The 57,671-nt window shown below is 46.5% G+C and carries 53 protein-coding genes (1 of these 53 running past the window's edge); 25 read left to right on the top strand and 28 right to left on the bottom strand.

Annotated elements, in window-relative coordinates; all coding sequences use genetic code 11:
- Together AAGC78_RS00265 and serB are read right to left on the bottom strand one after the other, a co-directional pair.
- Positions 1-182: the 5' portion of a hypothetical protein gene (locus AAGC78_RS00265; protein WP_435782012.1), read on the bottom strand. The gene continues 436 nt to the left of window position 1, outside the view; 182 of the gene's 618 nt are visible here — the first part of the coding sequence; it begins with the start codon at positions 180-182; its stop codon lies off the left edge, out of view.
- 361 nt (positions 183-543) lie between these two features.
- Positions 544-1,773 carry a phosphoserine phosphatase SerB gene (gene serB, locus AAGC78_RS00260; RefSeq protein WP_435782011.1) on the bottom strand — a complete coding sequence of 410 codons (1,230 nt, stop codon included), beginning with the start codon at positions 1,771-1,773 and terminating at the stop codon, positions 544-546.
- A 368-nt stretch (positions 1,774-2,141) separates the two neighbouring features.
- Between serB and AAGC78_RS00255 the strand changes: the two genes are divergently transcribed.
- Both AAGC78_RS00255 and AAGC78_RS00250 read left to right on the top strand, forming a co-directional pair.
- Positions 2,142-3,284 (top strand): hypothetical protein, encoded by a 1,143-nt coding sequence (locus AAGC78_RS00255; RefSeq protein ID WP_435782010.1) that lies wholly within the window; start codon positions 2,142-2,144, stop codon positions 3,282-3,284.
- A gap of 235 nt (positions 3,285-3,519) precedes the next feature.
- Positions 3,520-5,283: a GNAT family N-acyltransferase gene (locus tag AAGC78_RS00250; protein ID WP_435782009.1), complete on the top strand. Its 1,764-nt coding sequence runs from the start codon at positions 3,520-3,522 to the stop codon at positions 5,281-5,283.
- On the opposite strand, the gene AAGC78_RS00245 is transcribed toward AAGC78_RS00250, so the two are convergent.
- Positions 5,280-6,179 (bottom strand): substrate-binding periplasmic protein, encoded by a 900-nt coding sequence (locus AAGC78_RS00245; RefSeq protein WP_435782008.1) that lies wholly within the window; start codon positions 6,177-6,179, stop codon positions 5,280-5,282. The two genes, AAGC78_RS00250 and AAGC78_RS00245, sit on opposite strands and share 4 nt — an antisense overlap.
- 120 nt (positions 6,180-6,299) lie before the next feature.
- Here AAGC78_RS00245 and mpl point away from each other — a divergent pair, with 120 nt between their 5' ends.
- The 4 genes from mpl (at position 6,300) to AAGC78_RS00225 (ending at position 9,793) form a co-directional block, all read left to right on the top strand.
- The gene (gene mpl / locus AAGC78_RS00240) at positions 6,300-7,706 is read left to right on the top strand and encodes a UDP-N-acetylmuramate:L-alanyl-gamma-D-glutamyl-meso-diaminopimelate ligase (RefSeq protein ID WP_435782007.1); all 1,407 of its coding nucleotides are present in this window, start codon (positions 6,300-6,302) and stop codon (positions 7,704-7,706) included.
- A 76-nt stretch (positions 7,707-7,782) separates the two neighbouring features.
- Positions 7,783-8,451, top strand: coding sequence for a hypothetical protein (locus AAGC78_RS00235; RefSeq protein ID WP_435782006.1), 669 nt, complete (start codon positions 7,783-7,785; stop codon positions 8,449-8,451).
- 1 nt (position 8,452) lies between these two features.
- Complete coding sequence (locus tag AAGC78_RS00230; protein ID WP_435782005.1) at positions 8,453-8,962, top strand: DUF2269 family protein; 510 nt, start codon at positions 8,453-8,455, stop codon at positions 8,960-8,962.
- A 192-nt stretch (positions 8,963-9,154) separates the two neighbouring features.
- Positions 9,155-9,793 (top strand): RpiB/LacA/LacB family sugar-phosphate isomerase, encoded by a 639-nt coding sequence (locus AAGC78_RS00225; RefSeq protein ID WP_435782004.1) that lies wholly within the window; start codon positions 9,155-9,157, stop codon positions 9,791-9,793.
- A 59-nt stretch (positions 9,794-9,852) separates the two neighbouring features.
- On the opposite strand, the gene AAGC78_RS00220 is transcribed toward AAGC78_RS00225, so the two are convergent.
- Positions 9,853-10,467: a PEP-CTERM sorting domain-containing protein gene (locus AAGC78_RS00220; protein ID WP_435782003.1), complete on the bottom strand. Its 615-nt coding sequence runs from the start codon at positions 10,465-10,467 to the stop codon at positions 9,853-9,855.
- A 323-nt stretch (positions 10,468-10,790) separates the two neighbouring features.
- Here AAGC78_RS00220 and AAGC78_RS00215 point away from each other — a divergent pair, with 323 nt between their 5' ends.
- The 3 genes from AAGC78_RS00215 (at position 10,791) to AAGC78_RS00205 (ending at position 12,753) form a co-directional block, all read left to right on the top strand.
- Positions 10,791-11,399: a flavin prenyltransferase UbiX gene (locus AAGC78_RS00215; protein WP_435782002.1), complete on the top strand. Its 609-nt coding sequence runs from the start codon at positions 10,791-10,793 to the stop codon at positions 11,397-11,399.
- Positions 11,400-11,412: 13 nt separating this feature from the next.
- Positions 11,413-12,324, top strand: a complete 912-nt coding sequence (locus AAGC78_RS00210) for a hydroxymethylglutaryl-CoA lyase (protein ID WP_435782001.1) — start codon at positions 11,413-11,415, stop codon at positions 12,322-12,324.
- A 135-nt stretch (positions 12,325-12,459) separates the two neighbouring features.
- On the top strand, positions 12,460-12,753 hold the full coding sequence (locus tag AAGC78_RS00205; RefSeq protein ID WP_435782000.1) for a DUF2288 domain-containing protein: 294 nt from the start codon (positions 12,460-12,462) through the stop codon (positions 12,751-12,753).
- Between the two features lie 64 nt (positions 12,754-12,817).
- Here the strand turns inward: AAGC78_RS00205 and AAGC78_RS00200 are convergent, their stop codons facing one another.
- Positions 12,818-13,585, bottom strand: a complete 768-nt coding sequence (locus tag AAGC78_RS00200; RefSeq protein WP_435781999.1) for a TIGR03915 family putative DNA repair protein — start codon at positions 13,583-13,585, stop codon at positions 12,818-12,820.
- 4 nt (positions 13,586-13,589) lie between these two features.
- Positions 13,590-14,831 (bottom strand): putative DNA modification/repair radical SAM protein, encoded by a 1,242-nt coding sequence (locus AAGC78_RS00195; RefSeq protein WP_435781998.1) that lies wholly within the window; start codon positions 14,829-14,831, stop codon positions 13,590-13,592.
- A gap of 321 nt (positions 14,832-15,152) precedes the next feature.
- Here AAGC78_RS00195 and AAGC78_RS00190 point away from each other — a divergent pair, with 321 nt between their 5' ends.
- From AAGC78_RS00190 to AAGC78_RS00175, 4 genes are read left to right on the top strand one after another with little or no spacing between them, the layout of a single operon-like run.
- The gene (locus tag AAGC78_RS00190; RefSeq protein ID WP_435781997.1) at positions 15,153-16,550 is read left to right on the top strand and encodes a S41 family peptidase; all 1,398 of its coding nucleotides are present in this window, start codon (positions 15,153-15,155) and stop codon (positions 16,548-16,550) included.
- A gap of 12 nt (positions 16,551-16,562) precedes the next feature.
- Positions 16,563-17,009 (top strand): N-acetyltransferase family protein, encoded by a 447-nt coding sequence (locus AAGC78_RS00185; RefSeq protein ID WP_435781996.1) that lies wholly within the window; start codon positions 16,563-16,565, stop codon positions 17,007-17,009.
- 27 nt (positions 17,010-17,036) lie between these two features.
- On the top strand, positions 17,037-17,456 hold the full coding sequence (locus AAGC78_RS00180) for a DUF6524 family protein (protein WP_435781995.1): 420 nt from the start codon (positions 17,037-17,039) through the stop codon (positions 17,454-17,456).
- 20 nt (positions 17,457-17,476) lie between these two features.
- On the top strand, positions 17,477-17,809 hold the full coding sequence (locus AAGC78_RS00175) for a hypothetical protein (protein WP_435781994.1): 333 nt from the start codon (positions 17,477-17,479) through the stop codon (positions 17,807-17,809).
- On the opposite strand, the gene AAGC78_RS00170 is transcribed toward AAGC78_RS00175, so the two are convergent.
- From AAGC78_RS00170 to rsmI, 14 genes are all read right to left on the bottom strand, one after another.
- The gene (locus AAGC78_RS00170) at positions 17,790-18,224 is read right to left on the bottom strand and encodes a hypothetical protein (protein ID WP_435781993.1); all 435 of its coding nucleotides are present in this window, start codon (positions 18,222-18,224) and stop codon (positions 17,790-17,792) included. The genes AAGC78_RS00175 and AAGC78_RS00170 overlap by 20 nt on opposite strands.
- A 128-nt stretch (positions 18,225-18,352) precedes the next feature.
- The gene (locus tag AAGC78_RS00165; protein WP_435781992.1) at positions 18,353-19,138 is read right to left on the bottom strand and encodes a hypothetical protein; all 786 of its coding nucleotides are present in this window, start codon (positions 19,136-19,138) and stop codon (positions 18,353-18,355) included.
- A gap of 22 nt (positions 19,139-19,160) precedes the next feature.
- Positions 19,161-19,847 carry a phospholipase D-like domain-containing protein gene (locus AAGC78_RS00160; protein WP_435781991.1) on the bottom strand — a complete coding sequence of 229 codons (687 nt, stop codon included), beginning with the start codon at positions 19,845-19,847 and terminating at the stop codon, positions 19,161-19,163.
- Positions 19,848-19,869: 22 nt separating this feature from the next.
- A complete protein-coding gene (locus AAGC78_RS00155) occupies positions 19,870-20,388 on the bottom strand; it encodes a rhomboid family intramembrane serine protease (RefSeq protein WP_435781990.1) in 519 nt (172 codons plus the stop codon).
- Between the two features lie 55 nt (positions 20,389-20,443).
- On the bottom strand, positions 20,444-25,777 hold the full coding sequence (locus AAGC78_RS00150; RefSeq protein WP_435781989.1) for a DNA repair ATPase: 5,334 nt from the start codon (positions 25,775-25,777) through the stop codon (positions 20,444-20,446).
- Between the two features lie 83 nt (positions 25,778-25,860).
- Positions 25,861-27,849: a hypothetical protein gene (locus AAGC78_RS00145; protein WP_435781988.1), complete on the bottom strand. Its 1,989-nt coding sequence runs from the start codon at positions 27,847-27,849 to the stop codon at positions 25,861-25,863.
- Positions 27,850-27,885: 36 nt separating this feature from the next.
- A complete protein-coding gene (locus AAGC78_RS00140) occupies positions 27,886-28,560 on the bottom strand; it encodes a DUF1449 domain-containing protein (RefSeq protein ID WP_435781987.1) in 675 nt (224 codons plus the stop codon).
- Positions 28,561-28,603: 43 nt separating this feature from the next.
- Complete coding sequence (locus AAGC78_RS00135) at positions 28,604-29,299, bottom strand: PspA/IM30 family protein (protein WP_435781986.1); 696 nt, start codon at positions 29,297-29,299, stop codon at positions 28,604-28,606.
- Between the two features lie 47 nt (positions 29,300-29,346).
- Complete coding sequence (locus AAGC78_RS00130; protein WP_435781985.1) at positions 29,347-29,976, bottom strand: YjfI family protein; 630 nt, start codon at positions 29,974-29,976, stop codon at positions 29,347-29,349.
- A gap of 268 nt (positions 29,977-30,244) precedes the next feature.
- Positions 30,245-31,120 (bottom strand): alpha/beta hydrolase, encoded by an 876-nt coding sequence (locus AAGC78_RS00125; protein WP_435781984.1) that lies wholly within the window; start codon positions 31,118-31,120, stop codon positions 30,245-30,247.
- A gap of 110 nt (positions 31,121-31,230) precedes the next feature.
- Complete coding sequence (locus AAGC78_RS00120) at positions 31,231-33,372, bottom strand: M64 family metallopeptidase (RefSeq protein WP_435781983.1); 2,142 nt, start codon at positions 33,370-33,372, stop codon at positions 31,231-31,233.
- Between the two features lie 187 nt (positions 33,373-33,559).
- Positions 33,560-34,138 carry a DNA endonuclease SmrA gene (smrA, locus tag AAGC78_RS00115; protein WP_435781982.1) on the bottom strand — a complete coding sequence of 193 codons (579 nt, stop codon included), beginning with the start codon at positions 34,136-34,138 and terminating at the stop codon, positions 33,560-33,562.
- Positions 34,139-34,228: 90 nt separating this feature from the next.
- Positions 34,229-35,293: a glycoside hydrolase family 43 protein gene (locus AAGC78_RS00110; RefSeq protein ID WP_435781981.1), complete on the bottom strand. Its 1,065-nt coding sequence runs from the start codon at positions 35,291-35,293 to the stop codon at positions 34,229-34,231.
- 121 nt (positions 35,294-35,414) lie between these two features.
- Positions 35,415-36,269 (bottom strand): 16S rRNA (cytidine(1402)-2'-O)-methyltransferase, encoded by an 855-nt coding sequence (rsmI, locus tag AAGC78_RS00105; RefSeq protein ID WP_435781980.1) that lies wholly within the window; start codon positions 36,267-36,269, stop codon positions 35,415-35,417.
- Positions 36,270-36,325: 56 nt separating this feature from the next.
- Here rsmI and AAGC78_RS00100 point away from each other — a divergent pair, with 56 nt between their 5' ends.
- The 8 genes from AAGC78_RS00100 (at position 36,326) to AAGC78_RS00065 (ending at position 45,102) form a co-directional block, all read left to right on the top strand.
- A complete protein-coding gene (locus tag AAGC78_RS00100) occupies positions 36,326-38,245 on the top strand; it encodes a penicillin-binding protein activator (protein ID WP_435781979.1) in 1,920 nt (639 codons plus the stop codon).
- A 41-nt stretch (positions 38,246-38,286) separates the two neighbouring features.
- Complete coding sequence (locus AAGC78_RS00095) at positions 38,287-38,718, top strand: YraN family protein (RefSeq protein ID WP_435781978.1); 432 nt, start codon at positions 38,287-38,289, stop codon at positions 38,716-38,718.
- Between the two features lie 77 nt (positions 38,719-38,795).
- The gene (locus AAGC78_RS00090) at positions 38,796-39,380 is read left to right on the top strand and encodes an SIS domain-containing protein (RefSeq protein WP_435781977.1); all 585 of its coding nucleotides are present in this window, start codon (positions 38,796-38,798) and stop codon (positions 39,378-39,380) included.
- The gene (locus tag AAGC78_RS00085; protein ID WP_435781976.1) at positions 39,381-39,986 is read left to right on the top strand and encodes a BON domain-containing protein; all 606 of its coding nucleotides are present in this window, start codon (positions 39,381-39,383) and stop codon (positions 39,984-39,986) included.
- 166 nt (positions 39,987-40,152) lie between these two features.
- The gene (locus AAGC78_RS00080) at positions 40,153-40,746 is read left to right on the top strand and encodes a LemA family protein (RefSeq protein WP_435781975.1); all 594 of its coding nucleotides are present in this window, start codon (positions 40,153-40,155) and stop codon (positions 40,744-40,746) included.
- 134 nt (positions 40,747-40,880) lie between these two features.
- Entirely contained in the window at positions 40,881-42,836 is a 1,956-nt protein-coding gene (locus AAGC78_RS00075; protein ID WP_435781974.1) for a M48 family metallopeptidase, read from the top strand.
- 135 nt (positions 42,837-42,971) lie between these two features.
- Positions 42,972-44,255 carry an aminotransferase class I/II-fold pyridoxal phosphate-dependent enzyme gene (locus AAGC78_RS00070; RefSeq protein ID WP_435781973.1) on the top strand — a complete coding sequence of 428 codons (1,284 nt, stop codon included), beginning with the start codon at positions 42,972-42,974 and terminating at the stop codon, positions 44,253-44,255.
- A 322-nt stretch (positions 44,256-44,577) separates the two neighbouring features.
- Positions 44,578-45,102 carry an aminoacyl-tRNA deacylase gene (locus tag AAGC78_RS00065; RefSeq protein ID WP_435781972.1) on the top strand — a complete coding sequence of 175 codons (525 nt, stop codon included), beginning with the start codon at positions 44,578-44,580 and terminating at the stop codon, positions 45,100-45,102.
- 92 nt (positions 45,103-45,194) lie between these two features.
- On the opposite strand, the gene AAGC78_RS00060 is transcribed toward AAGC78_RS00065, so the two are convergent.
- Positions 45,195-45,620, bottom strand: coding sequence for an ExbD/TolR family protein (locus tag AAGC78_RS00060; RefSeq protein ID WP_435781971.1), 426 nt, complete (start codon positions 45,618-45,620; stop codon positions 45,195-45,197).
- A gap of 1,018 nt (positions 45,621-46,638) precedes the next feature.
- Here AAGC78_RS00060 and AAGC78_RS00055 point away from each other — a divergent pair.
- Positions 46,639-47,490 (top strand): hypothetical protein, encoded by an 852-nt coding sequence (locus AAGC78_RS00055; protein WP_435781970.1) that lies wholly within the window; start codon positions 46,639-46,641, stop codon positions 47,488-47,490.
- A 72-nt stretch (positions 47,491-47,562) separates the two neighbouring features.
- Here AAGC78_RS00055 and AAGC78_RS00050 read toward each other — a convergent pair whose 3' ends face one another.
- Together AAGC78_RS00050 and AAGC78_RS00045 are read right to left on the bottom strand one after the other, a co-directional pair.
- Entirely contained in the window at positions 47,563-48,237 is a 675-nt protein-coding gene (locus tag AAGC78_RS00050; protein ID WP_435781969.1) for a flagellar brake protein, read from the bottom strand.
- A 93-nt stretch (positions 48,238-48,330) separates the two neighbouring features.
- The gene (locus AAGC78_RS00045) at positions 48,331-48,966 is read right to left on the bottom strand and encodes a cyclic nucleotide-binding domain-containing protein (RefSeq protein WP_435781968.1); all 636 of its coding nucleotides are present in this window, start codon (positions 48,964-48,966) and stop codon (positions 48,331-48,333) included.
- Positions 48,967-49,281: 315 nt separating this feature from the next.
- Here AAGC78_RS00045 and AAGC78_RS00040 point away from each other — a divergent pair, with 315 nt between their 5' ends.
- Complete coding sequence (locus AAGC78_RS00040) at positions 49,282-50,370, top strand: TonB family protein (protein ID WP_435781967.1); 1,089 nt, start codon at positions 49,282-49,284, stop codon at positions 50,368-50,370.
- 61 nt (positions 50,371-50,431) lie between these two features.
- On the opposite strand, the gene AAGC78_RS00035 is transcribed toward AAGC78_RS00040, so the two are convergent.
- The 3 genes from AAGC78_RS00035 to AAGC78_RS00025 form a co-directional block, all read right to left on the bottom strand.
- A complete protein-coding gene (locus tag AAGC78_RS00035) occupies positions 50,432-50,992 on the bottom strand; it encodes a hypothetical protein (protein ID WP_435781966.1) in 561 nt (186 codons plus the stop codon).
- Positions 50,993-51,093: 101 nt separating this feature from the next.
- A complete protein-coding gene (locus AAGC78_RS00030; RefSeq protein WP_435781965.1) occupies positions 51,094-52,671 on the bottom strand; it encodes a peptide chain release factor 3 in 1,578 nt (525 codons plus the stop codon).
- A gap of 98 nt (positions 52,672-52,769) precedes the next feature.
- A complete protein-coding gene (locus AAGC78_RS00025) occupies positions 52,770-54,131 on the bottom strand; it encodes an MATE family efflux transporter (protein WP_435781964.1) in 1,362 nt (453 codons plus the stop codon).
- A 181-nt stretch (positions 54,132-54,312) separates the two neighbouring features.
- Here AAGC78_RS00025 and AAGC78_RS00020 point away from each other — a divergent pair, with 181 nt between their 5' ends.
- Positions 54,313-55,617, top strand: coding sequence for an ATP-binding protein (locus tag AAGC78_RS00020; RefSeq protein WP_435781963.1), 1,305 nt, complete (start codon positions 54,313-54,315; stop codon positions 55,615-55,617).
- Positions 55,617-56,156 (top strand): response regulator transcription factor, encoded by a 540-nt coding sequence (locus tag AAGC78_RS00015; protein ID WP_435781962.1) that lies wholly within the window; start codon positions 55,617-55,619, stop codon positions 56,154-56,156. Before AAGC78_RS00020 ends, AAGC78_RS00015 begins: the two co-directional genes overlap by 1 nt.
- A gap of 6 nt (positions 56,157-56,162) precedes the next feature.
- Here AAGC78_RS00015 and rimI read toward each other — a convergent pair whose 3' ends face one another.
- Both rimI and AAGC78_RS00005 read right to left on the bottom strand, forming a co-directional pair.
- Entirely contained in the window at positions 56,163-56,645 is a 483-nt protein-coding gene (gene rimI / locus AAGC78_RS00010; protein WP_435781961.1) for a ribosomal protein S18-alanine N-acetyltransferase, read from the bottom strand.
- A 38-nt stretch (positions 56,646-56,683) separates the two neighbouring features.
- Complete coding sequence (locus AAGC78_RS00005) at positions 56,684-57,442, bottom strand: hypothetical protein (RefSeq protein WP_435781960.1); 759 nt, start codon at positions 57,440-57,442, stop codon at positions 56,684-56,686.
- Positions 57,443-57,671: the final 229 nt, after the last annotated feature.

Raw genomic sequence — 57,671 nt, 5'->3', positions numbered from 1 at the left:
TGAATATATGATTTATAATCTTCCAGCTTAGTATCCAATGAACTTTGGATTTTCGCCTTATAGTCCTCCATATCTTGTTTCCATTTTTGTGTCATCCTTCCCTTAATGTAATACATGAGAAAAGCGCTTATCACAGTAGGAATTCCACAAGCAAGCAAGATAGCTTCAATAAAATCACTCATTCGACGCTCCATTTTTAATACTATTAAACATAAAAAATCATCAAAAATTTCTATTCAAAAAAATCAACATTACAGACATCCCTTTTTAAGAATGAGTAAAATACGAAATAACTATTTCGCCAAAATAAATTGCCTAAAGTAGAGCACCCTTCTAAATTCATTAGAAAGAAAGATAACTTTCGATGGTAGACTATATAAATAAATTTCGCTAAAAAATTATTACTAAAGAGGAGATGAGCCACACACTAAAGCGCTTTAGATATACATTAAATGAGTGGTGCGGGCTAAAAGCATAGAGTTACCAATATGACAGCGGAAAATACAGAGGCGGGATTCCGCCCCTCGAGGGAAAATGAAAATCTTAAAGCAACTTATCTCTTTCTCTAAAGCCCAGCAGATACAAAATCGCGTCCAAGCCCAAGTTGGAAATCGCGTGTTCTGCAGAGGCTTTTACTAAAGGTTTTGCGCGGAAGGCGACGCCGAGGCCGGCGACGCTGAGCATTGGGAGGTCGTTGGCGCCGTCGCCGACGGCGATGACTTGTTCCAGCGCAATGCCTTCTTGCTTCGCGAGCATGGCGAGCAATTCGGCTTTGCGTTGGCCGTCGACCACCATGCCTTTTACTTCGCCGGTTACTTTGCCGTCGACAATATCCAGCTCGTTGGCGTAGACATAATCGATGCCGAGTTTGGTTTGCAGGTAGCGGCCGAAGTAATTAAATCCGCCCGATAAAATTGCGGTTTTGTAGCCAAGTTTTTTGAGCGAGGAAATTAATTTTTCTGCACCTTCGGTGATACGCAATTCATCGGCAATACCGGCGAGTACCGATTCGTCCAAACCTTTGAGTAGCGCCATGCGGCGAGCAAAGCTTTGTTTGAAATCCAATTCGCCGCGCATTGCAGCTTCGGTAATTTCGGAAACCTGTTCACCTACGCCCGCCGCTTTGGCTAGTTCATCAATCACTTCCGCTTCGATCAAGGTGGAATCCATATCGAAACAAACCAAACGGCGGTTGCGGCGATAAACCGTATCGCGCTGGAAAGCAACATCGATATTTAAACGCGCCGACAACTCCATAAAGTCCGCGCGCAGTGCAACCAAATCAGCAGGCGTGCCGCGCACTGAAAATTCGACGCAGGCGCTGCCTTGGTGATCATTACCTGCATCCAGATCAGCGAGCGACACACGGCCAGACAACCGGCTGATGCTGTCGATATTCAACCCGTGGGATGAAGTTACGGCAGTCAGCTCGGCAATCATCGCCGCATCAATCTGGCGCGCGAGCAAGGTGACTATGTGACGGGTTTTGCCCTGCTGCTCGGTCCAGTGTTCGTAACTGTCCGGCGCAACGGTTTGGAAACGCACCTGAATGCCCAATGCCTGGGTGGCTTGCTGGATCTGCTCCAACAATTGCGCACGCGCATCAGCGGCGATGCGCAACTCCACCAGAATGCCCAAGGCCAAGGTGTCGTGGATCACGGCCTGGCCGATATCCAGAACACGCGCACCGGCGCGGGCCAGCACATTGGTAATCGCACGGGTGATGCCGGGTTGATCCTGACCAGATGCGTTAATGAGTAAAAGTTCGTTCACAGAGCCTCTCTATAAATGAGATCAAACATTGGGCTATAAGGGGTATCAAACATACGGCTTGGCCCGGTACATGCTAGTTTCTGGCACATAGCATCACAGTATGCTGGGGGCGATTGCGCAAAGCGCGCATTCTAGCGGAATTCATGGCCGCTCACAGTAGCTTCTATGAGCGTATCTGCATCACGGTTACGCGGGACGAGTCTTAGCGTGGGCGTGAAACTTAGGCTAGAATGCGATTCCACACGACACTCGCGCTGCAATTGGAGCTTAACCATTCCAGTCGCCGCGATCTGTCCAAGTCACTGACTCCGGCAGGAACTGGAGTTGAAATATGAACGCAACACTATGAGCACGGACTTAACAACAAGATGGCATTATTCAGAACCTACAAAAACTACCCACAACTCAGCCTCTGCAGCTTGCTCCTGATTGTGCTTGGCGGCATCGGCGCCGCGGCCTATATCTACAATAGCGAGCAAAACCAGCGCGAGCAGATCAGCCATTACGGCCAGGTTCTCGCCAATAGCGCAGCGCGACAAGCGGTGAACGCTACCCTGCAACAAGATCTGGTCAGCTTGCAGGCAATCTTGCTGGAGGTCGGTCAATATCCCAACGTGATAGGCGCGACCATCCACAACGTGGAAAACAAACTGCTGGTGCAAAGCGGCTTCAAACCCAATCAGGAAATTCAAGGCAGACGCTACGAGTTCTCGGCACCCATTGCGCTGCACAATAATGTGGCCGGTTATTTAGGAGTGACGCTGGATGTGCCCCGCCACAGCGAGCGCGACTACCGCTTTTTTATGGTATGGATGGCGGCAGTATTTTTCTCGTTACTGGTGATCTGGTGGTCGATCCAACGCCAATGGTGGGCGCAGCTAAAAGATAATTTGCCCAGCGCTAGCGATATCGTCACCGCTGTCGTAGAAAAAATGCCGACGATCAATGATGTCCCCGAGCCGGAGCCGGAATTACCCAAAGAGGTATCGGTGCGCTTGAGTTTGGATATCGTCAACATGAGCAAGCTTTACCAGCAATTAAACAGCGAAAGTTTTGCCATAGTATTGCGTCGCTTTGAAAAGCAATTGCAGGGCGTGTTGAATTTGTACAGCGGCCAACGCCAAATGTTATCCGGTGAAACCTTGATTATCGATTTCACCGGCGAAGCGTTTTACGAATGCAGTTTCCGTGCTGTGTGCGCGGCGCAATTGTTAAATAGCCTCACCGCCAAAAGCCCAAGCCCGCGCTTGCATTTGGCGGCAGCGGTGCATGAATTATCGGCACCGGTAAGCTCCAATAAATCGCTGCTGAAAGATTTTGTGGTGCAACACAACAATCATTTGAAGCCGGACAAAGGCGAAATCCTGATTAGCCAACGCTTGATCGATTCCGATTTACAAGAACATTTGGATATTGTGAGCGACAGCGGAAAATTAGTGGGATTAAAAGCGCCTTATGCATCGCTACTTGCCAAGCAGGAAGAGCAATTGGTTGGGGCGACGGCGTCTTAATTGTTCGCATTGTGGATTACGGTGTCTTACGCGAGACGCGCCGTAAATACGTCCATGTAGGCTCGACTGCTGCATCCATGCAGCAGACGGTCTCGCATAAAACACCGCAATCCACCAGCAAGATTTTCGCAGCAAGCAGACCGTCACTGTCACATATCTGCAACCATTCCATCACATAACCGTCATCCCACAGTCATAACCTTGCCTTATCGCCCATCGCAAGGTTGTGATTACCATGCTCAATATCGAAGAATCCCTCACCAATAAATTCCCCGGTTTCACCCAGCAATCACCGATTGTCCGTAACTCCACACTTAACCTGCTGCGCAAGCTAACCCACGAGCGGGAAATTAATGATTTCTTGCAAGAGCATGAAGGCAATCGCGGCATCGATTTTATTGACCGCATTTTTGAATATTTTAATTTCAGTTACAGCATTTCCCAGCGCGAGCGCAACAACATTCCCGCGCAAGGCCGCGTGATTATTATCGCCAACCATCCGATTGGTTCACTCGACGGTTTGGCACTGGTGCGTCTGGTAAGTGAAGTGCGCAAGGATGTGAAAATCATCGCCAACGACATGCTGATGGCGTTTGAACCGCTGCACGAATTATTGCTACCGCTCGATAACATGACCCGTGCGGCTTACAAGCAGAGTTACAAAAATATCCTGCAATCACTGAATAACGATGAAGCTGTGATTATCTTCCCTGCTGGCGAAGTTTCCCGAGCGAGCCCTACCGGCATTAAAGATGGCAAATGGCAAGCGGGCTTTTTGCACTTTGCGCGCAAAACCAATGCGCCGCTGTTGCCGATATTTATCTCCGCTAAAAACTCCATGCTGTTCTACAGCGCATCCATGATTTTCAAGCCGCTTGCTACAGCATTGCTTGCACATGAGATGTTCAACAAGCGCTCCGCAGAGATTAAATTCCGCGTAGGTGAGCTGATTCCACACCATGCGTTGGAATCCGATCAACTCGCCGACAAAGCCTTGATCAAACGTTTAAAGAAACACGTTTACAAAATTGGCAAAGGCAGTTTCGCGAAAAAAAATCGCGCTCCGGTTTTTGTAACCGAAAAAACCATCGCCCATCCGGAAGACAGGGCTGCACTGAAAACCGAATTTAAAACCGCACAGGTGATTGGCAAAACCCGCGATAACCACACGATCTTTTTGTGCGACTACAACCAACACCCGGTTGTACTGCGCGAGATTGGCCGTTTGCGCGAGCAGACTTTCCGCTTGGTGGGCGAAGGCACAGGCAGCCGTCGCGATCTGGATAAATACGATCACTACTATCGCCATCTGGTACTGTGGGATGAAGAAAAACTCTGCATCGCCGGCGCCTATCGTTTAGGTGAAGCGCACAAGCTGGTAAAGAAAAAAGGTGCAAACGCGCTCTACACTGCCGAGCTGTTTGATTTCCATTCCTCTCTCACGCCTTATCTTGAACAAGGTTTGGAATTAGGTCGCAGCTTTGTGCATCCGGATTACTGGGGCAAAGCCAGCCTTGATTATTTGTGGCAAGGTCTTGGCGCTTATTTGCATCATCATCCGCAAGTGCGTTATGTGTTTGGGCCGGTGAGTATGAGCGCACAATATCCGAAGCCATTACGCGATTTATTGGTGTTTTACTACGAGCGTTATTTTTTAAAAGGCCAGAGTGAATTAAAAAATAGCGGTGAAAGTGAAGGGACGTTTGCAGAAGGCAAACATCCACATGAAATTGATGAAGATGTATTGATCGAACTGCAACACCGCTTCGCCAAACTCGATAGCGACCAGGGTTTTGATTTACTGCAGGAAGAGTTTAAAAAGCATGACTGCAAAATTCCGGTGCTGTTTAAACAATACGCAGGCTTGTACGATGAAGGCGGCTACCATTTGCTCGCCTTCAGCGTGGATTCGGAATTCGGCAATTGTGTGGATGGCTTGTTTATGGGCGACCTCACTTGCATGAAGGCCGCCAAACGCGCGCGCTACCTCGGCGCTTAATCATAAGCTTCCATTAGCTGCTCGCGCTGTATCCAATAACGGGCATTTTTATAGTCGGTATTTTTGGGTAGCAAAGGATTGGGAATATCAAAAATCAGCGCGGGGCGAACTTTTTCCTCCAACGGGAACAGGTGATTCATCAACGGATGAGTCACCATAAAACGCTGGAACTCACCGCTATCGATCATGCGCTCCAGCCCTTTGTTAATCCATTGCGCAAGCTGTTCGTTTTTCGGGCTGACAAAAAAATACACCGTAAACGGATAATGAATTAACACCCCATCAAAAATCATTAACCCTGGGTAACGCTCTTTGCGCTGCTCCAACTCCGGCATAGCCTCAAACAAACCGCGCGGTAAATAATCGCAACGTTTGGCAACCAATTGTTTATACATCCCTTCAAAGCCGCTGGATTCAATTACGCGGAAATTGCTCGCACGCAGAATTTCTACATCCGGCCAATCCAGACCTTGGCAAGCCACTAATTTTTTCAAATCGTCCGGCGTTTCTATTTCAGCAAATACCGGCAAGGAATCCGCGCGGATAATTAGGCGACGAAAACCCAACAAACCGCGATCCAACGGAACAGGAATAACATGCAGCGATTGCTCGCGCTGGTTACTCGTGCCCATCCAATAAACATCAATCAATTGGCCGCGATACAATTCCGTTGTCGCCCGCCCCTGCTCCATCAAGGTCACCTCCTGGATCGCGGGTACAGGTCTGCCATCGGCGCCGCTGTGCAACGCCAAGCGTAAAAGCTGTAGATAATAACTCTGCGCGACCAACGAATCCGGCTGGGGTTTGGGCACACGAATCGGCTGCGGCTCGGCAGCCAAAGGAAGGCACAGCAATAAGCTGCTCAAACATGAAATGAGTATCAGTGTCCTGACCATGATAAAACTCCGAATCAATCCCGGATAATCCCAACCTGCGTGCGGTTGCAATCTTTGGCAAAGTATAGGTTAATCGCGGCAATCCTTCGTCCTTTCGACCTATCACTAATTGAGCTAAAAATGCACATCCATATTCTCGGTATTTGTGGAACCTTTATGGGCAGCCTCGCCCAACTCGCGAAAGCGCTTGGCCATCGCGTTACCGGCAGCGATGCCAATGTTTATCCACCCATGAGCACACAACTTGAACAAGCGGGTATCGAATTGATTCAGGGTTTTGATCCTGTCTATTTGCAACCGCCGCATATGCAAAATGCACCCGATCTGGTGATCATCGGCAATGCGATGAGCCGCGGTAATCCCAGCGTGGAATATGTACTCAACCAAGGCATTGCCTACACCTCTGGCCCGCAGTGGCTGCGCGATCATGTATTGCAAGGCAAATGGGTATTAGCAGTTGCTGGCACCCACGGCAAAACCACCACCTCATCCATGCTGGCGTGGATTCTGGAATACGCAGGAATGGAGCCGGGTTATTTAATCGGCGGCGTGACTAAAAATTTTCCCACCTCTGCACGCTTGGGCGGCACACCTTTTTTCGTGGTGGAAGCAGATGAATATGACAGCGCCTTTTTTGACAAGCGCTCCAAGTTCGTTCATTACAATGCGCGCACGGTGATTTTAAATAATCTCGAATTTGATCACGCTGATATTTTCCCGGATCTCGCGGCTATCCAAAAACAATTCCATCATTTGGTGCGCACAGTGCCGAATAACGGTTTATTAATTTCGCCATCAAATGACAAAGCGCTCGCCGACGTTATCCAACAAGGCAGCTGGACACCGCAGCAACAATTTTCGGTAATCGATAGCGCTCCTGCGGAAAATAATTCTGCTCCAGAATGGCAAGCCAAGTTAATCAACAGCGACGGCTCTTCATTTGCGGTTTTGCACAATGGCGAAGAAGTTGCGCAAGTAAATTGGGCGCAAACCGGCATCCACAATGTAAACAACGGATTGGCTGCAATGATTGCCGCGCGCCATGTTGGAGTCACTCCAGAACATTCATCCGCAGCACTGGAACAATTTGCCGGTGTTAAACGCCGCATGGAGATACTGGCCGACATCCACAGCGTAAAAGTCTACGACGACTTCGCCCATCACCCGACCGCCATCAAAACCACACTCGCTGGTTTGCGCGCAAAAGTCGGCAGCGAAAAAATCATTGCCATTATCGAGCCACGCTCCAATACCATGCGCATGGGCGTACACAAAGGCGCACTCAACCAAAGCGTCACCGATGCTGACGATGTACTCTGGTATCAACCCGCCAACGTCGATTGGGCAATGGACGAAGTCGTCAACAAAAGCCCCGTCCCCGCAAAACTCCTGCGCGATCTGGACGAATTAATCCACTTCGCCATTTCACTCAGCGAAGCAAATACCCACATCGTCATTATGAGCAACGGCGGATTTGGCGGAGTACATCAGAAGTTGATTGAGCAGCTGAAAAAGCATGCGATGTAAATAAGCCCAATACCTAAAACCAGGGTGCAGTGAAAGCTGCACTTGCTGACAATTAACCACGCAGTGACGCGTCCAAATGCCCAATAAAAAATTAAATGTTTACCTCGGTTTGATCATCGTAATAACACTAACTCTCGCTTGCTTTCAAATGGCTTTTGTTATTACCGATGGGCTTGTTGCACCGAACAACACAGTAGTTGAGCGCAATGCGTTTATTCAAAATAACTTATTGTTGTGGCAGTTTGGTTGGTTTAATTGGATGCTGGGGGCGCTGGGGCTACTGACCTTTTGTACAATGCTGTTGCCGTTTATTCCAAAATCAGAATGGCGTGTGCTGGGGATTTTATTAGTCGCGTTGGGAATAGTACCAGATATCGGTGCTGAAGTTATTTTTGCATTTGTGATTCCCTACAGCCCTGCGATTGATCCAAGCCTCGCTATTATGCACACACTGGAATTACTCGCCGTTCAGTTGACGGGAACACTTGGCAATGGACTCTATAATATCGGCGGATTGATATTAAATATTTTATTACTCAGTAATCCACGCTTGCCGCGTAAGCTGATCCTGATTGGAATTCCCGGTTGGTTTTTAGGCTTTGGTTTAAGTATCGCCTGCGCCTTGCACGCGCTGGATGCAGCAAAACTCTTTACTGCGGTAGCCATGGTGTGGAGCACGGCTTGGATGCTGGGTATTATCCTGAAAGTATTTACCCGCACGCATGAACTAAAAGCCGATTATTAATATGGCGACTATCGACCTGTTTTTTGCGCTGAAAATATTGCACTTGGGCGCTTTAATATTTTGGCTGGGGCCAAGCCTTGGAGCATGGTTTGTATTGCTCGCTACGCGCAAACATATCGGCGAGATCACTCCGGCAGCGCATTTGGCTTATCGCATTTTTATCAAATTACTGATTGTTGAGCATGTCGCATTTGTTGCACTGATTATCAGCGGTGTGGGCATGGCACATTTGGTTTTCGGCTTCAATCAACCTTGGCTGCAATGGAAACTGCTAATCATTCTACTTTTTGTTGTACCACTTGAGGTGTTGGATATTTGGTATGGCAACATCAAACTTCCGCAAATTTTCTCACGCTTTAATGACGCCGGTTACGATGCCGCACAAAGCAGAACACTGCATATTTACCATGTGTACGTAACACGCACTGCAATCGCGATTATCCCTCTCAGCGTGCTGGCCATTATGTGGCTGGTGATCGCAAAACCAGATCTGCCACTGTTATTACATTGAAGGAAGAACCGCCCGCAGCCTTTCGTTTAGTTATAACCGCCATAAAAATCGGCTTTTCACTTCAATTAACCTCCTCAGCGCTATATCATTCCGCATCTGCAAAACACATCGGTCATTACCCGCAAACAGAGCCAAAGAGCCTGTCATAAAGAGAACCATCCTTTTTCATCTTGTTGACATGAGAGTATCCCCATGAAAATTGCATTAATGAACGAATTTAGCCAAGCCGCGAAAAACGCGATTGTGCTGCAACAATTGCAAGACGTTGCTGCGGTGCAGCAGCACAGTGTTTACAACGTGGGCATGAGCGATGATAACGATCACTACCTGACCTACATTCACTTGGGCGTAATTGCCAGCCTGTTATTGAACTCAAAAGCAGTAGATTTTGTGGTGAGCGGTTGCGGTACTGGTCAAGGTGCGATGATGTCTCTCAATGCACATCCCGGCGTTTTCTGCGGCTACTGCATCGAGCCAACTGATGCTTATTTATTCGCGCAAGTGAACAATGGCAACGCGCTGGCATTGCCATTTGCTAAAGGTTTTGGCTGGGGCGCTGAGCTGAATATCCGCACCATTTTTGAGAAAGCATTTACCGGCGTGCGCGGCCAGGGTTATCCCGCCGAGCGTCGCGAATCGCAAGTACGCAATGCCGGCATCCTGACCAATATCAAAATCGCTACTGCAAAAAATTATTTAGATGGCTTGCGTGCGATTGATCCAGAAATCGTAAAAACTGCAGTGACTGGCGAACGCTTCCAAGCTTGTTTCTTTGAAAATTGCCAAGACGACAGCATCCTTGCTTTTGTTAACGAAGTACTGGGAAAATAAATTCCCGGATCGACATCGTTTAGCTGTAGAAAAAATACCCGCCAAATGGCGGGTATTTTTTATTGCAATCGCTTGCGATGCAAATATGTAATTAGCATTCCTAAAAATAATAATAGTAATGAGCTTGGTTCGGGTACACTCACGCTAAAGGTGAGATCATCCATATATGTATCAGCTTGACCAGCTAAATTGATTGAGGAAATTCCCTCCGGCATATAGAAACTAATGAATTGATTAGGTCTATAGGGTGTGCTGTCTTCCCATTGCATTCCACGCACTTCACCATCAGTAAGCCTATCCTCAAAATACCCATTTACCCCATAGGCTCTAATGCCAACTTTATGTTCGAGATTGGAGCCTACATACATAGATACATAGGTCGGTAACACGCCAAGAAAATGAATCGAAAAACCGGGTCCATTAACATAATTCGGCGCTGACTTAGGCGAGTAACCTAAAAGATAGGCACCGCTCTCGAATAGCACACCGAGTGATTCATATTGATTGGTAAGCGGAATGTATCCATCATCACCTATAAGATCAGCCGGATTGAGATCATCGAAATCGATATTGACAGCCTGCGCTTTTCCTACCGAAAAAAGCATAAGTCCCGTTACAACCAATGCCGTAATAACACTGCGGGATGCGGGTAACAACTTTGCGAGAAATACCATAACAGCCTCCTTTGATTTTGGATCGCACAAATAAGTAGATAACCAGTCTTTCCCTACAAATCAGAAATTGCTTAGGGACATCAAGCTTACTCTTCCGCCCTACCCGCAACAGCCCGCTTTACACGACAATTTACAGGGATTGCTTTTTGCACTGATAGGCTTAGTCGGCCGATGCACTGCACACTTCCCCTGACTGTTGAAATATTTTCGCTGCTAAAGGCCCAAGGTGCGATAAACTGTCATCAACATGGACTCATCTATACCGTACCTGTGTACACAGATTAAAACCTGTATTCAGGCCGGAAAATAAGCGGAGAAAGCCAATGAAACCACGCTCAGTCACCCTCGCGATTACCGGTGCATCCGGTGCCCAATATGGCCTGCGCTTGCTGCAATGTTTGCTGGCGGCGGAATGCAAAGTGTATTTGATGATCTCCAGCGCGGCGGAAGTGGTCATTCGCACCGAGACAGATTTGGATTTGCCGCGCGATCTGGAAGAGCAGCAGGCAATGCTGTGCGATCTGTACAATGCAGATGATGAACAGTTGCAGCTACTGGCAAAAGACGATTGGTTTGCGGCGGTAGCATCAGGCTCCAGTTCGCCTAGCTCGATGGTGATTTGTCCGGCCAGTGGCGGGACACTTTCCGCAATCGCCCATGGAGCGAGCAATAATTTAATCGAGCGCGCAGCGGATGTTGCATTGAAAGAGCGACGCAAATTAATTGTCGTGCCGCGCGAGACACCCTATTCCGAAATTCATTTGGAAAATATGCTCAAGCTGACGCAAATGGGGGTTGTGGTATTACCTGCTAGCCCCGGCTTTTATATGCAACCGCAAACGGTAGAAGAGTTGGTTGATTTTATCGTGGCGCGCATTCTGGATCAGCTCGGCGTGCAACAAGAATTAATGCCACGCTGGGGTGAGGATTAATAGAATTAGCATCATGAATTATTTACCCAAAAAAGTTCGCCTTGTTGAAGTTGGCCCGCGCGATGGTTTACAAAATGAAAAGCAAGCGATTCCGACTGCAGCCAAAATCCAGCTGATTGAAAATCTCGTCGATGCTGGCCTGACTTACATTGAAGCAGGCAGTTTTGTAAATCCAAAATGGGTTCCACAAATGGCCGACAGCGGTGACGTATTTTCCGGCATCGCACGCAAACCCGGCGTGACCTATGCTGCGCTAACACCAAACTTGCAAGGATACGAACGCGCTGTTGCGGTTAACGCCAATGAAGTCGCTATTTTTGCAGCAGCCTCGGAAGCCTTTAGCCAAAAAAATATCAACTGCTCGATTAGCGAAAGCATCAAGCGATTTGAGACGTTAATTGAAGCAGCCAAAGCACAGCACATTCCAGTGCGCGGTTATATCTCCTGCGTAGTAGGCTGCCCCTATTCAGGCGCAGTGGACACTGCAACGGTAGCTAGTATCGCCAACGAACTATTGGCAATGGGCTGCTACGAAGTGTCGCTGGGCGATACTATCGGCGTCGGCACAGCCGGGCAGATAAAACACTTAATCGAAACACTTGTGCGCGATATTCCCATCGAAAAAATTGCCGCCCATATGCATGATACTTACGGCCAGGCACTCGCTAATATCTACGCTGCGCTGGAAATGGGCGTAAGTGTTATTGATTCATCCGTTGCCGGACTAGGCGGCTGCCCTTATGCAGTAGGCGCCACCGGAAATGTAGCAACGGAAGATGTGGTGTATTTGTTAAATGGCTTGGGCATTGAACACCGAGTCGATCTGGATAAATTAATTTATGCTGGCAACACCATCAGCAATGTATTAAATAAACCAACAAATTCAAGAGTCGCCAAGGCGATGAGCAAAACCAAATCCCCCTAACCCCCTTTTTCAAAGGGGGAATTATTACTCGCATGCTTTGAAGATCTCCCTTCCCAGACGAGCTCCACGGCCTTACTTTTTTACGCGAGGTGTGCAGCTGGGATAATGAAGGTGGGTTTAACAACAGAGGTCAATATGACAAACGAAATCGAACAACAAATCAATTTGGAAACTGCACAAATTCGTTGGCATGAACTGCAACGCTTCTTTGCCGGCGGCAATGCTATCGCAGTAGATGCAAGCCTTGACTTGACTCATGTCGCAGCACAAATCGTTGCCGATAATGCAGCACAAATTAAAACATGGATGGAAGCAGGTTTGGTTGATGCAGTAAAAGATACCCAAGCACAAAGCTGGTACGAGCAAGATGCAGTTGTATGGGCAGTGGTAATCAAACCTTGGGTTTTAGTGCAACCGCTAGATAAGTAAGCACGACACTTTCCCACGAACAACTGGCTCTTAATGATTTGATTTTGTGTGCGCAAGGTAATAGCTACAGCTTCTCCGTCAAATATTTCCAATAGCGCCGCGGCATGTGACGCAAATGCAGCTTTTTATTATTCCGCTCGTTGATATTGACGGCCTGAAAATAATTTTTCCATAGCGCTTGATACTCTTTCTCGCGCTCATCCTGCAGCGCATCACCTTCAAGCGCACAAGCATTGACTGTAAAAACCGGATCGTCTGCATCTACGAACTTCATTTCAGTCCGATCGTAATACAGCCCATAATGGCGTTTGGTATCGAATATTAACCAATGCTGATCTGCGTAGCGTCGCTCAAAATGGTCGCCGATTAATGGCAACACATTGAAATCGGGGTTTATAGCGGAATAAAACAATCCATCACGACTTTTTTGAAAGCGCACGAAAGCATGCATGCGATGCACTTCACGATGAATCATTTTCTCAATCTGCGCCGCCTTCAAAATAGAAGGATTGGCGAAGTTTTCTAATATGGATTCATCGCCCTTCTGGATAATCGCCTGAATAACCTGATACACCAGCATTTCGCTTTCAGGCAGTTCCGATAAAAACAATTTGTAAATCAGCGCTGATGCCTGCCCGTTAGTGCGTTCGTCCAAGCCCTTAATCACTCGGGCAGCAGATTCATCATCACTAGCAACGCGCGTGATTTCATCCAGCAACGTGAACTGATAGCGCTCTTCCGTGCAGATCGCCACTGGTGCTTTTCGCTCTTTAAAAATGACAAAAATGCAGCTAAGTAAACCTTCGTAACTGCCATCATAGATAAAGACCATGGCGTTAACCAAACAAACCGAGCTGAGCAGATGCAGGCGCACGATCACTGGCGATAATTGCCTGACGTACATTTTCCGCTTGAAAATTACCGGGCTTGACGGCTAAACCGGGGCAACTAATAAAATAGCGGGCACGCTTTAATACCACGCCAATTTTTTTCAGGTGATCAAGGTGCAATTGTTGATGGCGACGGGATCTGATAATTTTCTGCGCCGACTTAACGCCAATACCTGGAACACGCAATACCATCTCATAATCAGCGCGATTGATATCCACCGGAAATTTTTCGGGGTTGCGCAAAGCGTAAGCTAACTTAGGATCAATCTCTAAATCGAGATCGGGAGTTTTATCATCCACGATTTCATCGACAGCAAAACCGTAAAAACGCAGCAGCCAATCCGCTTGATAAATACGATTTTCACGCACCAATGGTGGTGCTTTTAGATCAGGTACACGATTGTCCGTCGCAATCGGCACATAGCCGGAATAGTAAACCCGCTTCAACTTCTGCGTGCGATAAAGGCTATCCGCCAAGCGTAAAATATGCCGATCATTTTCCGGCGAAGCTCCCACAATCATCTGCGTACTTTGGCCTGCGGGCAAAAATAACGGTGTGCTTTTTATGTGTGGTTTTTCATCGACGTACTTTTCTTTCGCCCCGCGCAAATAATTCATCGGGGTGATAATGTCGCGATAATTTTTTTCTGGCGCTACCTTTTGTAAACTGGCCTCGGAAGGAATTTCAATATTGACGCTAAGCCGGTCGGCATATAAGCCAGCCTCATGCAGCAACTCAGGGCTCGCCCCTGGAATCGCCTTAATATGGATATAACCATTAAAGTTATGCCGAGTACGTAACTCCCGCGCAACCCGCACCAAACGCTCCATGGTGTAATCAGCGTTTTTAAAAATCCCTGAACTGAGAAATAAGCCCTCAATGTAATTACGGCGATAAAAATTAATCGTCAGATCAACAACATCCTCGACCGTAAAGGCCGCACGTTTGACATCATTGCTGCGTCGGCTAACACAATAAGCACAGTCGTAAATACAATGATTGGTAAATAGAATCTTCAACAGGGAAACGCAGCGACCGTCCTCGGTATAACTATGACAAATCCCCATACCCTCTGCGTTACCCAATCCCTTGGTCGTATTCGCCCGCTTGCTGCCACTGGAGGAGCAGGATGCATCGTATTTAGCGGCATCGGAGAGAATGCGCAGTTTTTCAAGCAGCGTAGCCATGGTCATTGCCAGTTAAGAGGACTGATGAATAATACTGTATATAAATACAGTTTCGCAATAGCCATTCAGCGGACAGCCATCCGGTGCCAGTCCTTGCCTTACCTAGATACAATGGCTTTAATACCGCCTGCGATAATCCACGCGACTCAAAGAAAAGGATAAAAGGAATATGGCTATAGATTTTAAAAAAAATGGAGCTGGATTGCTCTTGGCACAGTTACCGGTTTAGTAACTTCAACTGTTATTTGGTATGCCCACTTCGCTAGCACTCAACAGCGTGCAACAAGACATCTGGACTTTGCCCATAAGGCAATTAGCGATATGCATCCGGCAATATTGGAATCAGATGCAACTGAATTTCATCGTTGGCACAAAGAGGGCTACGAGCAAGCAAAAAAATTATTACCATTAGTACACTCCGAGATAGATGCGGGCGCCGTCTTGCGTTTTTATATGGCGGGTTATCAAGACTCGCATATAAACGGTTATTTAGATCACACGCCCTACAGCAAAATAGATCTGCCTGAACGCAAATGGACAGGTTGGCTACTCAAAGCCACTAACACTGGTTATGTTGTTGTGTATCGCAAAGATGGTAAAAACTACCCGCCCGAAAATGCCCGCTTACTTAGCTGTGACGGACAACAAATCGATAACATATTAAAAACACATTACGCCCCTTACTTTGACCTTCGTTGGCAGGTACTTGATGCGCGCGATACAGCGGCAAAAGCCTTTACACAAAATCGATCGAACACTGGTGTATTAAATCGACCGGAGTTCCAGAATTGCGACTTCATGGTCAATGACCAATCTGTTACTTATCCAATTCAATGGATGCCGATCAGTGAAGTGGAATCTATCGCGATAAAAGCAAAATCCCATTCTGAATACAAACTTCCCCAACTTTTCAAATTGGCGCCGGACATCCTGTGGGTTCGCGCAAGCGACTTCGCACTCTACACATCGGAAGCGGTGCAAAGCCAAAAGAAACTGGTAGAAGAATTGGCTTCGAGTAAAGGAAAAGCGCTAATCATATTAGATACAAGAGGCAATGGTGGCGGAAGTTCAGTGCACGGTACCGATATTTTTCACGCACTATTTGAGAACGATGAAAAAGCAGGAAAATATTTAGCGAATAAATATCAGTATCAATTTCAAGGTTCGAATGCCTTGTTTCGTGCAAGCTGGCAACTCTACTGGTCCTATGAAGTCGCCTTAAAAGAAACTATAGCGACCCAAGGAAAAGAATCCGTTGTGGTAAAACATCTGGAGCGGTTTTTGGAACGGCTGAAAAACGCGCTTGATAGCGGAGAAAAAACCTTATTTCAAAATGAATTTGCCGACGAAAACAACACAACCACTGAGCCCAGTGAAAAATGGGAATCAACGATAAAATTAGTACTTATTACTGACAAAAGTTGTGTAAGCGCTTGTTTGGACTTCGTTGATATTGTAAAACTGGTTCCGAACCTACTCCATCTTGGTGAACCAACTGACGCAGATACTGCCTACACTCAGATCGCTTATATGCAAAGTGAGTATCTTAAGGAAACTTATAATTTTATGGTGCCCGTTAAGAAATGGAACAACCGCATGCGTGAAGATAACAAACCCTACATTCCCGATGTAATTTATGAGGGCGATATGAATGATGACAAAGCGCTGGAAAAATGGGTTTTAGAACAGGCCAATCAACACTTTAGTAAGATGTTATAAGGGTATATATTTGTGAGAACAATCCGCCGCGCGCAAGCCTCTGATTCCGAGGCCATCGGCCAGCTGTACACCGAGCTGAATACGCTGTCCCCACCCGAGGTGTTAGCGGAGCGTATTGCTGCAATCGCCGTTAGCGAGCATACCCATCTATTAGTATGCGATGATGACGGCGACGTGCTTGCCACTGCCCTGCTCTGCCTGTGTCAGGATGTAATGTTCGGCAACCAACCTTTTGCGCTAGTTGAAAATTTTGTGGTGAGTAAAGACTACAAGCGAGAGGGAATAGGCAAAAGTATGGTGGACTATATTGAGGCTTTTTGCCTTAAACAGGATTGCTCAAAAATCATGTTACAGACGAGCAGTGAAAATCGCGATGCACGTAATTTTTACACCGCGATGGGTTACGACCCGGATGCGAAAATTGGCTTTGTAAAATATCGCCGTTATTTTTCACAATAATTCAAATTATCAGTAAGGAAATTATTTATGAACTTGACCAGCTCCGGTGTTGCAATACGATTTCTCTTCGCGCTTTTATTGGTGTTACTCAGCTACAACCCCAGCGGTTACTCCTATTTTCATTGGCTGTACCGCAGTTTCGACCTTGAACACATAACGCCTTATGTCGTGATTGCGGGGATTATCCTGGCAATCGGTTGGGGGATTTATCTTAAAGCCACTCTAAACTCTCTCGGCTTGATCGGCATCATCGCACTGGCAGCACTTTTCGCCTGTTTGGTTTGGCTGTTTATTTATTGGGGCTTTCTCAGTGTCGAAAATATATCGGCAATGGCATGGGTAATTGAAATCCTGCTCGCCTCACTACTTGCGGTAGGCATGTGCTGGTCACACTTCACGCGTCGCATGAGCGGACAAGTGGATGTAGATGAAATCGAGCAAAAGTAAACGACTATTGGGAGAGTAATATGCTGGATAAAATGAAAGATCTCGGCTCGCAAGCCTTGATAAAAACCAATGAAGCGATAAGCACAGTCACAACCTCAGTCACCAGCGGAGTTGATTCGCTGAATGAAAAAGCAGTGCGCGCATCCACGGCGCAGATGTATCGAATTTTGGAAATTGCACTGGAAGAACTGAAAGGCCGCCCACTAGCCGATCAACCACTTTCATTGACATCAACCGTTAACGTGGGTGTGGCCGCATTGGAATTGCAGATTCATTTGAATCAGGATCAACCGCAAGCTGCTGCTCCATCCGTGGAGCAAGCCCAAGCTATCGTTAGTCTTGATGAGAAATAAGGTATTGCTTGATCGAGTCTTTTTTAGGGTGTTGATATAACCAGGCTTTGAACTCACGCGCTCTTGAAAAATCCTCTGTCCCGAGGATGTTTTCATAGCGCTCATTGAGTGCATGCTCTTGTTTCTGTTTGCGAATATTACGCTGCCACGCATCGGTAAAAATCTTGGGCAGTTTGCCCTGTAAATCCAATTTCTTTAACAACGGCCACTCACCACTATCCAACCAAACCTCATCGCAGGCAGCACATAAATCCAACTTGTGATTTGAATGTAGACCAATTTGGTATTTCAACATCAATCGGCTGCATTTTGGACAAGCGCGTGCCGATTCACTCTCGACCACATTTTCTTCCTCACTACCGCTAGCTACGCTAGTCGAACTAGCGTATCGATCCATCCAAAAACGATAGTTCATCAACGATACCAATGTGCCTCGGCACGAGCTGCACACCGCAGCAATCAGTCCCGGCTCTAACTCTTGCGGTTCTAACTGTTCATTTTTACAAGCGCTACAATACATAATAATTTCCTGTTATTTATGAGTTATTTGATGAATTGACTTTTCTCTGCTATTTCTGCAAGCAATGCTCTGCTTGTCTTGTAGACGGGATACCCTTCGCTATTTCGATCAAAGGTATGTAGCGCAGGGCCTAGCTCCTTATATGTGTTAAAATAACTACGCCCAACCTCCAAACAATGCGCAAATATTTTTTTCGGCCCTAACCCGGTTTCAATAGCAATATATTCCGAATGGTATGGTATTGAATCCACTGAAAAATCCTGCTTACTAAACAAATAAGGTAATGCACAAAATACAGGCCTTAAATCTTTGCTTGGTTGTCCATATTCAATCAGTATAAATGGACAAAATTTGTTGTCCGCTACTTCAACTGAATATATATAACCAATCTTTCCTTGAGGAAATAGATTGATCGATCTTTTCTTTGCAAGGCTGAGTGGTTTTATATACTTTTCTTCTGGTGGTGATTGCTCAAGCTTCTTTTTTAAAAGATTTAATACACGTTTTCTTTTGGACACACTATCAGGGCTATCTCGCTCCCAAAGATCCAAATCGCCACCATTACTAATAATTTCAATCGCACGCTGTCTAATCGAATCGATTACACGCCCGTACTTCCACTGGGTTTCAGCTAAAGCCAATACAATAGGTAGCTCTACCTCAAGATCACCAATTAAATCACTATGAGAGTCAAGGATATCCTGTGTTGCCTCGGCAGAAGATAGCCCACTTTTAATAAGATGAATAAAATCATCTCTTGTTTGGCATGAATCATCATTTTCATAAAGCCCAGCTCCCCAGCACCCCATTTAAAACACCTCAATTTATTTATTATTTAAACTCTTGCCACAAACTCTCAAACTCGGCCAAGTAAGCCGCAACTAATTTCGGCTCGTTTGTAACTAATATGTTTTCCTGATTATATTCAGTTGCGGAGCGAGTCCAATTGAAGCTGCCATTGACGAGAATCTTTTTATCGATAATGGCGAACTTGTGGTGCATGTGATTTTCGGTTTTGTCCATGCGGATATTGAGCCCCTGATCAATTAGGTAATAAATATCGCTACCTTGATCCTCGGCTTTGTCGTTATCGGTGATCAACCGTATTTGAATACCGCGTTTGTGTGCATTGACGATGGCATTTGCCAAGCGGTCATCAGAAATAGTGAAGATGCTGATATCAATGGTTTCTCGCGCAGAAACCAGAAGATCAAGCAATTGGCGACGGCAGTCTTCGCCGGGACTGAAATGAGCCTCGGTAATAGAAACCGATTGGGCTTGACGAAAACCATCGATAATTTTGCTCAGTTTTTCCAACCATAACAGCGTTGAAATCGCGCTATCACCACCAGCTTGTACCGGGGCACGGGCCAGCTCGAACGCTTTATTACGCGTGAAAGCAATATCGTCCTGCTTCAACCCCGGCAAAATATCACGCAACTCCAGCGCCTCCGATTGGCTGAGTTTAAAATCCGCCAATGTCGCAACCAACCAATCTTCCAACTCCTGCTGACGCATACTTAAATTTCCTAATAAATAATTAGCGGCGATATTTTGTTAAACCCGGTGTAAATTTGGTTTGCGCATATGCGCAAAGAACACCTGCAAATGCGCCGAATAAATGTGATTCAAATGAAATACGCGGATCTGTCGGTAAGACGCCGTAAAGCATTCCGCCGTAAAAGAACGCCACCAATATTGCCAGCAGGATATTGAGCAAGCGCCGCTCAAACCAGGCGGTTGCAATTAGCAAGCTCCACAAACCGAAAATCCAGCCGCTCGCACCTATGTGTAATGCGCTACGTGCAAATAGCCAGACCAACAAGCCGGTCACGGTGATGATAAAAAAGCTGCTCCACAAATAACGGCGGAGAGAATGAATGAATAGCAAACTACTAAAAATAACAAAGCCGACCAAGTTATTTAATAGATGGGCCGTATCACCATGAAGAAATGGTGCAGCATAAACTCCAGGCAAAGATTCCAAATGTCGCGGGACTATACCAAAAGAAAATAACCAACCGTTCAACAACCAATTAAGCAAATGCACAGCGACCATCAGCCCACAGATTCCAAACAAGACTCTGAATTTAGTTGATAGTCGCCGCATAAGATTAACTATTCGCTTCCGGTTCTGCGGGTGATGCTTTAGGCTTTTTCTTCGCTAAAAGCTCACCTTGCAACACTTTTAGTTGGTGCGATACCTGTTCAATTTTCTCGTGATTGCGCAAATCGATATCCAGCTTTTTATCCATATTACGCACGAGTGGTACGAGCGATCCCTCAAGGGTATCGGCCAAAACTTTTAGCACTTTGTCGAGCCCTGGCAATGGCTGGTTAATCACCTCCACATTGGGAGCAACAGGTGCAAGTGAGCGCTCAAGCTTGGCCGAAGACTCAGCAATCGCCTCAATTAATTCGCGATTACCAGCAGCACCATCAACAACAGGTTGGCTATTGGCCGCAATCGCCAACTTATTGATTCCCTCAGCCATATCTGCCAATTGCACAACCACCTTCGCTCCTGTATCGGCGGAATCACCACCCAAGGCTTTATTGCGCAGGAAATCCTTTTTAATTTGCGCCCAACGATCTTGTTGTTCATCGGTCATGTTACCGCGCAGCTCAGCCAGCTTAAGCAAATTACTCTCGGCTCCTGTTGTCAGCATTTGCGCTTCGCCCAGGTAATGATCCGCAATCATTTGCATCAGCTCGGCATCATTCATTACTGCTGAAATCTTTTCGGCCATTTTATTCATATTGCGATAACTGCCCTGCAACTTAAATGAAGGCTCAACTCGATACTTATCATCCTGCGCAGCAGAAGCAATATATTGTTGGTTGATTTTTAAAACTACTTGCTGGATTGCAAAGAGTTTTTTCAATACTCCCACAATTTCGTTTACTTCTGCACCTGAGTACTGATGACTTAAATCTGTTGTGGCAACTTCCTCACCTTTTGCCATAGCAACAAACTTATATACGTCTTGCATATCTCGCAGTGCTAACGGAGCCAATACTGAATTTGATGTGAGCGAGTTTTCGATATAACTCAAAGCAAATTGCTCTTCCATGCCGCCGAGAATATCACCGAGGTTATAAATATCGGCGCGGTTCGCCAGCATATCCGGCACTTTGAATGCCTCTCCAGATTCTGTATAGGGGTTACCTGCCATACAAACACAGAACTTTTTACCGCGCATATCGTAGGTTTTTGTTTGGCCTTTCCATACCCCTTCGATTCGACGCGTACCATCGCAGAGAGAAATAAATTTTTGCAAAAATTCTGCATGTGTATGTTGGATATCATCCAGATACAACATCACGTTATTGCCCATTTCCAGCGCAAGATTAAGCTTTACCAATTCCTGCCGCGCAGTGGCATTCGGCGCTTGCTCTGGATCGAGAGAAAGCACATCGTGCCCGAGTGACGGGCAATTGATTTTCATAAAAATCAGCCCCAAACGATTCGCCGCATACTCCATTAATGTGGTCTTACCGTAACCAGGAGGTGAAATCATCATCAGCATCCCCATCAAATCAGTACGCTTGTTTGCTCCCAATGCACCCATTTGTTTAGCAAGGTTATCGCCAATAATGGGCAGGTAGGATTCATTAATTAAACGGTTACGCACAAATGAGCTTAGCGGTTTCGCTTTGAATTCATGTACACGCAATGCTTTGCGCTCTTGCTCAATAATGTGCTGGCGCACGGTTAAAAAACGTTGGTATTCAGGCACAACTACCTGACGATGATTAGCCAAACGCTGCACAAATGAATCAACCGAAAATGCCAGCGTGCGATCAACAATAAGCGGATGCTCACCCAACAAATGAGTCACCTGCAACTCAAGCTCCACCTCGGTAAATCGGCGATCCAAACGCTGGTCACTTTTGAGCAATGCCACCGCTTCTGGAATATAGTGCTGTAACTTTTTAACGTAAGTTGCATCATTGGTGCTATTTTTTAACAGCGCCTGCAGCCAAGCTGTCGCAAAATTCCAGCGGTCTGCAGGCCAGCCCACCATTTTTTCAGAGACATTCTGGTAATGTTTCCAGGTCTTCTCATCGAGTGATTTTTTTAGTGTATCGACTAATTCAACAGCGTATTTGCTTGTGATGAACTCAGTGCGCTCGCGCGCCAACTCTTCTACCAGATATTCGGCCGCACGCTGTATATCCAATGATTTAACAGGTAATGGGTTTTGTGCGATAAAGTCATTCAGTGTTGTAACGACTTCATCGATCAACATTTGCAAGGCATCGCGGCTCGCGAATAATCGCTGCATATGTTTTGCAGAGGCAGCACGATCTTTCCATGTTTCGTAAGACAGTGCGGTGTCCTGCGATTTGGATTTACTAGCAAAGCCTTCCAGATTAGCCCAGAACACCTGCGCTAACCCGCGCGCAAGCGGATCAAAGCGCAATAAATCAGCGCGATCCATTGCCGGGACCAGCGCTTTCAGAATCAACACGGCGTCCTGATCATGAATCCCTTTTTGATAACCTTCTTTATAACGTGCGGCAGAAAAATCGCGCACGATTTTCGCCAGCTTTTCATCATCAACCAAGGCTTCATGCAAAAGGTCGTGCGTTAATCCTTGCACCTGATTTTCGGCGGCATCGATAATTAATGCCGCTAAATATTCCGCACGATAAACCTGCGCTGTTTCTGACTCTAGCGAAATTGCCCAGTACTCACGCAATGCCAGCAACTCTGCATGCTCGACCGGTGCATAATAATCCGTGCCGGTCAGATGGAAATTCAAAACGTTTTCGCGTGGAATAATAGTGAGATCCAACTCTTGGGTATTAACACTGAATTTGTGCCTTGGCCCAAGCTTGATAACATTGCCGCCTTCTTCAAAAATATCGCTTTTATCGCGCAGGGCGCGCAAGGCCTGGCCTTTAATCGCTTTAAAACGCGCATCTATATCATCGGCCTTAATCGCATTATCCAATGCTTTTAATTGGTTAGTCAGATCGCCGACTTTCAATACCAATGCATCAGATGCGAAATAGGTATTTAACTCTTCCAATACCGTAATCGACAACGAGCGTTTTTCAATACTTGCAAGAATGCGCGCTGCAGCATCAATAATGCTCTGCGCTTTTTTCTGGCGATCGTCTAATAGGCGCTGTTTGTGCTCCTGAAAACTCTCATAAACTTCCTCGCGCTTGGCCATGATATCAGCGAGGAATTGATCAAATTCACTGAACTGCCCCTCAAGCTCTTCCAGCCTTACCAGAGATTTGGATAATTGCTCATCGCACTTTTCCGGCGTCGTCGCCAAGCCCAAAGCATGGGCAATACTCTGCGAGAACAATTTGAATTGCGCACCGAACTGCGCCACAGCCTCTGCTGAGCCAAAGTTTTTCTGTTTATGTTTTGCGTTGGCACGACTCTGGTTTAACTTGGCATAAACCTCAGAGATGGAATCAACAATACGCGTGCGCAGTGTTGCATCATCTACTTTCAAGGTGCCCATCAGCTCAGACAATAAATCCAAACCCGATGCGGTTTTTTCAATAGTTTCAATAATCGGTGTGATAGCCGCGTTGGTCTCAGCCTTATCAACTTGCTGGTTAAGTTCATCCAACTTTGAGTGATAGGGAGCAAGTGATTTGTCGGTGGAGAGAAATGCAAGTGTTTGCTCGCTCAAGGTGCCGTTTGCATCCAGCAACTGTTGATCAAGTACGGCAATGCGCGCTTGATCTATGTAGCGAAATTCTTTTATGGTTGCCAACTGACCGCGTTGTTTGCGCAAGCGTGTTAGCGCATCGACATATTCTTCAGCAGTCTCCCAATTTTCCGGGCGCAGAGATTGCAAAATGGCCTGCTGTTCTGTCTCGGCTTCCTGCATTGCCTTGGCGGATTGTTGGCGAATCGATTCAACTTTTTCAAATTCATCGATAACCAATTCTGCCGTAGTAGAGATTTCTTTTAATACATCAGCAATTGCACTGGTTTCACTTTCACTCAACCAGTAATAGCTATCAAAAATTTTCTTGGCAGAAAGGCTTAATTCTTCGTACAGCCGTACACTGACGGATTGATTGCTAATAATGCGAGTGATGCTGTAAAAATCTGAAATGCCACGTACCAATTCATTATTGCCGATACGGCCATAAAAATTCTGCCGTGGCGGCGCCTTGCTGGCGAACTCCGCACTGACATAAGGCGTCTCCCATATCTGCATGGGATGCACACGGGTGGGTTCTGACTCTGCAGAAAAAATAACAATATCGCCATTATCGGCCATGGCATAGCCACTGCCATAAATCGGATTCTGCAGTTTCTTTTCAATTAAATTATAAGCCAGTAACGATACCATTCCCGCCGCTGGCTCATAAAACACAAACAGCACATCCTCACCGTTAGGTGAACGAATCATGCGCTTGAAACGAAAACTATCTGAATTTTCTTCAAATATTTTGTGCTCCCCGGTATTCAGATAATAACCACCAGGGAAAATAATGCCGTGGTTTTCCGGCAGCTGGACACAAGACTGGCCGATTTGATCAATCCGCAATACTTGTTGAGTCAAGGTGTTGAATATGAGGTGACGCCATTGTTCTTCGCGATACGGACGAATACGCAATAAAATAAGGCTGCCTACCGATGCATAAAAAATGCTGGCATCGTCGAGAGATTGGGTTTTATCTTCAACTTCTTCGCTATAGATTCCCTGCCCGTCTTCGGTGTTGTTTTCAATCTTGATAGTGAGGTCGCCATTGACGGCCTCAACAAAAATTTTGTCCAGGATATTTAAGTGCGGGTGCCGGCCATGCACGGAGTCTTCACGGGTAACGGCAACCCACTCAAAATCAAACGCCGGTGGCAATTGAATATCGCGCTCACCGCGATTATCAATATAGGTAACGGTTTTTCCATCGGGTGAAACTGACCAACGGAATACACGTATGTCATCCAACCGCTCGCCAATCTGGAAACCAGCTAACAACTTTCCATTATTAACAGTGAGCGCAACTATGCGGGTATTTTTGTAGTAGCGATAGAGCTCATCAAAATCGTTGATAAAACTCTGCTCCGTGAGGAAAGTCCCGGCAAGACTAATAGGTTCCAGCTCAATACCAGACTCACTGTTTTTTCTAACAAATAGAGAAAAAACATCGTCAATTTTGGTTTCTTTTTTTAAACCAATAAAAACGTTGTAGCCAAACAGCAGGTATTCACCTACCTGAACTATATCGCGCGGAATGCAGTTATTTTCAGTGCGCACGCGCACGCGCGCAATCACATTCATTGCCGAACTGCCAAACTCAGCAAGACGCGCCTCATTCAGTTGGCGCACATTTGCCGTCAGGGTTTGTCCTTGATCAAGCAAACGCTTACGAATAATTTCATAAGCACCGCCCTCTGCAACTGCATTATCAACAATGGAACTGGAGTCGTTCTGCGAAACAGTAGAATGTTGCTGCACCATGCCTTTTTCCTTTTTAGTTCAGCAATTGAAGTGAATTGCACAGCGCTACAGGTGCGCTGTGCAACTACCTTTGAGAGTGATGGTTAACCCACTACTTCCGCCACTTCAGCCTTTTCTACCTTTTCCGGAGCGACCGCAGGTTTATTTACAAAACGCTCCAGTACCGCCTGTATAACACCACTCTTGCCAGCCAAGCCGTCTATCGCTTTGCCAATCGATAATGATTTGGCGAAGTTGTCAAAGAACTGTGCTTCTCCGCCCACGATATCGATATGCGCTTTCTGCAAGGCAATTGCCAGAATTTCTGCATTTTCTTTCGCAATTTCTTTACCGGCAGCGATACTCGCAAGCGTTTCCTTCAAGGAAGTCTCCAGCCCCATACGGAACTCTTCATGCTCACGCGCTTTATCACTCATTGCATTCATAGCTTCAAACTTCTCTACCAAACCATCCGCTTCAGCTTTGAATTGTTCGCGCGTTACTTCTGCACCAACCAAACCAATTTCCTTTTTCGCGCTCGCTTCAGAGGTACCTTTGCTTGCGATCACATCTGCCTCGGCTGAACCTTTAGCGGTGATAACTTCTGCTTCCGCTTTACCAGCATCTGCATGCGCAGCACCTTTTGCACGAATCACACTAGCTTCTGCCACACCTTCTTTTTCCAATGCACCTGCTTTTGCTTCTTGTACTTTTGCATCGGCAAGCCCTGGCGCAGCGCGCTCTGCCTGAATGCCTTCAGCCAGTTTTTTCATAGCTTCTGCTTCCTTGGATGATGCTTCCAATTTCGCTTGCGCCATGGTCATAATTTCTGATGCTTTGTGCTTGGCAGACAATTCTTCTGCTTCTGCCGCCTTCACTTGCTTGACTTTAATTTCTTCTGCCGTCGCTTCTGCAGCCAGAACTTGTACTTGCTTCTTACGATCCGCATCGGACACTTCACGCACTTCTTTAATGCGCTCTTCTTCGATAGCAACGGTTTTATCTACCACCACACGCTCGCGGATCACGTTAGCAATTTCTTTCTTCTGCACCTCGATCGCTTTTTCTGCTTCGATAGTTTGCAACTCCACTTCACGTTTACGCGAAACGACCTCTAATTCACGGGCGCGAGTTACTTTTTCTTCTTCAATCGCAACAGCACGCAAACGGTTTTGTGCAGCAACTTCAATTTCGCGCTGCTGGTTTTCTGTTTGAACGGCCAAATCCTGAGTTACCTGGATTGCGGTCTGCTCGTATTTGCGACGCTCCTCTTCCTGGATCTTTTTGGTCTCCGCTTCTTCGCGCGCCTGAATAGTCGCGATTTCACGTTTTTGACGCGCCTCTGCATCTGCTTGTTGACGCTCAAGCGCCAGCATTGCTTCCGTTGTTTCTACATTCTTCTTTTTGATTGCCAGCTCTTCATCGCGCTCCAAAATATTGGTGCGTACGTTTTGTGCAGCGGTTAATTCAGTAATCTTTTTAATACCTTCTGCATCAAGAATATTGTTTGGATCAAGTGATGACTTAGGTGTTTGTTCGATGTAATCAATCGCCACATCTTCCAGCACATAACCATTAAGGTCATCACCAATTACCTGGATAATTTTCTCGCGGAACTCCATACGGTTTTCAAACAATTGAATGAATTCAATTTGTTTACCCACGGTTTTTAATGCTTCGGAAAATTTCGCTGCAAACAGCAAATCAATCGCCTCGCGATCTGACGCGCGCTCTGCACCAATCGCTTTCGCGACGCGCAGCACATCTTCTGGTGTTTCATTAACACGCAGATAAAATGCAACGGTGATGTCTGCACGCATATTGTCTTTACAAATCAAACCATCGCGGCCGCGGCGGTCTACATCCATGGTAATCAATGAGATATTCATCAATTCTTTTTTATGGATGATGGGATACACCAAGGCGCCAGTAAAATGCACCTTGGGCGTGGAACTCATATCGTTGACGATAAGTGCCGTACCTTGCGCAACCTTGTGATAGAAGGCTTTAAATAAACCAGCCAAGCCAATTAAAAATAGAAACACGACACCAATGACAGTGATGACAGGTGTAGCCATTGCAGTTTCGAACATTCTGTTGCTCCTTTTGACCCTGTTGATTTCTTAAATTTATTCGCTGGTTTTACCCAGAAACTCGTCTTCCGATACCACCCGATACACATTGGTATTGGCTATGTATTCCAATAACACCACTTTATCGCCACGCGAAAACACTTGGTCGCCCGTAGCACGAACTTTTAATATAAGCCCTGCACCACCATCATCAAGATTGGCCTCGCCAAAGCTGTTATCGACGCGTGATGAGCGCACTGTTGCAGTTTGGCCCAATACTTTCTTCTGAAAATTTTGCTCTGTTTTTGCAAAGAGCTTGCGCATTGGTTTAATAAGCTGCGCAGTAATCAATACCGCCCCATAAAGAGATACCAACAAAATTGGCACCCCCACTACAAAACGCAGCCAACCATGACCAAATAACGCCAGGAAGAAATAGCTGGCGTAATAACTAATTAACCAACCAACAAGTGCGATAAGCGATATCACAATAGTGACTGGCACGCCGTTTAATCCCAAACGCATTAACAAGCCAGCAAAAGATTCCCCGATAGAGTGATCGCTATGGGAGTTAAGGCTCATGTGACCATCGAGATGCGAAAGATCCACATCCAGTGCATCAACTTCAAATAATCCAAAAGCAGCACAAATCCAATAGAGGATTGCAATTCCCAATACAACGGTAAACACCACCGTCGGGAAATTAAAAATAGTTAAAAGAAAATCGTTCATCCCTCATTACTCACGCTAGTGGTGTGTGGGAAACCACCCGATATTACTCGGGTGATTTTTTATTTTTAATGCGCGCTAAAATATCATCTGCAGACGAACCTGACGTGGTGATCCCCGCTGCTTCCAGCTTGGATTTTAGCGATTCATCTCCCGTTGTCTGCGCCAATTCACCCGCCGCTTTAATTTGTGCATCCTTCAAAGCCTGGCGCTCTTTAATTCGCTCCAGAGACTCCATCGCAGTACGCATTTTTGAATCTGAACCACTGTGGCGCTCAGCTACAGCCACTTGTGCCTTTTGCACATTTTCAGTTGCTTTCACCGTATCCACTTGCTGTTTCAGACGCTTGATGTTCTTTTCAGCCTGATTAATGGCTGCACGCAATTGCTCCACACTTTGAGCAAAGTTTTGTGCTGATTCCCGCTCCATAGTGAGATTATTTTCAAATCCGGCAATATGCTCGGCGACTTCGTGCGCAAGTTTTTCATCTCCCTTTTCAAGCGCTTTCAGAGCATAACCTTCATGCTCTTCAATCGATTTTTGTAGCTGCTTGCATTTTTCTTCCGCCAATTTCTGGCGCGCCATAATTTCAGCCAAGCTGTCTTTAGAGCGTTTTAATTCTTCACCAGCGTCGCGCACTTCCTGATCCAGAATGCGCAGCGCCTGACTATCCACTACCGCTTCACCCGCTTCGTTTACACCACCGCGCAAGGCAGTGATCATTTTTGCCCAGATATTCATAGTGATTTACCTTTGTTTGTTGCGGGGCCGATTATTCCAGCACCCGGTTAGCTAATTAAAAATTCACTGTAGGCTTCAGTCGCCTGAATCACGTTAGATGCCAGTATTTCAATTTCAAATACCACATCGTGCAGACTTGATGCCGAACTCAATGCACCAAACATGTGGTAACAATCATCGCCATCCAACTTATCGAGACTGATATTGGAGAGCGGAAAATATTTGTGCGTGCGCAATACCGTCTCATTAAAGAGCGGCAGATTGTTTACTTCGGAAACTGACCAAAGCATGGACTCCACCACAATTTGCTCGCCAGATACGGTCAGAAAAATAGGCAGATCGCCGTACTCATTCATAACGATATGCAGTGCAGGCGACACACCATCGATCAGCTCCAACTCGGCGCGCTTGGTCGCAAACAGATCAGTAGAGGCAAGCGCCTCATAAAGACTTGCAGTGGTCCAACGATTAACAACATCTGTCATTCGACTTTCTCCTTTACCTTGCAATAACCCACTGGAAACAACCTGTTTTGCAGAAACCCGCAACTCCAACTCAAAAAGCGCCAAGCGCCGTGCATTCTCCGGGAGAATCCAGACCTCTTTTTTCACCAACCCCTGCTCTCGCAAGCGGTTACGGTATTCGCGCTGATAATGTGCTGATGATTTTTTCTGCATGTGGTCAACATTAAGGCATTACATGTAACAAATCAAATATTACATGTAATATTTTCAGAGCCACACAAAATCACATAACCAATTGATATTTAATAGTATTTTTAATGTTGCCCTGTAGCTCAGCATTAAAATCGAAGGAAAGTCGGCGAATCGGGGGAAATCAATGAAGAAATGTTCTAAGGGGGGGATAACAAACAAGGTAGGCAGATAAGAAAGGAGTTTGGCCGGGCTAGCACTTGCATCGCCAACCCAAGCCGAATCAGGCTAATTATTGACGTCCTTTTATCTCAAGCTCCAAGCCGCCAGGGCCAGCAGGCATTTTGGCTTTCCATACCCAAATCAGGCCGCGCGCGTAGCCTTCACTTTTTACACCTGCGTGATCGAGCCCTTCCATGCGGTAATTTAATAACTCAAGGCCGGTGTATTTACGTGCGGCTATTTGCTTTTGGAGGCTGATAATAGGATCGAGAAACGGCTTGTATTCGTCGGTGCCGTAGGAAATAAACATACGACCATTTAATGCTTTATGTTGTTTGGCATATTCATTATCCAGACGCGCGAGCGCGCCCTTGTCCCACATAGCGGCCGGGCTGATCGCGATATAGCCCGTGAAAAAATCTGGTGTTTTATAGGCGGTGCTAATCGTAAATAAACCACCGAGTGAACTCCCACCCAAAACCCGATCCGTTTTTTCACCGCGATATTTTGTCTCAATTAATGGCGCGACTTCTTTCTGGATAAAATCCAAAAACAATTGTCCTTTTCCGGAATTTTCTTCTGCCGCCGTGAATGTGTAATCAATCCTCCGCTCTTTACCGTAGTTCGTCGATGATGGATAAGACAAGCCGACCATAATGAACTCGGGGATATCACGGTCGTAAGACAGGTTGCCATAGGTTGATACCAACGACGGCGTATCCCAATACGCATCCAGATAGTAAAGAACCGGGTATTTTTTATTAGGATTGGAGGCATAACTCGCGGGATAGACAATTACCAGTTCATGATCCCTGCCAGTATGTTTTGAATGGATAGGGATAATTTCTGTATTCTGTATAACAAATTGCCGATTTGTTTGCTGGGCAAATGCGGATGTACACCCAAATACAAGCACGGTGATTACCAAAAGCAACTGTCTGTACATAGATATCTCCTCATAAGTTATGGTTATCGTATCAATCTCAATCTAAAGCGCTGCTGCGCAATTGAACGTTGAAAATTCGATATGCGCAACACAATAAACAATTTCTAACGTTATTCTTTAACTTGGAGAGCAAATTCCACCAGAAGATTCTCCTCTGCAACACTATAAATCCTGAGCAAGTAATTACCTTCAATTTTCGGATAGACAATTCTATAGCCCTGCGTAGCAGATTGACGCAAAGGAATAGTAATGGGATCAAGATCAAACTGTTGCAGATTAATTCCCTGACTGGAAACCACTTTGCCAGCTACAACAATATCTACGCGCAAGCTACTTGCTGCCGTAACTGGCATTAATAATTCTGGTTTACTGAAGCTATACGTTGAATCGATTTGATGTTGGCCATCTACAATCTTCATCGCATGACCAATCCACTCACCACCAACATCGGGAGTGCTAGCAAAGCTATCTTTTTTCGTTTTTTGACTAGCCGCAGTTATAGCAGTTTTATTAACACTCCAGACTCGACTAAAGTTCGCATTACGCACTGGTTCAGTTCCGAGCGCAGATGGCACTAACGGTTTTTTTATATAGCCAGTCAAATCAATCAGCTCGGCCCTGACGTTATAGGAAGATGCGGATATTTTACTTTCATCTATTTCGATACGAGCCTGATTAACAAGATCGTCTTGATAAACCCCATCAATATACCAATCAACGCGAGTGATATTTTTATTCCATGTGCGCTTGAGATCAATTACTCGCAGGTTATTTGCTTTTTCACTGACCGCAAATCTTAGCAACCCAAGCTGCGCATAGTTGGCGATTGCCCAAGCCTCTGAATTAACCTCACCCAAATGATCGCCTTTATTCATAACAGAGTTATGTGTTGGTCGATATAAACCAGTCGTTGTGTAGTGGGCGCCCTCAAATATTCCAGTTTCAATATCACTAACCGGGTTAACGTGAATACCTGGAATTCGGTTCTTATCTACCAGCCAATGCTTCCACGGCACCTGCGCTATATCACGGTAAAAAAAATGGGTTACATTGGGATTCACGCCTTCAGTGTAAGCCGAATCCAGAACAGCACTGACATACTCATCTGCCAATCCCGCATGCAAATGCCCTAGCTCATGCAACAAAATTTTCATTCCACCATCTGGCCCCATAGTGACAAGATTGCCTGCATTGCCACCCCCAAGCTCGCTAACTAAAATCACCATTTGCGAGTCGGACTGGGAATACTTGCGCACAAACTCACTGTAAAAAGAAAAATCTGCTGTAGATGTACCAGGATAAAGCACTCTTTTTGCAACCGGTGTTATTGCTGAAATATTAAAGTATTGGGAGTAAGCGCGATGCAAAGGGATTTTTAAGAATAGGCCCAACTCTTTATTCATCCATGATGCGGGAAGCACACTGCTTATTCCCTCAGTCCAAACAAGAACGACTGATTGGCCCGGCGCATCTTTATTACCTTGATAATAAGTAACATCACCATTAACGATCCGCACCAGCAAATCTTTTTCCGCACGAACCAACCGACCTTGAACTTCCTGCTCATAAACTATTGATTGCAGACCTGCCCTATCCGTCGCAGGCACAACTATAGATAAGCCATTTTCAGTGAGGTCATACTCAACGGAAACTGAATTGATATAAATCCTTGTGCTGACATCAGGAGCGAAGGACCCAAGCGTGTCAACATCAAATAAGTGGCCCAGCAACACCACATCACCCGCCACAAAAAATCGATTCTCATCAAATGAAAAGTCAGGTTGCTCATCGACAACTGGCGATACGGTAATACTTGCCTTGATCATATTGTTGATGCCGATTCCCTGCATCCAATAATAAAAATCATCATCCCCGAAAAAATTTTTCTTAGGTGTATAGGTAATTGATTTTAAGTCGCTCGATACAACAACCTTTCCGCCATTGCGGGATATTGTTTCCATGGGAACTCGCTGGCCACTCACCACCGTAAAAAGATCGACCAAATAAAGCGATAAGTTATCGCCCAGGCCATCCGGGCGAATTTGCAACACCGTATCTTCATCAATTAAAAACGAAGATGGTGGCGGAGCAATACTGGAGGATGATTGACTAGCGCGGCTTGATAATGGCTGGCTCGACGCCGAAGACACTATGGATTTTATACTAGTCGGAGAGGAGCCTTTACTGTCTGAGCCAGAACCACCACAGGCGGACAACAATAATAAGCAGAGGGAAATAATAATTCCACGCATAAAACATCCTTTGTTGTAATTGGATTTGATGCAAGCTGTTTAAACACAGCACACCTATCCTATCCAGCCAGTATCACCATGTGCAGGCATGGCAATACTGTTTACTTGCGTTACTCACCTTGCGTATTTAATTATTTTATTTTTTTAAAACTCAATGAAGCGAATCACATAACAACGTAGAAATATTTTATGTATTGTACAACTCCCAAGTCTCCTGCTTTTTCTTCTCGCTCTTACGCAATAAAACATAAGTTGCACCAACCCAACCGTGGCGTTTTTGGGCCGAGTGAAACGCAAGCACTTCGTCTAATTGCGGCAACCAATGCGCGATACAACTTTTCAGTTGTGCCGGTTGCTCGCGCCCTTCGCCTTTGCCATGAGTGACAAGCGCGCAGCGGATATCGTGGGTCATGCAATCTTTTATAAATTGGAACACAGCAGTGCGCGCTTGGTCGACAGTCATGTTATGCAAGTCGAGACGGGCATCGATTTGATATTTGCCCATGCGCAAACTGCGGTAAACACCATTCTGCACACCGTCGCGTTTGAACTCGATTACCGAAAGCGGATCGAGCGGTTCAATATATTCGCCCGACAGGAAATTCTTATCTTTTTCCAATTCAGCGGTAGCTGCTTTGCGACGCTTCTCGACACTGGTTTTGTCCTGATGTGGTGACGCCAGGGTGACTTTCTCCTCCACCTTAATGGGCTTTACCCCCTTCATCTGCTGGAGGAAAAAATCGGAATCAGGCGTTTTATCGGACATAACAATATCTAATCATTAACAGGAAAGCGTAAATTGTGAAGGATTTGCGGGCGACTCGCCAGCACCCCCAGCATTTCCGCAATTTATTGCCTAGTTCTTAACCGATATGGGGCGGGCAGCAACGCCCTCATTGGTCATTTTCACCGGCGTAATAAATCCCTGCGCATCAAAATAAAAACGCTCGATTGACACCTCGCGGTGATTGCCCTCACTGGCATCAAGCGGACGGCGGTGATAAGCGATATACCATTCCTCGGTACCCGGCAATTTTAATAAAGAATGATGGCCAGCCCCTTTAGCGATGGTCATATCCTGCTGCAAAATTTTTCCGATGCGCTTGAATGGTCCGATCGGGCTATCGCCAATGGCGTAGGCCACACTGTATTCAGGACCAGTCCAGTCGCCTTCCGACCACATAAAATAATATTTGCCATTACGCTTAATCACAAACGAACCTTCAACATAATGTTCAGGGGTAATTTCTTTGAAGAGATCACCATCGTCGAATGGAATTATGCTGAGTAAATCAGCGCTGAGGCGGGCGATATTGCAATGCCCCCAGCCACCGTAATAAATGTAGTACTGACCATCGTCATCGCGAAATACAAATTGATCTATAGGCTGGGCACCGTTGTGGATTTTTCCAATCAGCGGTTTACCCAATGCATCAATAAACGGACCTTCAGGCTTATCACTCACCGCAACGCCGATACCGCCGAGTTGCGCATCATTCAAAATATTATTTGCACCAAAGAAAAAATAATATTTCCCGTTAGCTGCAACCATTGACGGCGCCCAAAGCGCATAAGCAGCCCAGGGAATATTTTTTACTTCTAGCACCTTGTGATGTTTGGTCCAATTGACCAAATCGGTTGAGGAAAAAGCATCAAAAAAAGTTTGCGTAAGGAAAGGCGGATATACGCCTTTTTCCGCACGCATTTGCTGCTGTAGCGGCGAGAATTGCGCGGTGGGATCAGCAGTAGTTTGATCGCCGGAATGCGTGGGATAAATCCAGTATTGGTTGTCGAAAATAACCAACTCAGGGTCAGCATACCAACCGGGAATAATCGGATTGCCAGACAGGCGCGCATCTTTGTGCTGACACCCCATCAATACACTGGCGAATCCCAGCACAATCAACGTCAAACGAAACATAACCAGCCCCGGCGATTAACAATAGATTTTCCATGTTACTCGCCGACACTGTTTACTACTGTTAATTTTCATTAACTGCGCTTAAAGGTTCACATTGATATTTTCAACAGCAAAGGAGCAATCACTCGCCTTGCTGCAATGCCCAATCGTATAAAAAGTTTTTCTTCAAACCAGTCAACTTTGCGCCGAGCGCAGCGGCTTGTTTGACGGGTAACTCTTCCAACAATATCCGCATCACCCGCATTTGCTCGGGCGTCATGGCTTCATTTTCCGGTTTGGGAGCGCCGTGAACCAATAGCACGATTTCACCACGTTGCTGGTTGGTATCGCTCGCTACCCATTGCGCCAGTTCGCCAACTTTATCGCCTTTGATGGTTTCAAAGGTTTTGGTCAGCTCGCGCGCCATCACTACTTCCCGCTCGGGGCCGAACACCTGCGCCATATCCTGCAGGGTTTCCAGAATGCGATGCGGCGCCTCGTAAAAAATCAGGGTGCGGGAATCGCCCGCGAGGGATTCAAGCTGGGTGCAGCGAGCGACTTGTTTAGCGGGCAAAAAGCCTTCAAACGCAAAGCGATCTGAAGGTAAACCTGCTGCACTCAAGGCGGCGATCATGGCGCAAGCGCCGGGAATGGGGACAACTTGTACCCCCGCCTGACGAGCGCTGCGTACCAGTCGATAGCCGGGGTCTGACACTAACGGCGTGCCCGCATCCGAAATAAGCGCGATAGATTCGCCAGCCAACAGACGGCCAACCAATTGGGTCGTACGCTGCTCATCACTGTGATCGTGGTAGGCGATGCAGGGAGTTTTGATGTCGAAATGGGATAACAGACGGGAACTGTGTCGCGTATCCTCGGCGGCGATCAGCGCTACCGTTTGTAGTGTTTCCACCGCTCGCGGTACCATATCGCCCAAATTGCCAATCGGAGTCGCCACGACATAAAGAATGCCTTGGTGGGAGGCTATTGTTGTCATACCGGAGTCCGAAAAAAGGTTAAGTCCAAGCCGGGTTGCCATAACCCGGATCTGAAATGTTCATTATCACTGCTGGTTTTTACGAGGTTTTCATGCCGATACGGCCATTTGCGCGCAACTTATCGACCAATACCCTGACTACCCTGCTCGTTTCTACGCTGGTATTGGGTTTGGTGAGTTGTAGTAGTACCCCACCCCAAACCGGCAAGCGGGAACAGTCACCTGCGAAAACCCAAACGGTCAAGGCGAACCCGACAAAGCTGCTGGAACAGGCTAAACAGAGCCAATCGCCCGAGCGGGAAAACCTGATACTGCAGGCGGCACAAGCCTATATCGATACCGGCAAATTCAATCTGGCGCGCGATCTGGTGGCCGATATGAAGCCGGATTCACTCAACGATCCAGCCTACATCAAGTACACCGATGTGCTCAGTACCCTCGCCCTGCAAGAAAAAGCCAACTTTGTAGCGCACAGCATTTTAACCAAGCCGCGCCTGGAACAACAATGGCAGGCGATGGAGCCGGACGTTGAAATCACCCTGCGCGAGAAACGCGCGCAGGTTTTTAGCCTGCTCGGCGAAGCTAAAAACGGGATTAATGAGCGCATCCAGCTCGCGGCGCTGCTCGGTAAAAAACAACAGCAAGCCAATCAAGATGCAATCTGGAAAGACCTGATGAGCCTTCCTTACGACGAGCTGCAAGATCTCGCGCACACCGAACAAGGTGATGTTGCGCGCGGTTGGTACAACCTCGCCGCGATCAATAAAAACAACCAAATCGATTTGGAACAGCAGCGCCAACAATTGCAAGGTTGGTTGCAGCAGTGGCGTCAGCATCCTGCGCACGACAATCTGCCCAACGATTTGCGCGTACTGCAAACCCTGATTGATAAACAACCGAAACAAATCGCGCTACTGCTGCCGATGCAAGGCAAATTGGCAGAAGCTGGCGAAGCGGTACGCGATGGTTTTTTTGCCGCTTATTACCAAGCGCTAAGCAATGGCCGCCACACGCCCGAAGTGCGCCAATATGACAGCAGTGGCGATGCAATTGCAGCCTACCAACAAGCGATTGCTGACGGTGCTGATTTGGTTATTGGCCCCATCGATAAAGAAAAAGTCACTGAATTAAGTTTGATGCCAAGCCTGCAAATCCCGGTGCTGTCACTCAATTATCCAGATGCACCACCGGCACAACCACTGAAAGGTTTTTATCAATTTGGTTTGGCAGTGGAAGATGAAGCGCGTCAAGTTGCGCGTCAGGCATTTCTTGAAGGACATCGCCAGGCGATGGTGATTATTCCCTCACAGGAATGGAGCGAACGCAGCGCGCGCGCTTTTACGGAAGAATGGGAAAGTTTGGGCGGGATTGTCGTCAACCGCTCGCAATTCCAGGCGGGAACCAATTATTCCAATCTGGTGAAAGATGCAATGCTGATCGAACAAAGCCAGGTTCGTTCACGTGAATTGCAAGAAATGTTGGGCACAAAATTGGAAACTTTACCGCGCAGCCGCAGCGATGTGGATATGATTTTTTTAATCGCCGATCCCGCGCAAGCGCGTCAAATCAAACCGACATTTGCATTCCATTACGCGGGAAAAATTCCCGTCTACGCCACCAGCCAAATTTATTCCGGCCAGCCTAACCTCACGGCAGATCGCGATTTAAATGGTGTTCGTTTCAATACCATGCCCTGGCTGTTTGATACTACCAGCAGCGAAAAACAAGCGGTCGCACAGCACACAAAATCAGCGGCGGTTTACGGCCGTTTGCACGCATTGGGCGCTGACGCATTTCGCTTGTACGCACGTTTGCCGCAATTGGAACAAGTGCCCGACATGCATATCTATGGCGCAACCGGCGCATTGCATATGGTGAGTGATGGGCGTATCGAGCGCGAGCAAATCTGGGTTCGCTTCCGCAACGGTGAAGCACAGCCTCTGCCAATGGTGATTAACGAAAACGATGTGCAATAACCACATCAGCAATTCCAGATACCGCAAATAAGGGACTAAAAATGGTATTTCAACCAGACAAGGATGTCGTCGCAACTGCAACCACAACTACACCCCCAACCATTAACACCATCACCATAGGCGCCAATGCAGAAGCGCAAGCCGAAGCATTTTTACACGGTCAGGGATTAGTCACTCGCACTAAAAACTACCGCTGTAAATTGGGTGAAATTGACTTGATCATGCTGCAAAAAACCGCTCTGGGAACTACGTTTGTTTTTGTTGAAGTGCGTTTGCGTACCAACAAACGCTTTGCACCAGCAGTGGAAACGGTGGATTATCGCAAGCAGCAAAAAATTATCCGCACCGCCACCCGCTTTTTACAAGAGCACAAACTATTTGATAAAGTTGCCTGCCGTTTTGATGTGGTAGCATTGGATCAAACGGACACCGCCCCACCTATCCAGTGGATCCAAAATGCTTTCGGAGCTTGATCCACTGTTGTTTTAACGGGCACTGATTGCCTACCCATTTTCGCGCATTTGCTCGCCACACATTAAGTTGAATTGCTATGGACCAACGCGTTATCACCCTGTTTCACGAAAGCATTGAAGCAAAAATGCATGCGGGCGAAGAGCTTGCCCCATTAATCGCGCAGGCGAGCCAAGTGATCGTTCATGCATTGCTTAGCGAGCGAAAAATCCTCACCTGTGGCAATGGTATTTCAGCGGCGCAGGCACAAATTTTTACTGCGAGCCTGATCAACCGTTTTGAGCAAGAGCGCCCGAGTTTGCCGTCAATTAATCTCGGGGCGGACTTCACTACCCAAACTGCCATTGGCAGCGACTACAGTTTTAACGATATCTACGCAAAACAAATTCGTTCTTTGGGGCAACCCGGCGATGTACTTCTGCTGCTTACCAGTACCGGCAAGGCGAGTAATTTATTGCAGGCAATCAGCGCTGCGCACGATAAAGAAATGCAAGTGATCGCGTTGACTGCAGGTGATGGTGGCGATGTAGCGGCGCTGCTTGACCATCGCGATATGGAACTTCGCGTACCTTCCATGGCCAAACCTCGTATCCATGAGGTTCATCTACTCAGTATTTTTTGTTTGTGTGATTTGATCGACCAGCAATTGTTTGGAGGATTTTAAATGTTCAATGCCAGTCAATTTATCCCGCGCCTGACTCGTCTGGGCATATTACTGGCAACAACATTGGTGTTAACAACCACACTCGCTGGCTGCGCTAAAATTATTACGGTCACCACCAGTGAACCTATCCAAATCAAAACGAATAAGCGCACGTTCGGCACCAAGATCAATGACCAACAACTGGAAACCTACTCCCGCGTCAATTTGTACAAAGCGAGCACCCAGCTCGAAGATGCGCATATCAATATCGACAGTTTTAACGGCATAGTGCTACTGACCGGACAAGTTCCCAACGAGGACTTACGTAACCTTGCCGGTGATACAGTCGGCAAAATAAATTCAATTCGTCAGGTACACAACGAACTGGTAGCACGCTCGCCGACGGATTTTCAGGCGCGCAGCAAAGACAGTTGGATCAGCACTAAAATCAAAACCAAATTGGTCGCCAGCAGTATCCAAAGCCGTCGCATTCGCATTATCACTGAAGCGCAAACCGTATTCTTAATGGGTTTGGTCACACGCTATGAAGCCGACCGCATTACCGATGTGGCAAAAAATACCGATGGCGTTTTGCAAGTCGTTAAGGTGTTTGAATACATCGATTAGCAATCTACCTTTCATCACGTTTTTTTGACACTGATCACCCAACCAGCAGCCCCGCTGGTATTCTGCTCACATCCTGCTAGTATCATGCGCAGCGCATCACCGACGCGAAAACCGATTTGCGCTGCGCTGTAGACACCTGTCATCCCTCACGTAAAGGAAACCGAATATGATTTCTAGCATCATCTTTCTCGTCATTATTGCAGCGCTGGTGTTCTACGTGATCGGGATTTACAACCAGTTGGTTGCACTGAAAAACCGTTTCGAAAATGCGTTTTCACAAATTGAAGTGCAGTTAAAACGCCGCTATGACCTGATTCCCAATCTGGTTGAAACTGCGAAGGGTTATATCAAACACGAACGCGAAACACTGGAAGCCGTGATCAGCGCGCGCAACCAGGCGATGAATGGATTGCAAGCGGCAGCGGCAAACCCCGGCAGTGCAGCAGCAATGACAGAACTTGCCGGTGCAGAAAGTTTGCTGACCAGTGCAATGGGGCGCTTGAATGTGGTGATGGAAGCTTATCCTGATTTGAAAGCATCACAAAATATGATGCAGGTATCGGAAGAGTTGACCAGCACTGAAAACAAAGTCGCATTCGCACGTCAGGCATTTAATGATGCCGTCACCTCCTACAACACTTACAAACAAAGTTTCCCGCCGGTTTTATTTGCCAAAAGTTTTGGCCACGCCAATGATGCGAGCCTGTTGGTATTCGCCGACAGCGCCGAGATCCAGGCTGCACCCAAAGTACAGTTCTAGAAGATTTGGGGTTTATCCAAAAAGTCTTCCTTCTATATATAGAAGGAAGACTTTGAATCAGGACAACCAAAGACACCAATACTTCACACAACAGCCTCAATTCATTTCACTTTGATCATCCACCGGTATCTCCGATGAATTTTTTCGAGCATCAGGATCGCGCCAAGCGCAACACCAATCATTTGATCCTGCTGTTGATACTGGCAGTTATCTCCCTCGTGTTAATTACTACCCTGCTCTTTGCCGCAGTCGCTTATTTTGGTTTGGGTCAAAACCGTGGCCAATTCGGTGAACCTCTTGGTGTGTGGGATGGCATCCTCCATGCACTCAGCATTGAGGTTTTTATTTGGATTGCATTGATTGTCAGCGGTGTGGTGATACTCGGCAGCCTGTTCCGCTTTGTGCAATTACGTGCGGGGGGCAGAGCTATTGCGGAATCAATGGGTGGCCGGCTGTTATCGGGTAACACCAATGATTTGGATGAACGCAAAATTTTGAATGTGGTGGAAGAAATGGCGATTGCATCTGGTGCTGCAGTGCCACCGGTTTATTTAATTGAAGACGATGCTATCAATGCATTCGCTGCCGGTTATCACCCACAGGATGCAGTCATCGGTATTACACGCGGTTGCATACACGCATTGAGCCGCGATGAATTGCAAGGTGTTATCGCTCATGAATTCAGCCACATATTCCACGGCGATATGCGCATCAATATGCGTCTGATTGCGCTGCTGCACGGCATTTTGGTCATCGGATTGATCGGCGATTTTTTATTTCGCAGTGCAAGTAATAGAGGGGTTCGTCGCTCCAAAGACAATTCGGCAGGCGCTATTGTTGGTTTGGGTCTTGGCCTCTTGATCATTGGGTATAGCGGCACTTTTTTTGGCAATCTGATCAAAGCGGCGGTTAGCCGTCAGCGTGAATTTCTGGCTGATGCATCGGCGGTGCAATTTACCCGCAACCCGGATGGCATATCTGGCGCACTCAAAAAAATTGGCAGCAGCGCGTACGGTTCACGTTTACACAATGAACATGCGGCCGAATTCAGCCATATGTATTTCAGTCAGGGAATAAAATCCTTTTTCAACTTAATGGCAACTCATCCACCGTTGGAAGAACGAATCAAACGCATCCAACCAAATTGGGATGGTGATTTTGGCAAAAGTACATATATAAGAAGCAAGACTTCGAGCAACGTTGACTTGGCAAACGAAAATGGCGCAATGGGATTTAGTGAAAGCGCAGCAACTTATCTCGATGTATCAACCCGCACTAGCCTCGATCTGGATGCAGCCGTAAACCAAATCGCCCAGCCGACACAAACACATGTTGAATACGCACGCGAGCGCATTGCCGAAATCCCGTCACTAATAAAAGAAGCAGCACGCGTACCTGTTAGTGCGCGAGGGGTGGTATTTGGATTGTTATTGGATCGTCAACGCGACCTGCGCAGCCAACAACTCGCACTGCTCAGTGAACACTTAAGCGCTGCAGACTTGAACGACTTGATGGAAATAATAACCACTGCCGCGGAACTGGATGCAAAACTACGCCTGCCTGTCATCGAATTATGTCTGGCATCCTTAAAGCAATTATCGCCAGATCAACTTGCTGTATTTCTTGGTTGCTTGAATGTATTGATCAATGCGGATAAAAAAATCAGCCTGATGGAGTGGTCGATCTATCGTATCGTGCTACACAACACTGTCACCAACAATAAATTGGTGCGCAATCGTCAGCTCACCGACCTGCAAGCAGAGTGTCAATTATTGTTATCACTGTTGGCCTATGCTGGCGCACGCGGTGAACAAGATGCCGCGACGGCATTTGCCCAAGCGCAAAAGGCGCTACATTTTTCCAACCTCGCATTATTACCGCGCAGTAGCATTAAATTGGCCGATGCAGATAAAGCATTGGAACAACTCAATCTCACCAAGCCATTACAAAAACCACAATTGCTTAAAGCCATGAGCGAATGTGTACTGCACGATGGCCAACTCAGTATTGCCGAAGCTGAACTGTTCCGCGCTATCGCCGATAGCCTCGATTGCCCCATCCCCCCGCTTGTCAGCGAGATGCGTAATTGATCATTTAGATGCAAAACCAGACGCGTACTTGTGCCAAACGCTCTACAACAATTGACGCGCGAGCGGGTATAATGCGCCCCACTTTAGCTTGCTAACCGAACAAAGAACTCCGCCAACTACCATGAGGTACTCACCTTGCAACTGGATAACGCATCTGTAGCGCAACTGCGCGAATGGGAAAGCCAACTGACTGAGCAATATCAGGCAATCCTCGCCAAAAAACTTAACCTCGACCTGACCCGCGGCAAGCCTTCGGCAGAGCAATTGAATCTGTCGGATGAGCTGGACGGTTTACTCAAGGGCAACTACATCGCCGCCGACGGCACTGACACCCGCAACTACGGTGGCCTTGATGGTCTGCCAGAAGCTAAACAATTGGGTGCCAATATCATGGGTGTTGAGCCAGCCAACGTTTTGGTAGGCGGAAGCTCCAGTTTGACCCTGATGTTCCAAGTGATGTTGACCGCTCATCAGTTCGGTCTGAAAGACGCCACCAGCGCCTGGAAAAACGAAGGTGAAGTGAAGTTTATTTGCCCGGTTCCAGGTTACGACCGCCACTACACAGTGTGCGAGCAGCTTGGCATCAAGATGATCAATGTGCCCATGACCTCTACCGGTCCGGATATGGACGCAGTTGAAACCTTGCTCAAAGCCGACAAATCCATCAAAGGTATGTGGTGTGTGCCTAAATACTCAAACCCAACCGGTGTGGTGTATAGCGACGAAACCGTAGAGCGCATCGCTAAACTCGGCCAGATCGCCAGCGCCAACTTCCGCGTTTTCTGGGATAACGCCTACTCAGTTCACGACCTGACCGCCAACGCTCCACAACTGGCAAGCATTCTCGATGCTACCCGTCGCAACGGCACTGAAGATTCAGTCGTGCAATTCGCATCTACCTCAAAAATCACTCATGCAGGTTCAGGCGTTGCCTTCGTAGCAGCTAGCGCTGCAAACCTTGCGGGCTTCAAAAAGTTTTTGAATAGCTGCACCATCGGCCCGGACAAAGTGAATCAAATTCGTCACACCCGTTTGCTGCCAAACAAAGATGCATTGATGGCGCACATGGGTAAACACGCTGCGTTGTTGAATCCACGTTTTGATGCAGTGTTAAGCGGCTTGAGTAAAGCATTTGAAGGCACCGATTTAGGCGCATGGGAAAAACCGGTTGGCGGTTATTTTGTTTCATTCGACACCCGCAAAAATTGTGCGAAAGAAACTGTGCGTCTCGCTGCTGAAGCTGGCGTGAAATTAACGCCAGCTGGCGCAACCTATCCCTACGGTAAAGATCCGGAAGATCGCAACATCCGTATCGCACCATCAGTTCCAACCGTACCGGAAGTTGTTGGCGCTATGGAAGTGTTTGTTACCTGCGTGAAATTGGCATCAGTAAAACAACAACTGGCCAGCATCAGCTAATAAACCAGGTCATCTGACACAAACAAAAAGCCGCTCAATGAGCGGCTTTTTGTTTTTAGCGCCCCTCTCACAACCTATCTTCTGCATAAATACATCCCATTATCCTGAATTTGCTTCACAACCAAGCGTTCTAATAAATCAGGATTAATTCCAAAACGCTTGGCGCACTCATTTGAATCCTTTCTATACTCCAATTAGCAGATGTCATTGCTAAAGAGACTATCAACTCATCCACTAACCCTTACACGATGAATAAAGACAATTGTAAACCCAAACTTGTTTAACCCTTTTCTCTGCGCTACTCGCTACAGGAGATATTTGTATGGGTGTTGCTACTACGGTAGAAAAATATTTAAAAGCAAAACAGATCAACTTCACCCTACTCGAACATGAGTATTGTGAGGGCTCCTTTAATACCGCTCGCGTCGCTCGAATTGATGATCACTGTCTGGCTAAAGGTGTACTTCTCCGCGATGAAGATTTTCACTACACACTCTGTGTACTCCCCACCCGCAATAAAATCCTCAGGCACACATTGAACCAAATATTCGATCGCCATATGGAGCTAGTCGAAGAAGAGGAGTTAACCGAAATTTTTAAGGATTGTGCCGAGGGTGCAATACCAGCCTTGGGTGAGGCCTATGGTTTGGATGTAATTTGGGATGAGGAATTAATGGGTGTTGAAGAAGTCTATATTGAAGCGGGTGACCATCGCCATTTGATCAGACTTAAACAACCAGACTTTGCTCATCTGATGCAAGACAAACTGCACGATCATTTTAGTGCCGAGCGCAATCATCGCAGCAAGCTACCCAAAAAATACATTCGCCAGGAGTACGAACTGTAAGTCAGTAAACTCCACATAAGAATATTCATCATCGCTAACCACTAACCATAAAAAAACCGCCCTGAAGGCGGTTTTTTACTTTGGATATAAGCTTATTTCAAAGGTACCAATATCACATTCGGTGCATTCGCCTCACGCGCGGCATCAGCAACAATCACATAGGTTCCGGTATTAGCATCGACGCTCGCTTGGATAATGACAGTTGCTTTAGGAAACTCTGCACGTAAACGTTCTATGTTAGAACGAATCGCGCGCGCATCTACACGGCGCTCCCCCTCTTTCTCCGTTACCCAAATTTGATTATCGGCCGAGATTCTCACCAGAATGTTGGGGCCATTATCATCATCCCCCGTAGTGCTCGTATTAGGTTGAGGAACATTAGGGTTAAAACCAGACTCTTTTACAAATGATGCCGTCACGATAAAAAATATGAGCATGATGAAGACTACGTCGAGCATCGGAGTCAGATCAATTTCATTGGCATCATCAACAGCGCGGATTTTCTTTCTACGGCTCACGGAGGAGACTCCTCGTACCAGGGGGAGATGTTGTTTACCCAAGAGAATGCAATTCTAACAGTTTTGACTGAACCTGAATCAAACCTTTAAATCGACGTATTTACTCAAAGCATTCAGGATGCCGGGATAAACCAGGTTCACTGTAGACATTAAAACGCGAATGAATACACACGGGTAAAGAATATCTGTTCTTATTTACGGGCAAGTTCATCAAGCATTCGAGCAATTCAGTTGCAGTACAGCCGCCCTCTATCCAAACGCACGTAAACCTTAGTGAGGGGATTACATCAATTCATGGCAACCATAAAAACAAAGCAATGAATGTTAGTGGTTTACCGCACATTGGTATTTTGATACTTCAAGCATGAGCCAAAAACGATAAATTTATTATTGCGGTTGGAACGCATCAAAGTATCAACCGCTTTTAATATGCATCTCTTTACACTCACCCAACCTGTTTTCACTCTGCACAAACTGATTGCCCCATCCGACATAACATGACGATTAACAGACTGCAGAACCCTTAACGAGGAAACGAAAAGGCAAGCGAGAGACTCTTCAGTTTTCTAAAAGCCACTCCAATTAAATTTTTAACAGCCGCTAAAACCGATTGATGAATACCTGAAACAACTTTTCAAACAATCAAAAACAGTCTTGAAGCGACTTCATTCAAGCTTCAATGCAGTTCAAAAAACACAAAAAATAAATAAAATTTTCGCTCTGAACAAACAAAAAGGAACGCTATTGAGCTGCTCATTTTTTCCAGCGCAAAGAGCAAACAACTAAAAAACATTCCTGAAAAATCCGAAAAACACATTTTTTTAACAAAAATCATCAAAAAAACGCATTTTTATTGACTATTTCACGCAAAAAACTTGAATTTTTTTAATAAAGTTTTAACTTATACATGTTGGACTTTTTAATCCATTTATCGACCTTTCGAAAACTATAAAGGAAGCACACCATGGCTGCACGTAAACAAACCGTTGTTAATACTGTTGCAAGTTTGGAACAGCAATTGGCTCAACTGAAAGCGCAACTGGCAAAAGCTCGCGCAGCTCAAGCGGCAGATGCCGGTAAAGCTGTTGCTGGTTTGGTTAAAGATGCTGCAAAAGCAGGCGCAGCTCTGAAAGCCGCTCAAGGCAAATTGACCGCTGCTGCTAAAAAGAAAACCCCAGGCTCAGCTAAAGTTGTTGCTGCTGCTAAAGCTGTTGTTGCTTCTGCCAAGAAAGAAGCTGCTGCTGCTAAAGCTAAAGTTGCTGCTGCTAAGAAAGAAGCTGCTGCTGCTAAAGCTGCTGCTAAAACTGCTGCCGCTCACGACAAAGCAGTAGCAAAAGCAGAAGCTGCTGTTGCTAAGCGCGCTAAAGCAGTTGCCAAGAAAGCTGCTGCAAAAAGCAAAGTAGCTGAGAAGAAAGCTGCTGCAAGAGCTAAATTAGCTGCCAAGAAAGCTGCTGTTAAAGCTAAAGCTGCTGCCAAGAAGCAAGCTGTTAAAGCTAAAGCTGCTGCCAAGAAAGCTGCTTTGAAGAAAAAAGTAGCTGACAAAAAAGCATCTGTTAAAGCTAAAGCTGCTGCCAAGAAAGCTGCTGTTAAAGCTAAAGCTGCTGCCAAGAAAACTGCAGCTAAAGCAAAAGCCGCTGCTAAAAAGCCAGTTGCTAAGAAAGCTGTAGCGAAAAAAGCTCCTGCTACTAAAAAAGTAGCTGTTAAAAAGCCAGTGGCGAAAAAAGCTCCTGCTGCCAAGAAAGTAGCTGCTAAAAAGCCAGCTGCTAAGAAAGCTGTAGCGAAAAAAGCTCCTGCTGCTAAAAAACCAGCTGGCGCACCAGCTGCTAAACGTGGCCGTAAGCCAAAAGCTGCTGCACCTGTAGCTGCTTAATTATTGCTGCGTTAATAAAAAAGGCACCTTCGGGTGCCTTTTTTATTTTATGAGAAGTATTTTGTTTAAACGCTATGTTGCCGAATGCTCCTGCAAGGCCATCTGATTAAAAACATACGCATACAAGACCAGGCGTTGCTCATCGGACTGGTTAGTAAACTCTATGCCGTAACTAATCATGACTCCGTCACCAGGATTATCTGCTGGATCAACACAGGAACGAATTACCCCGCTCAGGACAAGCTCTTTTCTGACATCGCGAATATCAACCTGCGCCCTAAGCTCCAAAGTATTACCAATCTGGGCAATATCCTCATCAAGCTCAATGCGGGCACCACTGATACTCATATCAGAAAGAAAACCCATCGTTTTGATCCGCCCCTCCACACTCATATTGGTAACTTCGATTTTCTCCCGCACGGCAACACGTGTTGCACCACGAATACCTTTAAAGGTAACCGCCTCAGGATAACTAAGATGCAATATGGGATAGGGTTCCAGAGTTTGGCTTTCAACAATACCTGCAAAAATGCCAATGCCATTGTCAATCATCAAGCGAACTACAATTTTCTGACCCACTCTAAACTTAATTAGTTTTCCCGCCTGTTTCGGTACAGACAGCAAGATGCTGCGCCCTGGTAAACAGCCGATTAATCTACAAGAGGATCGTTCTGGTTGCCCCGCGAGATTGGTGGTTTGCAATTGCAATGGGTAACCATAGGTTAGTTTTAGTTCTTCGAATCTCATTGCCACGACTACGTTAATTATTGGGTTATTGTTGTATCAAGTGTAGCAGTAGAAAAAGCAAATGCCGCAAGAGCACTCATAGCGCCAATAAAATCAGGTCTCGCGCGCCGTTATATTTCTGTTTTGATCGAGTGTTTCTGCAGATAAAACACCGAATTCTTTGTTCCATTCCAGTAAGAGCAACGCGAGTGACTGTGATTGCTCATGAAGCGAAACCAACTCTTCGTAGGTATCTTTAGGCCCCAGATAGAGTTTGATTTGCCGATGCTTATTGGCCAACTCGTGTTGCAAATGCTGCGAGCGATAAACCTCTAGCTTCCAGCGCAGGTTGTGCGCGGTGTTGCGATAATAAGCCAGCTTGGTTTGGAGGGAGATGGGGCTAATCGAGTTGAGTGGACCGAATACGTTAAAATCCAGCGCCAGCACCATAGATTCTTTCGCACTGGAATCTGCGATTACTGTTGCCGTGCGCGCCTGCCCCATTAACTGAGCCAAATCGCCAAATACTTCACCCGGTGTAACATAATTGACCAAATCGCCCTTCAGCGCCTGATCCACGTAGACAGCTAACTTACCCTTAAGTAAAAAATAGAGCCAATTGCTGGACTCACCTTTTTGTAGAACAATTTCACCGGGAAGATAGGAGGCAATGCGCGATGCTTGTAGTAATAATTCAAATTGCTTCAAATCCTGCTGTCTCACCACTTTGAAAAAGGGTATCCCTGACAACAAATGCTCCAGTGTATCTCTTGGTACCTTATGCAGAGGTTTCGTTTCCATCATCTACCCGTGTCGTATATATGTTTTTTATCGATGATTCACTGCCAACCAAACTGGAGTGAGTAATCCCGTCCCAAAAACTCCTTGAGTGGACATGATACTACCGAAAATTAATAGAACAACTATAGTCAAGTTAATGCGCAGGTACGCTCACACATTTTTTTATCTATTATATGTCTGTTACACTCGTACACTGCAGCAATACACTCGCACAACCTAAAACACTGTGACAATAAAGTCCTAATAATAGAGAGTAGCAAGACTATGCGCTTCAACCATCTATTCCGCGTTTTACTCAGCCTTATTTTATTAACCGTCTGCCAACTGGCACGCGCAGAGCCAATGTTGAATGGGATCAGCGTACAGCAAGAGCTGGGGCAAGAGGTTTTTATTGGTGCACTTTATACGGAGTCGCTCAGTAATAACGCCGACACATTGATAAGCACCAACCAGCCCGCTCGGATGGAGTTAAAAATTGCATCTGCTGAGGGTATGACCACTCGCCGCTTTAGCCGTATGTGGATTGAAGGTATGGCGATTAACAGTAAGGCCGACGTGCTCACCGCCCAAGCGGATAACATGGTGAAATTTGACGGCTTGTTTAAAGGTCGCTTTTTGAAAGATGACCACATCGTATTCGCAAATACCCCGGACAAAGGCGTTAACATCAGCGTAAACGGTGTTTTGCTTGGCAACATCAAAGACAACCTGTTTTTCTCGATGCTGTTATCGACCTGGATTGGAAAAATCCCACTCTCATCAGACTATCGCGATAGCTTGCTTAAGGTCGGCGATGTAAACGCTGCATTGCGCACCCGCTTTGAAGGAATCAAGCCAAGCGCGGCGCGCATGGCAGAAATCAATACTTGGACTGGAGCTCAAGTCGCAGCGGTTACCAAAAGTTCCGCCAGCTCCAAAGCTGCATCCTCTGTGGCTACCGCAGAAAAACCCGTTGCAGTTGTTGCAGCTCCTGTAGCTAAACCCGTTGTTACACCAGCAGCTCCCGCTAAAGCGGTGGAAGAAGATGATGATTCTTCTGCATTGACCGCACAGAGCTTGTTGGCTCGTCAATTCTATGTTTCGGATGCGATCAAAAAAATTCGCAGCAAAACCAAATACCCTCAACGCGCTCTCGATCGTGGCCAAGCGGGTAACGTACGAGTTGGAATTATTATTGATCGACAAGGCAATATTATCGGTACCAATATTTTGGAAAACAGCAAGTTTGAGCTGCTGAATAAAGAGGCCATCGAGGCAATAAAACGCTCTGCACCTTTTCCGGCATTGCCAGCGGAAATTGCGGGAGCACGCTTTGAGTTCTCTGTTCCAATGCGCTGGACACTGCCGGAATAAGATTGCACCCGTAAATAAAAAAGCCACCGATAAGGTGGCTTTTTTATTTGTGGATACGCATTTAACTCAGTTTACGCAGCCGCTCCTCGATTACCTTGTGAATACCACTGCGTTCAAGTGCGGAATGCTCAGCCAAACGATCCAAACGGATCGCGTGCAAATGTAAGCAGGGGGTAGATGCATCAAGCTCGCGCAAGTCGCCTTTCATCAATACAGGAAGGAAAGGCTTGTTGGGTGGCAACTTCTGGCGGACGATGTTTAGTCCCATCTGCAAAGGTACTGAACGATATTTAACGGTGCCGCTACGAAAAGGAATCCGCAAAAACAGGCAAGGACGGGATTGATAAACACCTGGAATAATCTCCATCCCGGTCGATACAACGGCTTGCTCAGTGATGCCATTAAACGTGTCGTGCGGAGAATAGGGGTTAGGCAAAATAACCAGCTTTCGATCTTCTTCCTTGGGCAAGAAAATATTGTAATTGGTATAGAGTTGCTCCACGGAGCTGGAATAAACACAGAGTTTATTTTCAAACCCCATGACAAAATCTACCGCTCGCTGGTGCTGGTTAAACGCATCCAGATCCCAAATAAGATCCTTATTGTCTGAGGTTGCTGTCAAGGTAGCGCCTGCAAATAGATGATGGAAGTCGGGCGTTGAGTATAGCCGAGCTGCGTTTATCGCACATCCCGGCTATGACTAAGGAGAGAAAGGAAATTTGATTAATGTTCCCGCGTCGCCCGGAAAACCACATCGGGATGACGCTCCTGGGTAAGCGATAAATTCACGCGTGAAGGAGCGAGATACGTCAGGTGACCGCCGCCATCCAGCGCGAGGTTTTCAGCGCATTTGCGATTGAATTCCTCCAGCTTTTTAGCATCTTTACATTCACACCAACGCGCCGTTGTCACATTGACCGGTTCGTAGATCGCTTCAACTTTGTATTCGTCTTTCAAACGGTACGCAACCACTTCAAATTGCAAAACACCCACAGCACCAACAACAATATCGTTGTTGTTAACGGGGAAAAATACCTGTGTAGATCCCTCTTCTGATAACTGCTGTAACCCTTTTTGCAGCTGCTTCATTTTGAGTGGATCTTTCAAACGGATGCGGCGAAATAACTCCGGGGCAAAGTGCGGGATACCGGTAAATTTCAGATTTTCCCCTTCGGTAAAGGTATCGCCAATCTGGATAGTGCCGTGGTTATGCAGACCGATAATATCGCCCGCGATTGCCTCATCAACCGCACTGCGATCGCCCGCCATAAAAGTTACTGCATCGGCGATTTTTACATCCTTGCCTAAACGAACATGCTTCATCTTCATGCCCTGCGAATAGGTACCGGAACAGATACGCATGAAGGCAATACGATCGCGGTGTTTCGGGTCCATATTGGCCTGGATTTTAAAAATAAAACCGCTGAATTTTTCTTCCTCGGGCTCAACTAAACGTTCATGGGTAGCGCGCGCGCGCGGTGTTGGTGCCCACTCAACAAATCCGTCCAGCATTTCACGCACACCGAAATTGCCAAGCGCAGTACCAAAAAATACTGGCGTCATGCGCCCAGCCAAATATTCTTCCAAATCAAACTCGTTGGTCGCTCCGCGCACAAATTCAATTTGGTCGCGAACATCTTGCGCGTAGGCACCGAGCAGCTTCGTTGCTTCATCGCTATCCAATCCCTTAATTTGAATATCATCCGGAATGGTGTGGCCCATACCCTGTTGGTATACGTGAATAATGTCGGTATAAAAATTATAAACACCGACAAATTCCTTCCCACTACCCAGCGGCCAATTGATCGGGGCAGCGGTAATTTTTAATACGTTTTCAATTTCATCCAACAACTCAACTGCGTCGCGACTTTCGCGATCCATTTTGTTGATGAAGGTTAAAATAGGCGTATCGCGCAAGCGACAAACTTCCATTAACTTGATGGTGCGATCTTCTACACCTTTTGCACCGTCGATCATCATCAGCACTGAGTCAACGGCGGTGAGAGTGCGATAAGTATCTTCAGAGAAGTCTTCGTGGCCGGGAGTATCCAGCAGATTGACGATGCGATCTTTATAGGGGAATTGCATCACCGATGAGGTTACCGAAATTCCACGCTCTTGCTCCATGGTCATCCAGTCGGATTTAGCATGCGGCCCGCGCTTGCCTTTTACCGAACCGGCCAATTGGATCGCATTACCCCATAACAGCAACTTTTCCGTCACCGTTGTTTTACCGGCGTCCGGGTGGGAAATAATTGCAAAGGTGCGACGTTTGTCGAGTTCAGTAGATAAATTATTCATAGAGAGATCGCGTTGAAAAAATAGGAAGAAAAAGTGCGGGAATTATACCCTGTAAGCCACTGATTAGTGGGAAAACGCTGACAGCAATTGCCAGTTTGCTATGGCTCAGCAGACGAGGATGACTGCTGCAGAATATATTTTCTCAACCACAACCATGCCCAAGCCCCCAGCAGCAGGTTAGCGACAGCGGTAGCGACAAAAATACCGGTGATTCCCCACCAATGCTGGCCCAACCAAGCGAGCGGTAGATAGAGGTAGAGAACACGCCCAGCCGAGATAATCATCGCTGGCCAGGGTCGGCCTAATCCGTTAAAGGCGGCATTTACCGACATCACCAATCCATAAGCGCCATAACTGACCGGAACGATCATTAAATAAGTGGCGGTGATGGTTACCACCTCGGCATGATCACCAAAAAGTCCGGCCAAGTCCGCGCCGAATACCCCCAGCACCAGGGCTAACACCAAGCCAAACGCCAAACAAAAAAACGTAAGGACACGCATAGCTTCCTTAAGCCGGTCTATCTTTCCGGCACCCAGGTTTTGCCCGAAGAATGGACCAATCACACCGGAGAGCGCATAAAATACGATAAGAGCCAAAGGTTCGATGCGCATGGCAATCCCCAAGGCCGCCACTGCATCTGTACCGTAGACCGCAACCATCGCAACTACGATCGCACTTGCGAAAGGGATGATCACATTCGCCACCATGGCAGGAATCCCAACCTCAATAATGGTCAGCCAGGATTTTTTTAACTTTTCCCACGGCAGAAATGGATTTACCAACATCTGCACCCGCACGTGCAAAATATAAAATGCCACGAGCAACATCATCACCCGCGTTATCAAGGTTGCCAAGGCCGCGCCTTGCAAACCGAGCGCAGGAAACCCCAACAAGCCAAAAATCAAAATAGGATCAAGCACAACATTCAGTAGCGCTGCGCCTCCCATCAAATAACCTTGCACCTGACTCATACCCATAGCGCGCATAGCAGACAAACACACCATTGGCACCATTAAACAGGGCGCACTGAAGTACCAAATGGACATGTAGGAGCGAATAAGAGGAATCAGCTCAGGCGTTGCACCTAAAGCGGTGAACAATGGTTCTAGGGTCAGCCATCCAAGCAGGCAAACACTGGCAGAAATGATAAAAGTAAGGCTCATCGCATCGGTCGCCAAACGTTGCGCCCGGACAGCATTACCCTCTCCTATTGCGCGGGCTACAGCTGACGAAGTGCCAGCCCCCAGGCCAATACCGAGGCTGGTCAACACCATGATGACGGGAAAAGTAAAACTCAGCGCGGCCAATTGTTCGCGACCTAATTGCGCGATGAAAAATGTTTCGATGGCATTGTGCGACATAGTCGCCATCAAGCCCCACACCAACGGTAAAGCCAGATATTTGAGCTGCGTGGAAACCCGTCCTTCGGTGAGAGTTGCATGTAAGGGGGTTGCCATAAATACTGCCGAATGAGCGCTCAAAAAAGGCGTGCATTATACACCAGTCGCTCCACTCGCCTCGCTTTGCTCTGTTACGACCGCGACAAAGTGTCGCACAGTAGAGGGATTCGTTTAGCACTTTGCAACGCGACAGTTCGCTATAATCAATTACCAACTTGCCGGGCGAACGTTTCGTACTATGTCTAAAAATTCTGCCATCAATGCCCCTTTTACACTTGCCGGCCACGCACAACACTTGGGCTATTGGGTAATTATCCGCACATTGATTTTAATTTGCCTCGGTATCGCAGCGGTCATTTGTTTGTTGGATGGCAAGGTCAATTTACCCTTTACAGAAATTCTGATCGCACTTGTTATTCTCACCAGTGTTAATTTGCTGACATTTACCCGTTTGCGTAAACCCTTACCGGTTACTCAAATGGAGTTTTTTATCCAGCTGTTAATTGATCTACTCTGTTTAAGTGCGGTTTTTTATTACAGCGGTGGAGCTAATAATCCGTTTGTATCCTATTTTTTAGTGCCTATTTGTATTTGTGCTGCAACGCTCAGTGGGCGTTACACTCTTGGTATCGCGAGCCTGAGTGTTTTAAGTTATTCGCTGTTATTATTTTTCCATATTCCGTTGCCGATACTCTCGCCTCATCACCATGAGGCGGGCAATTCCATTAATTTGCATGTGATGGGCATGTGGTTAAACTTTTTTATCAGCGCCTGTTTGATTACTTATTTTATTGTGAAGATGGCGCGCGATCTGCGCGCGCAAGAAGCCCAATTAAACCGCTGGCGAGAAGACCAATTACGCGATGAACAAGTGATGGCCGTTGCCACACTCGCCGCCGGTACCGCACATGAGTTAGGCACTCCACTTTCAACAATGAAGCTGTTACTCAGTGAACTACGCGCGGAGTACAAGGAATTGCAGCCGCTGCAAAAAGATTTGCAGTTGCTGCAAGATCAAGTCAATCAATGCGCAAACACCTTGCGCGAGTTGGTGGCTACCGCAGAGCAAACAAAGGATGGGCAACTGCCAGCTGAGGATGTCAATGAGTACTGTAATACCTTGATCGAGCGCTGGAAAATAATGCGCCCCGATGTCAGCGTGCAAATACAACTAACGAATAAAAAAACAAAAGCTGCAGCGCAATTTCATCCAACCATATCCCAAGCGATTATTAATTTATTAAACAACGCCGCCGATGCTTGCCCGCACAATATTGAAATCACTATTGAATGGGACATGCACCTATTACGCTGGATCATCAATGACAATGGCCCAGGTATCACCGAGGAGGTTACAGCACATTTAGGGAAATCTTTTGTTTCAACCAAAACCAAAGGGTTGGGTATCGGCTTACTGCTTACGCAAGCCACAATTAATCGGTATGGAGGCACGGTATCACTTCATAACCGTATTCCCCGAGGCACCACAACCCAGCTCGAATTGCCAATAACACTGGCATCCTCCGCAAGAGAAAATTCATAATGACCGAACGAATAATTGACTTTTTGATTGTAGATGACGATCCCACATTGGCGAGCATGCTTGAACGCGTATTGCAAAGACGTGGTTTTTCTACATCATCCGCGAGCGATTCAGCACAGGCTTTGCAGCTAGCGAGTAATACGACCTTCACCAAAGCGATTGTGGATTTAAAGCTTGGAAGCGATTCTGGGTTGCAACTCATTCGCGAATTAAAATTACGTCAACCCGATATCGCCATAGTGATGCTGACAGGTTATTCCAGTATTTCAACGGCCGTTGAAGCGGTTAAGTTGGGGGCGGTAAATTATTTATGTAAACCAGCGGAAGCAGACGAAATCCTCGCCGCATTTGGGGAGCAATCACAACAAGATTCCACGGAGCCTGCTTATACACCCATTTCAGTTGATAGACTAGAATGGGAACACATCCAAAAAATATTACAGGAAAATAATGGCAACATTTCTGCAACAGCAAGAGCACTTGGAATGCATCGCCGCACACTGCAAAGAAAACTGCAAAAACGGCCAGTTAAACATTGAATTTGATTACAGCTGACGAGCCATCAACAGTGCATCTTCATGACCATTAACAGTCGGGTAATAGTTTTTTCGCTGCCCAACTTCAAAAAAGTCTTCTCTTTCATAAAGTGCTATTGCCTTCCGATTTGACATTCGCACTTCCAAAAATAACATATCCGCTTTTTCTTTAACGCAGCTCACCGCATGATCCAACAAAATTTGACCTATGCCTCTACGCTGATGAGCGGGAGCAACTGAAATATTCAGCAACTCAGCATCGCCACCACCGTGAGTTACAACTACGTATCCCACCAGAGTATTGTTGTGCTCAGCCAACCAGCATTTTTGCCGACCATTTAGGCAATCTTCAAAACTGGATTGCCTCCATGGATGAGAATGAGCACTCCGCTCGAGTGTCATAACATCAGGAATATCATCACTAGTGATTAAACGAAAGTGCAACAACAAACCTGTATAGGTTTCGCGCACAAGAGGCAATTCATCAGTCATTATTAAGATTCAGAATAGAGAGCGGCATAACAGCTCAGTTAAGATAGGCTAGCCCACAACTTTGCTTTCTGTGCAGGGTTTTGCAATAACTCATTGAGGCTTGGCAGCACCAGTGCTTTTAGTGGTAATCCATCTATTGCTTGTACTGCCCAGCAAGCAGACACCCAATCGCTATCAGCAGCCAACCAATAACGGGAAGCATTTTCTCCCATTAGCCACAGCGTATTAATTGGTCGCAATTCACTTTCTACCGCAAGCCAGGTTTGCAGCTCGTTACGCGCATCTGTTTCCGTACGAGATACAAATCGATTCTCAATTAACGGCCAACGCAACACTTCATCATTCAATGAAAATTGATTGCTCTTTAAATAGGAAAGCAAAAGATTGCGAAGAAATAAATCCGTAGGTAAAGCCAGCTGCGTATTGCGTGAATCAATAATTAAAAAACCGGGCTGAGGCCGATAAACACTGAGAGAAAAAGGCTGAACAACCGGAGCTTTCTTTTCTTCTAATTGTTGAAGAATAGTTGTTACATTAACTGGCGCAGAGATCTTTTTCTTCTCAACCAATTCAGAAATGGAGTTTAATAAATCCGGCGGTGATTTTTTATTGTCTTGTGCACTCTGATCCAACCCTGCAAAAATGACAGAGGAAGATGAGTCGATTAACTGCTCAGGAATATCCATCACCGGCAAAACGCAAGCCACAGGGACCGGAGCAGAAGGCAAAAGCCAACGCGGAGCATAGTTTTCTATGCCAAGCGCAGAAAGATATGCTTGCCTCTGCAATTCATTCATAAGCGGCTCAAGTATCGTCACATCACAAAAGCTGGAATTGTACCTGCATCAGAATCAAGCTCAAAGCATGAGGCTTTAAAACCAGAAAAAGATTTCACCTGCCAGCAGCACAAAACTATTGGATAACGCTAGAAATTTATCAGGAAGTAGAAATAAAAAACCCTCGCCAATTATCTGACGAGGGTTTGGATTAGAAGCTTGACGATGACCTACTCTCACATGGGGAGAC

It is taken from the genome of Cellvibrio sp. (genome assembly GCF_039207905.1).
Classification (GTDB): Bacteria; Pseudomonadota; Gammaproteobacteria; order Pseudomonadales; family Cellvibrionaceae; genus Cellvibrio.
The sequence above is the reverse complement of the archived record's forward strand: the minus strand, read 5'-3'. Positions and strand labels throughout refer to the sequence as shown.

What these genes read in the sequence shown, in the direction of transcription:
- AAGC78_RS00255 (WP_435782010.1), top strand. Translation starts at nt 2,142, where the DNA reads ATGGCATTATTCAGAACCTACAAAAACTACCCACAACTCAGCCTCTGC.
- AAGC78_RS00250 (WP_435782009.1), top strand. Translation starts at nt 3,520, where the DNA reads ATGCTCAATATCGAAGAATCCCTCACCAATAAATTCCCCGGTTTCACC.
- AAGC78_RS00245 (WP_435782008.1), bottom strand. Translation starts at nt 6,179, where the DNA reads ATGGTCAGGACACTGATACTCATTTCATGTTTGAGCAGCTTATTGCTG.
- mpl (WP_435782007.1), top strand. Translation starts at nt 6,300, where the DNA reads ATGCACATCCATATTCTCGGTATTTGTGGAACCTTTATGGGCAGCCTC.
- AAGC78_RS00235 (WP_435782006.1), top strand. Translation starts at nt 7,783, where the DNA reads ATGCCCAATAAAAAATTAAATGTTTACCTCGGTTTGATCATCGTAATA.
- AAGC78_RS00230 (WP_435782005.1), top strand. Translation starts at nt 8,453, where the DNA reads ATGGCGACTATCGACCTGTTTTTTGCGCTGAAAATATTGCACTTGGGC.
- AAGC78_RS00225 (WP_435782004.1), top strand. Translation starts at nt 9,155, where the DNA reads ATGAAAATTGCATTAATGAACGAATTTAGCCAAGCCGCGAAAAACGCG.
- AAGC78_RS00220 (WP_435782003.1), bottom strand. Translation starts at nt 10,467, where the DNA reads ATGGTATTTCTCGCAAAGTTGTTACCCGCATCCCGCAGTGTTATTACG.
- AAGC78_RS00215 (WP_435782002.1), top strand. Translation starts at nt 10,791, where the DNA reads ATGAAACCACGCTCAGTCACCCTCGCGATTACCGGTGCATCCGGTGCC.
- AAGC78_RS00210 (WP_435782001.1), top strand. Translation starts at nt 11,413, where the DNA reads ATGAATTATTTACCCAAAAAAGTTCGCCTTGTTGAAGTTGGCCCGCGC.
- AAGC78_RS00205 (WP_435782000.1), top strand. Translation starts at nt 12,460, where the DNA reads ATGACAAACGAAATCGAACAACAAATCAATTTGGAAACTGCACAAATT.
- AAGC78_RS00200 (WP_435781999.1), bottom strand. Translation starts at nt 13,585, where the DNA reads ATGGTCTTTATCTATGATGGCAGTTACGAAGGTTTACTTAGCTGCATT.
- AAGC78_RS00195 (WP_435781998.1), bottom strand. Translation starts at nt 14,831, where the DNA reads ATGGCTACGCTGCTTGAAAAACTGCGCATTCTCTCCGATGCCGCTAAA.
- AAGC78_RS00190 (WP_435781997.1), top strand. Translation starts at nt 15,153, where the DNA reads ATGCATCCGGCAATATTGGAATCAGATGCAACTGAATTTCATCGTTGG.
- AAGC78_RS00180 (WP_435781995.1), top strand. Translation starts at nt 17,037, where the DNA reads ATGAACTTGACCAGCTCCGGTGTTGCAATACGATTTCTCTTCGCGCTT.
- AAGC78_RS00175 (WP_435781994.1), top strand. Translation starts at nt 17,477, where the DNA reads ATGCTGGATAAAATGAAAGATCTCGGCTCGCAAGCCTTGATAAAAACC.
- AAGC78_RS00170 (WP_435781993.1), bottom strand. Translation starts at nt 18,224, where the DNA reads ATGAACTATCGTTTTTGGATGGATCGATACGCTAGTTCGACTAGCGTA.
- AAGC78_RS00165 (WP_435781992.1), bottom strand. Translation starts at nt 19,138, where the DNA reads ATGGGGTGCTGGGGAGCTGGGCTTTATGAAAATGATGATTCATGCCAA.
- AAGC78_RS00160 (WP_435781991.1), bottom strand. Translation starts at nt 19,847, where the DNA reads ATGCGTCAGCAGGAGTTGGAAGATTGGTTGGTTGCGACATTGGCGGAT.
- AAGC78_RS00155 (WP_435781990.1), bottom strand. Translation starts at nt 20,388, where the DNA reads ATGGTCGCTGTGCATTTGCTTAATTGGTTGTTGAACGGTTGGTTATTT.
- AAGC78_RS00150 (WP_435781989.1), bottom strand. Translation starts at nt 25,777, where the DNA reads ATGGTGCAGCAACATTCTACTGTTTCGCAGAACGACTCCAGTTCCATT.
- AAGC78_RS00145 (WP_435781988.1), bottom strand. Translation starts at nt 27,849, where the DNA reads ATGTTCGAAACTGCAATGGCTACACCTGTCATCACTGTCATTGGTGTC.
- AAGC78_RS00140 (WP_435781987.1), bottom strand. Translation starts at nt 28,560, where the DNA reads ATGAACGATTTTCTTTTAACTATTTTTAATTTCCCGACGGTGGTGTTT.
- AAGC78_RS00135 (WP_435781986.1), bottom strand. Translation starts at nt 29,299, where the DNA reads ATGAATATCTGGGCAAAAATGATCACTGCCTTGCGCGGTGGTGTAAAC.
- AAGC78_RS00130 (WP_435781985.1), bottom strand. Translation starts at nt 29,976, where the DNA reads ATGCAGAAAAAATCATCAGCACATTATCAGCGCGAATACCGTAACCGC.
- AAGC78_RS00125 (WP_435781984.1), bottom strand. Translation starts at nt 31,120, where the DNA reads ATGTACAGACAGTTGCTTTTGGTAATCACCGTGCTTGTATTTGGGTGT.
- AAGC78_RS00120 (WP_435781983.1), bottom strand. Translation starts at nt 33,372, where the DNA reads ATGCGTGGAATTATTATTTCCCTCTGCTTATTATTGTTGTCCGCCTGT.
- smrA (WP_435781982.1), bottom strand. Translation starts at nt 34,138, where the DNA reads ATGTCCGATAAAACGCCTGATTCCGATTTTTTCCTCCAGCAGATGAAG.
- AAGC78_RS00110 (WP_435781981.1), bottom strand. Translation starts at nt 35,293, where the DNA reads ATGTTTCGTTTGACGTTGATTGTGCTGGGATTCGCCAGTGTATTGATG.
- rsmI (WP_435781980.1), bottom strand. Translation starts at nt 36,269, where the DNA reads ATGACAACAATAGCCTCCCACCAAGGCATTCTTTATGTCGTGGCGACT.
- AAGC78_RS00100 (WP_435781979.1), top strand. Translation starts at nt 36,326, where the DNA reads ATGTTCATTATCACTGCTGGTTTTTACGAGGTTTTCATGCCGATACGG.
- AAGC78_RS00095 (WP_435781978.1), top strand. Translation starts at nt 38,287, where the DNA reads ATGGTATTTCAACCAGACAAGGATGTCGTCGCAACTGCAACCACAACT.
- AAGC78_RS00090 (WP_435781977.1), top strand. Translation starts at nt 38,796, where the DNA reads ATGGACCAACGCGTTATCACCCTGTTTCACGAAAGCATTGAAGCAAAA.
- AAGC78_RS00085 (WP_435781976.1), top strand. Translation starts at nt 39,381, where the DNA reads ATGTTCAATGCCAGTCAATTTATCCCGCGCCTGACTCGTCTGGGCATA.
- AAGC78_RS00080 (WP_435781975.1), top strand. Translation starts at nt 40,153, where the DNA reads ATGATTTCTAGCATCATCTTTCTCGTCATTATTGCAGCGCTGGTGTTC.
- AAGC78_RS00075 (WP_435781974.1), top strand. Translation starts at nt 40,881, where the DNA reads ATGAATTTTTTCGAGCATCAGGATCGCGCCAAGCGCAACACCAATCAT.
- AAGC78_RS00065 (WP_435781972.1), top strand. Translation starts at nt 44,578, where the DNA reads ATGGGTGTTGCTACTACGGTAGAAAAATATTTAAAAGCAAAACAGATC.
- AAGC78_RS00050 (WP_435781969.1), bottom strand. Translation starts at nt 48,237, where the DNA reads ATGAGATTCGAAGAACTAAAACTAACCTATGGTTACCCATTGCAATTG.
- AAGC78_RS00040 (WP_435781967.1), top strand. Translation starts at nt 49,282, where the DNA reads ATGCGCTTCAACCATCTATTCCGCGTTTTACTCAGCCTTATTTTATTA.
- AAGC78_RS00030 (WP_435781965.1), bottom strand. Translation starts at nt 52,671, where the DNA reads ATGAATAATTTATCTACTGAACTCGACAAACGTCGCACCTTTGCAATT.
- AAGC78_RS00025 (WP_435781964.1), bottom strand. Translation starts at nt 54,131, where the DNA reads ATGGCAACCCCCTTACATGCAACTCTCACCGAAGGACGGGTTTCCACG.
- AAGC78_RS00020 (WP_435781963.1), top strand. Translation starts at nt 54,313, where the DNA reads ATGTCTAAAAATTCTGCCATCAATGCCCCTTTTACACTTGCCGGCCAC.
- AAGC78_RS00015 (WP_435781962.1), top strand. Translation starts at nt 55,617, where the DNA reads ATGACCGAACGAATAATTGACTTTTTGATTGTAGATGACGATCCCACA.
- rimI (WP_435781961.1), bottom strand. Translation starts at nt 56,645, where the DNA reads ATGACTGATGAATTGCCTCTTGTGCGCGAAACCTATACAGGTTTGTTG.
- AAGC78_RS00005 (WP_435781960.1), bottom strand. Translation starts at nt 57,442, where the DNA reads ATGAATGAATTGCAGAGGCAAGCATATCTTTCTGCGCTTGGCATAGAA.